The organism is Candidatus Falkowbacteria bacterium (genome assembly GCA_026396835.1).
Taxonomy (GTDB): domain Bacteria; phylum Patescibacteriota; class Patescibacteriia; order Patescibacteriales; family Patescibacteriaceae; genus Patescibacterium.
Genome location: JAPLWA010000005.1, coordinates 57,672 through 115,342 on the forward strand (window position 1 = coordinate 57,672; position 57,671 = coordinate 115,342).

The window sequence follows — 57,671 nt, forward strand, 5'->3', positions numbered from 1 at the left end:
CATAATAAGCGCTTACAAAAGACCCTAAGAGCTGCTTAAAAAACAGTATATTGCTTAGTAAAAGCCTTAATGTTAAATTACATTAAAGCTTTTACTATTGACTTATTAGAAATATTATGTTAATTATTAGCTATTGCTTAAACTTAAAATGGGAGTTAGAAGTGAAAACCGTAAAAAGTTCTTTGGAAAATTTATTTATCTATCTAGTTCTGTTCTCGCCGATGATTTATACTTGGCTCGTTCTTACACATGTAATTCACGGCTGGTACGGATGGGCCTACATTGTAGTATTTATCGTTCTATCGCTTGCATCATTCTTCTTAATCGAAAGAAAAGAAGAAGAAAGGGTTTTTAGAATAGCTTACAGCGGCTCATTAATAGCCAACGTATTTGTATATGCATTCCTAAAATGGTCATTTAATTTAATTGGTCCCGGCTCTGAATCAACCTCGATCATATTAGGCATTTGGTTTATTTTGCTGGCCCTTTGTGGTGTTATAATGAACATCGGTAAAAACAATGAGGAGTACGTAGCAATAGGTTCATTGGGTTCATTTCTATGAACGAAATTTTAAAAAACAACCCTCTTTGATTATTCAAGGAGGGTTGAATTACATTTAGGGACAATTTTATATATTTGATTTTCTTGGTTTATTGGATTATATTAACAATATGGAAAATATTAAAATAGAACAAACTGGCATGCCGCAAGATCCCCTGGCTGTTATCCATATTATCAAAGTAGCGCTTGGCCCAATGGGGGGGAATGACTACGAGTTTAGTGAGCTGGACCGAATAGGCAGGGAATTTAGCCAAGGTAAAATAACCCGAGAAGACGCTATTACAGCGGCTTATGCTATAAAAAGCGCCAAAGACGCTTATGATTATCATTAAAGATAATCAATTAAAATGACTGTAAAATAGGCTAAATCTAGAAAGCCTATTTTTTATTTTATTAGAAAATTAAAATTGTGATATAATAATATCCAATGCCTCGCTAGGGGTAATAAAATAAAATAATATGAAAAAAATATTGTTTGCTTTAATTGCGTTTTCTTTAGTTTTTGGCACAGTTGCCATGGCTAAAGAAGGCGAAAAGAAAGCCGATAAACCAGTAACTATGGTTGAGGTTAAGAAAGAACAAGAAAAAATCTCTTCGCCAGACGATGTTGTTAACTTTACAAACATCGTAAAGAAGGGCAAGGAGTTATTTGGCATGAGAAAAATAATCTTAGAAAAGATTACTCACCCATCAGAAATTGAGCATTTTGAAAAAGTTAAGAAACTAGGTAATGCTTTATGGGGAATGCGAAAAGACGATAATCAAGCCTTAGTGCGACCAGAAGCCGCATCATGCGTTAAGACCGCCTTTGACAAAAGAGACGCTACTCTAAAGAGCGGTATAACAACAGGTACAACAACTTTGTTGTCTACAATTGACACTCGCACTACTTGCCAAAAAGCAGCTCTAGATAAAACAACCGTTAAAGAGCAGAAAGAAGCTAATAAAGTTTGTGTTGAAACTTTTAAGAAAGCAATTGAAAGCGGAAAAGAAGCTACTAAAAAATACCGAGACAATGTCTGGCAGACATTTAACAGCGATCTTAAAGCCTGTAATCTATTGCAAGCCAGCAACGTACCAGCTAACACGACTTCAACAGATATTAAAATTGAAGATGGTGGACTTGGCATGGAATTCTAAAAAATGTTAATAAGTTAAAACAAAAGACCTCCGAAAGGAGGTTTTTTGTTTTTTGTTAGCGTTTTTATCGGCTTGACCTAATACCCCCAGGGGGTATATACTGTTTGGTATATGACAAACAACAATCAAAAACTTATAAGACGTCTCAAAATTATTGAGGGTCAAGTTAGGGGCTTACAGGAAATGATAAATAGTAATGCCTACTGCATTGATATCATTACTCAAACCTCAGCTGTTAAACAAGCTCTATCCGGCGTTGAAGACGCCTTGATGGAAAATCATCTTGGTGGCTGCTTAGTCCATCAGATTAAAAAGGGCAAAGAAGCTAAGGCTAAAGAAGAAATCTTAAAAGTCTATCGACTTAAAAGAAAATAAATATGAGCGAAGAAAAAAATATTATTAACAGCAGTAGTCATGCTAACCAAAAAATAAGCTTGTCGCTTTTTGGTATGCACTGTTCTTCTTGTGCCACCTTAATAGAGCGCTCCTTACAAAAAGCTCCTGGTGTTAAACAAGCGACGGTCAACTTTGCAGCTGAAAAGGCTAGTATTATCTTTGATGAAAATCAAACCAAAATACTAAACCTAATTGAAGCTGTAAACAAAGCTGGCTACAAAGCAGAGACAATTGACGCTAAAGATAGTGACTATGACAGAAAGAAGCGCGAGAAAGAAACTAGTTTATATTTTAAAAAATTTCTATTTAGCTTAGCTCTCAGCTTGCCCATGTTATATTTCATGTTGCTTGATTTCTTTGCTAGCCCGGGCAAAACAGCCATCCTACCTTTTATTGGTATTATTTCTCTAATTCTTACCATACCTATCCAGTTTATTATTGGAGCTGGATTTTATAAGGCCATGTGGTCATCACTTAAGATGAAAACCTTCAACATGGATAGTTTAATTGCAATTGGTACCTCAACTGCTTTTATATATAGCCTTGTTAATTTTGTAGATTACTTTTTAAAAACTGGGTCAATTGTTGGTCTTGGCGGTAAAATACCTGAACTATACTTTGAGACCGCTGCTTTTCTAATTACTTTTGTTATTCTCGGAAAGTGGTTAGAAATACGTACCAAGGGCAAAACGGGAGATGCTATCAAGAAACTAATGGGCTTACAAGCTAAAACTGCTCGTGTAATTCGTAATAACACAACATCTGATATTCCAATAGAAAATGTGGTTCATGGAGACATTGTCCTAGTAAGACCAGGCGAAAAAATACCTGTTGATGGAAAAATAATTAAAGGCTCTTCGGCCATAGATGAATCAATGATTACTGGAGAAAGTTTGCCGGTAGAAAAAAATGTGGGCGATAACGTTATTGGAAGCACGATTAACAAGGTTGGAAGTTTTGAATTTGAGGTTACAAAAATTGGTAGCGAAACAACTTTGGCACAAATCATACGTTTAATTGAAGATGCTCAAGGATCAAAAGCGCCGATTCAAGGCTTTGCCGACAGAGTGTCAGCTGTCTTTGTACCAACTGTTATTAGTTTAGCTATTATTACTTTTCTAGTTTGGTTTTTCTTTTTAGGCGCAACTCTATCATTTGCCTTAATGGCCTTCACAGCCGTGATCGTAATCGCCTGCCCTTGCGCACTAGGACTTGCTACACCAACCTCATTAATGGTTGGAACTGGTAAGGGTGCTGAATATGGAGTACTAGTAAAAGGCGGTGAACCTTTAGAAGCGGCTTGCAATATTACAGCAATAATTTTTGATAAAACCAGAACTCTAACTAAAGGTAAACCAGAAGTAACAGATATTATCGCTTTAGGAAAAATTGATGAAAATAAAATTTTAGCAATTTCAGCAAGTCTAGAAAAGTTATCTGAGCATCCATTAGCCGAGGCAATTTACTCTTACGCTGATAAAAAATTAATTAGTCTTGAGGAAATTAATAACTTTACAGCTCTTCCTGGACACGGCGTTAAAGGAATAATTGATAGCACAGAATATTATTTTGGAAATCGCCGTTTGATTAGCGAAACTCTTAATCATTCAATTGACAATATTAATGAGCAACTAATTAAATTAGAGGCACAGGGCAAGACTGCGATGCTGCTAGCTAACCAAGAAGAAGTGGTAGGTATCATTGCTGTGGCAGACACCATTAAAACAACTTCCAAGGAAGCCATTACTAAATTAAAAAAACTAGGCATTGCCGTTTATATGATAACCGGGGATAACGAACGTACTGCCAAAGCGATTGCTGCACAAGTTGGCATAGACAATGTTTTAGCCGAAGTTCTACCTAAAGATAAGGCCAATGAAGTAAAGAAACTTCAAGCAGCAAACTATAAAGTGGCTATGGTAGGAGATGGAATTAATGATGCCCCGGCCCTAGCACAAGCCGACTTGGGGATTGCTATGGGTTCAGGCACAGATGTTGCTATGGAAGCTGGCGGAATTGTAATTATGAAAGATGATCTAAATGACGTAGTAACCGCTTTTCAGCTATCACGAGAAACGATGAGTAAAATAAAACAAAACATGTTTTTTGCTTTGTTCTATAACATCATCGGTATACCGATTGCGGCCCGTATTTTTATTGGCTTCGGCTTGGTCTTAAAGCCAGAATTAGCCGGCCTAGCCATGGCCATGAGCTCTATTTCAGTAGTTGGCAATTCATTGTTATTACGTTACTTTAAACCAAATAAAAAAAACTATCTTTCAATAATGGCACCAATAATCATGGTTTTGGTTTTTACTTTTGGCTTTTTTCAATTTGCTAAGCTAAGTTCTGGCATGGAAGACAAAAACATGGCAAAACTTGTATCAATTGAAGCGGCTACTAATTTGAATTCTTTTCTAGCTAGCAATGAAAGTAAAATTAATTTTGCCAAAGAAAGTCCTAAATTATTTTTAGGCACTGACAGTTTACCGAACATATTGAAAATAAAAACCGGCACATTAACTTTAGGCAATGACGAAATGATAATTGGTTACAATGAGGGCATGATGATGATAAAAGAAAAACTAATTAACAAACCGGGGGATAATTTAACTGATTTCTTTGGTTTAGCTAATGTAAAAATAGTTGGAATACTTACACAAACTGGAACCCTGATTGATGATTATCATTTTATTAATAATAAAACTTTAGCCAAAATGACAAACGTCGCTAACATACAAATTATAGCCGACAAAGAAAACGTTGATATATTTTATAAAGGTGATAAAAATAGTCTGCCAGATAAACTAAAAAATAGTATTAATAGTTTTGAAAAAATAAAAATTAATAACAAAGAATATTGGCAAGTTTATATCGGCTACAGCGACGCACAAATGATGATAAACGAAAAAGAGTTTAGTAAACCCGGTGATATTATTGAAGATTTTTCTGGTAACAATGTTGTAATTGGAGGTGTCTTACCAAAGACAAATACAATTCTTGATCAAATGCATTTTGTTAATAAAAATTTTATTATTAAATAACATATGGAAAAAAATTATACTTTTTATGTTAAAGGTATGCACTGCCCATCATGTGTAATTTTAACCGAAACAGAAAGCAAGGAAGTGGCGGGCGTTATAGACGCTAAAGCTAGCCTTGATAAAAACACATTAGAAATAAGCGGCGATTTTAGCAATGAAACAATTGCAGAAACTAAAAAACGTCTTAATGAATCATTAACTAAACATGGCTATAGCTTAAGTGATTCACCTGAAGAACAAAACTCCGACAAGTGGGCTGGTTTTAACATTGCTATTCCAACGACAATTTTAATCATTGCTTTATTTATCGCTTTACAAAAACTGGGTTTAGCTAATTTAATTCAAGCCTCAAGTGTTAGCTATAGCACGGCTTTTGTGATTGGTATCGTTGCCTCTCTATCAACCTGTATGGCAGTAGTTGGTGGTTTAGCTCTTTCTCTATCAGCCAGCTTCGCTAAGCAGGGCAATTCAGCCAAGCCGCATATTATGTTTCATGCTGGTCGTTTGATTGGCTTCTTCTTACTTGGTGGTTTAATTGGGGTTTTAGGTGGATCATTTCAACTCGGCGCCTTTGGCACTTCAACACTAAATATAATCATTGCACTAGTCATGCTCGGCCTAGGTATTAATTTATTAAATATTTTTTCCTGGAGTCATCGCTTACAGATTACCATGCCAAAAGGTTTATCTAAAAATCTACTACAACTAAAAAGCCTTAACACAGTTATTACCCCCTTTATCATTGGTGCTGTCACTTTCTTCTTGCCTTGTGGCTTTACTCAATCAATGCAGCTTTACGCTTTATCAACCCACAGCTTTATAAACGGCGCCATGATAATGCTAGTCTTTGCTTTAGGCACCCTACCAATCTTAAGCTTAATCAGCTTTGGCTCTAGAATTGCCGAGAAATTAAAAGCCAATACAAGCACACTCTTCAAAACTATGGGCTTAATTATTATCTGCTTTGCCTTATTTAACATAATAAACAGCCTGGCGGCCCTAGGAATTATTCCGCCAATTTTTAACTTCTAAAAATATGAGCAAAAAGATACTTCTCGTTGTCGGGGGAATCATAATAATCGTTATATTTATTATCGCCTCCTATAATCAAGCGCCAAAAACCGTTAAATACAGCAACAACACCGAGACCATGGTCACAAGCTCAAACGTCAGCACTGAAAATGGCAAACAAGTCATTACAATTGACGTAAAGGGTGGTTATAGTCCTAAGGTGACCAACGCCAAGGCCAATGTGGCAACAATTATCAGAGCTAAAACGAACAGTACTTTTGATTGTTCGTCTGCCTTGCGGATTCCGGCCATTAATTACTCCAAAAACTTGCCACCGAGCGACACAACTGACATTGAAATCCCAAATCAAGCCGCAGGCAGCTCGCTTAAAGGGCTCTGCAGTATGGGAATGTATAGTTTTACTATCAATTTTAGCAGCTAAAACACAGCAGCGAAAACGCCCCTTTAATTAGGGGTGTTTTTTGTCCAAAATGTTTTTAGAAAGGTCAAAATATAGCTTGAATTTACTTAAGAAAAAAATCAACAATACTGTCATTGAAAAAACCTAAGAAAAATAAGGGAAAAAATCGGTCATTTTTCAAAACACCATATATTGGGCAGAGAAAAAGCTGCTGCCACTAGATATAGCGGTCATAGCTATGAATAAAAATTAAACAATGGTCAAGCAAGCTGACTTATCCACTTCTAGTTTCACAAAATCAATGCTATATTTATGAGGCTATAAATAATAATTTTACCCCTATGCTTCACCCCTTCACCCAGGTCCAAAAAAGAGACGGCACACTTGTCGAATTTGATCCCAATAGAATTGAAAGTGCAGTTTTAAAAGGTTTAGAAGAAGCCTCTGAAGGTGGTAAAGATGAAGCGCGTACAATTGCGCGCGCGGTTGCAAAAAATTTAAAGACTTTAGCAAGAAAAAATAAATTTCATAACAACATTCCTGCGGTTGAGCAAATTCAGGACATTGTTGAAATAGAATTAATGCGCGAAGGTTTTACTAAGACCGCCAAAGCTTACATTTTATATCGCAATGAACGAGCTAAGATACGACGCACTGCTCGACCAGTACCTGAGGCCGTTAAAGCGGTTATAAATGACAGTAGTAAGTATTTTAGAAGTTCATATTCTGAATTTATTTTCTATCAAATGTATAGTCGCTGGGTTCCGGAACTAGAACGCCGCGAAACTTGGACTGAGACTGTTAGACGCTACATTGATTTCATGCGCGAGAAGCTTGGTAAAAAAATTACTGACGAAGAATACAATGATTTAGAACAAGCTATTTTAAATCAAGATGTTTGTCCTTCAATGAGATTGCTATGGTCTGCAGGACTAGCTGCAAAAAATTCAAATGTTTGGGCTTACAACTGTTCTTACATCGCGCCGTCTTGTTTTCAAGACTTAGGTGAAATAATGTACATCTTAATGTGCGGCGCCGGTCTTGGTTTTTCAGTTGAGTCAGAAGCGGTTCAAGAATTTCCACAAATCAAAAGACAGAGCAAAGAAAAATTAGAAACTCATGTTGTTGAAGATTCAAAAGAAGGTTGGGCTGATGCTTTTGTTTTAGGTATGAAATCTTGGGCCGATGGAAAAGATATTGAATTTGATTATTCTCGCATTCGTCCAGCTGGTGCACGTTTGAAAACAGCTGGTGGTCGCGCTAGCGGTCCTCAGCCTTTAATTGATTTAATGCGCTTTGCTCGCGCTAAAGTTTTAGCTCGTCAGGGCCGTCGTTTAACCAACATTGACCTACATGACATTATCTGCCAAATCGGCTTAATTGTCGTAGCTGGTGGCGTTAGGCGCAGTGCTCTAATCTCCTTGTCTGATCTAGATGATACAGAGATGCGCGACGCTAAAAAAGGCCAATTCTACTTAACTGAAGGTCAGCGCGTTATGGCTAATAATTCAGTAGTTTATAACGAAAAACCATCAGCCGAAGAGTTTTTGGATGAATGGACAGCTTTAGTAAAATCAAAGTCTGGTGAACGCGGCATCTTCAACCGCGGCGGTTTAGAAAAGCAATTACCAGCTCGTCGTTGGGAAAAACTAAAGGACCAAAAGTTAATTGGTCTAAATCCATGTGGCGAAATTTATTTGCGTTCTAAACAATTTTGTAATTTAACCAGTATTGTTATTCGCCCTGATGACACTAAAGAAACTTTGAAGAAAAAAATGGCTCAAGCCACAATCTTAGGAACTTATCAATCAACCTTAACTGACTTTGGTTATCTTTCAAGTGGCTGGAAGAAAAACTGTGATGAAGAAAGATTACTCGGCGTTTCTCTAACTGGTTACTATGACAATGAAGTAATTAGAAATGATGATGTACTTGATATGTTGCGCGAAGAAGGTATTAGAGTTAATAAAGAATATGCCAAGCGCTTAGACATCAATCAATCAACTGCTATTACTTGCGTTAAGCCACACGGTAACTCAGGACAATTACTTGGCGTTGGTTCTGGTATGCATCCTTGGTTCTCACCATACTTTATTCGTCGTGTTCGTATTTCTCACACTGATCCATTATTGCAATTTGCTCGTGAACAAGGTGTGCCATGTTTACCTGAAGTTGGACAAGCCGTTGAATCAGCTACCACTTTTGTTTTGGAATTCCCAGTCAAGGCTCCAGAGAAAGCAATCTTTAAAGAAAATGTTTCTGCTATTGAATTATTAATTGAGTGGCAAAGACTAAAACAACACTTTGTTGAACACAATCCATCAGCTACTATTTATGTTGGACCAAACGAATGGTTAGAAGTTGCTAACTTTGTCTATCAAAATTGGGATTGGGTTGGTGGTCTATCGTTCTTACCTCGTAGCGATCATGTCTACCAATTAGCGCCCTATGAAGCAATTGATCAAACCGAATATGAACGTCGCAAAGCACAACTAAGCAAACTAGACTTCTCTAATCTTATTCAGTACGAAGCTGGAGACACCACTACTGGCAGCAAAGAATTTGCTTGCGTATCTGGAGCTTGTGAAATTTAATTGTAATATGTTATACACTGGCAAAGGAGATAATGGCACAACCAAAACTCTAAAAACGCCAGAGCGAGTTTTAAAGAGTCATCCTACAATCAAAGCCCTTGGCGCCGTTGACGAACTCAACGCTTGGTTAGGTTTTTGCCGTGCTAAACTTAACACGCAAACATTACCAACATCTATTTGGCCAACAGTGGCCGAAGCCTTATTAGTTGTTCAAGAAAATCTATTCATTATTCAAGGCGAACTAGCTGGCGCTGATTTGTTTATCGAAGAAAAGAAAGTTAAAGACTTAGAGCTAGTAATAAATGAGATAGAAAATATATTGCCGCCAATCAACAGCTTTTTAATTCCAGGACAAAGTGAAAGTAGTGCAATTTGTGATGTTGGCAGAACGATTGCCCGTCGAGCTGAGGGAATGATTATCGACGCCGCACCAGACACAAGCATCAATGAATTTTCTCTAGCTTACATGAACCGCTTATCAAGCTTATTATATGCTCTAGCTCGTTATATGAACGAACAGCAAGACATCGCGGAGCAGGCCCCTACTTATAAATAATATTTATGAAATCAAATTTAGTCCGTTCTATTATTCACGGCTCTTATCTTTTAATCGCTAAGCCAATTTTATTTCAAATTGACCCTGAAACAGTTCACAATCAAGCCTTAATCATAGGACATTGGTTTGGCGCTAAAAATTATCGCCGTAATTTTGTTAAAAACTTATTTAGTTTTGAATCGGTTAGCTTAAAACAAACTATCGCTGGTCTAAATTTTGTAAATCCTGTTGGCTTAGCGGCTGGCTTTGATAAGAACGGAGTTTTAACAGAAGTTATGGAAGGGCTTGGTTTTGGTTTTACTGAAATTGGTTCAATCACAGGCCGTGCTTGCGCTGGTAATGCTAAACCAAGATTGTGGCGTTTTAAAAAATCAAAATCAATTGCCGTTTATTATGGCCTAGCTAACGAAGGAGCAGACAAGGTTGTTGCCCGCGTTAGTAAGAACAAAATAAATATTCCTTTAGGCATAAACATTGCTAAAACCAATGATCATTTAACCGACGATGTAGATGAAGCTACTAAAGATTATTTAGTTGGTTGGCACGAAGCAAGCAAAGCCGCTTCTTATATAACCGTCAATATTTCTTGTCCTAATACTTCTGGCGGTCAGCCTTTTATTGATCCGCTTTTATTAGAAAGATTATTATCAGCCATTGGCAGAGAGAATTCTCAAATGCCGGTCTTTATTAAAATGTCACCAGACTTAGACGAAACTCAGGTTGATAATTTATTAGAAGTTATTGCTCGCCATAGAATTACTGGTTTAATTTGCTCTAATTTAACTCATGAAAAAACTCATTTAACTAAAGAAGAACAGTTGATGGAAACGAAGGGCGGTGTTAGTGGCAAAGGCTTAGAAGAAGAAGCCAACAAACTATTAGCCATGATTTATAAAAAAACCAAGGGTCGTTATACCTTGGTTGGTTGTGGCGGAATCTCTTCGTCCGCTGATGCTTATAAAAAGATCAAATTGGGTGCCTCATTATTGCAGCTTATTACAGGTATGATTTACGAAGGCCCACAATTAATTGGCGAAATAAACTACGGTTTAAACAAACTCTTAAAAGCTGATGGCTATAAAAATATTGCCGAGGCTGTTGGCGCAGATATTAAAAGAGGACTCTAGAAAAAATATTCTAAAGTCCTCGACAATCTCACTTATTTATCAGCTTGCCATTTTTTTATAGGCAAGATACTTGTTATAATTCATATCTTCGTAGACAGGCTCATCATCATCCAGATTGAACATATCTAAGATATAGCATTCACCGCTGTCGTTACAATAGTCAAAATCAATATACTTCGACCAATCAACGCGTTTATCACGCAGAGTTGAATTGGTTTTTGCCGGCTTGTTAGGATTAAGGTCCTTACCAGTGATTGACCTGACATACCTGCCATGACGCTTTTCGAGCTGTTTGGTGCTGAAATGATCCAGCCTTTGGTCTTGATTGTGTTTTATATTTATAGTGCGTGGATCAACTTCGTCGATTCCCGCCATTATAAAATAATGAAAATAATCAGTGAACTTACTTCTACCTCTGAGGCTTGTGATTTTTTTTTCCAAGTTAACAACTCCTTATAATTTTAGGTTAATAAAATTTATTTTACTACTTTTGGAAAATATTTTTTCAATAACTCAACGTCTTTAAATTCGATGTCCTTTGCAACGGCATCATCTAAAGCGTTTACTTCCATTTTCTGCATATCTAAATCTACAGCGAATCCTATAATAAAGAAAAGGCCAAAACCTACTAATATAGCGGACCATGCAAAAGGCACTATTGCTCCACTCATGTTCTTGCCAGCAGCAGCGCATAATATCAAGCCCAATCCAGCTATAACAGCTATAACCAAGCAGAGCGGTCTAAAAAATCTGACAGCCTGAACATGTGGTTCATAATTGCTGCAGATTAAACCTCGGAGAGCGAGGTATTCAGATTTTATTTTTTCTTCCACCTTTTATTCCTTTCTGAATTTATAATGTTTATATTAATTAATTTTTAGGTTTTCTGACTTTTTAAGAAGGGACAACAGAATAATAACCACAATAAATACAATTACTGCGATATTTATATTGAAGGTCCAAAGCAATAAATCAGATTGAACATTAAAACCTTTTAATGTATTGCCGGTGATTTCTAAACTTCCATTTATAAATCCCATAATACTTGTTGCGACTAGTGAGATAATAGCTGCAACAAAAATATTTTTAGCTATTCTTTTCATTTTAATGGTTTTTAAGTTAGTTATCCCTAATCTGCGCCAGATTACGGAAAACCAACCTAATAGAGCCATATTTTTCAAAGATCGCAATTTTGTATTATATCACCTTTATTCAATTCTGTCAATATTAAGCACGAAAGCCCTGTTTTAATTGGCATTTTTACTATATAATAGTACTACTATGATACAGGCTAAAGACGTAATAACTGAGGCTAAGAAAAAAGCTAACAAAGAAAAAACCGCTATTTTAGGGCGATTTTTTAAGACTGGGCCAGGACAATACGGCGCCGGTGACGTTTTTTGGGGCTTAACAGTCCCCCAATCAAGAACTATTGCTAAAAAATATAGCGATCTTAGTTTAATTGAAATTAAAAAATTATTAGAATCTCCGGTACATGAAATTCGTTTAATTGCATTACTGATTTTAGTTGAACAATTTACTAAGGGCGATGTATTAAAGCAAAGAGCCATTACTAATTTTTATCTAAAAAATACTAAATATATCAATAACTGGGATTTAGTAGATTTAAGCGCTAGCAAAATTCTTGGTAGCTGGTTAATCGACAAAGACACGGCCATACTATATAAACTTATTAAGTCAGATAATCTATGGGAGCGCCGCATTGCAATTGTGGCAACCTACGCTTTTATAAAAGCTGATAGTTTTAAACACACCCTTTCTTTAGCCGAAAAATTATTAAACGATAAACATGATTTAATGCATAAAGCCGCTGGTTGGATGCTTAGAGAAATGGGCAAACGATCAATCAATGACTTAAAGGTATTTTTAAAAAATTATACTCGACGGATGCCGCGTACAATGTTAAGATATGCTATTGAGAAGTTTCCTGAAATTGAACGACAAAAATATTTAAAAAAATAAAATAATATATTATGCATACAAAAATAATAGCCACACTTGGACCATCATCTAATAAATACGAAATGATGCGCTCGCTAGCTAAAGCGGGCGTTAATATATTCCGCCTTAATTTTTCACATGCTGATGAAAAACAATTCTTCACCGTTAAAAAGCAGCTAAGTAACATTAAATCGGAAACCGGCTTAACAGTTAAATTAATCCAAGACTTACAAGGCCCTCGTATTCGTATCGGCTTACTTAGTCATGAAGTTGAAATGAAGGATGGCGAAACTTATGTTTTTGTTTATGGAAAAAAATCTAGCATTGATAATTTAGAAATACCAATTGACCGTAAGAGTTTATTTAATGAAGTAAAAGTTGGTCATCCCTTATTTTTAAGTAATGGCGCCATTGAATTAAAAGTTCTTAAAATCGCTAACAAAAAAATCTACGCTCAAGTTGAACGCGGCGGCCTTCTCACTTCTCGTAAAGGCATTAACTTACCAAAAACTAACTTAAAGCAAGGCGGACTAACTCCCAAGGATATTAAAGACGCTATCTTTGGCGCTAAGCACGGCGTTGATTTTATAGCCCTATCATTTGTGCAATCTAAGGCTGATGTTATTAAGTTAAAAAAACTTTTGCTTAGCTTAAAACTAAAAACAATGCCGCAAATCATTGCTAAAATTGAACGCGCTACAGCCCTACCTTTAGTTGATGAAATCATTAAAGAAGCCGATGGTATAATGGTGGCACGCGGTGATCTTGGTATTGAATGCCCTCTAGAAGATTTACCTATAATTCAAAAGAATCTTATTCGTCATGCCCATTGGCATGATAAGCCAGCCATAGTGGCCACGGAAATGTTAACTTCAATGATGGAGCACCAAAGGCCGACTCGCGCCGAAGTTGGTGATATTGCCAATGCTATTTTTGATGGCGCTGATGCAGTCATGTTATCTGATGAAACTGCAGCCGGAAAATATCCATTAGAAGCGGTTTCTATGATGAGAAAGGTTATTAAACGCACTGACGACTATTTTAATAATCGAAACTATTTTGAAAATCAAGAAATAATATATAAAAAATAGCTTCAGTCTAAACAGCAGACCGAAGCTATGGGAGGTATTTACAGACTATCTAAAGATCAATGTCCAAAGAGAAAGACATGGCAATTGATCTTTCTTTTGGAAGATTATTTACTATTGCATGAGGCATGGCAAATAATTTTTCAGAGAAAAGCTCTGCCTTCTTTCCTAGAAAGGCGGTGACTTTATTTTCAGGACTAACGAATTCAATATTAAAATTTTTCCCAAACCTGAAACCAGAAAAACTATCATGCAACTGCAAAGTTATGAACCCAGGATCTTCGTGTGGTTCAATCAAGTCGTTAAACTTAAGGTCCGGATACTTTACCAAACGTAAAACGTGATTTTTTTCCGCTGCCACGATAGATCGTTTAATGTCAGAAAAGTTTTTCTCTAAAGAAAAGCATAGTCCCTCGGCAATGAGCAATGAACACTGAAAGCAACTTTCTCGCAAGCTTTTAAGATCCATCAACCATTGCTCATATTTTTTATAAGCAAGTCCATTGTTTTTAGACAATCTTCTTAAACCCGTTTTCTCGATGAAAGTTTCCATGCCTTCATCCCGTCGTCCACAAGCCTTATAACCGATGTTTTTATCAAAGTCGTCCAAGTCTACACCCCAGAGCTCTTTGTAGAAATGCGGTTCATTAAGAAAATTGTCAAAACCTATTAGCACTCGCGACAGAGTGTGCCCCTCATATAAATCGGGGTAAGAAACGCCGGCATAAATTAACCCTTCAGCGGTAATAATGGAGTTCGGTTTACTCAATAATAGACCTCAACTTTCTTTTTATTTTTTATTTAATTCACAAATTATTATAGAACGATACTGAATCAAATCATATTAAGCTACTTTTGTCAATAATCGACATATAATATAGGTTATATCAAGTGAATACTGTATAATTATAAGGCAATAAACACTATGCTTCTATATTCAATCATTGCCACATTAGTCGTTTCATTAATCTCTTTTGTCGGCCTGTTTAGTCTCTCAAGCTCAGAAGAAGGCTTTAAAAAAATAGCTTTCTTTTTGGTCAGCCTAGCGGCCGGCACAATGGTTGGCGATGTTTTTATTCATTTATTACCAGAACTAGCTAACAACAAAACTACAAATCCTTGGCCATGGATAATGGTTGGAATTGGTTTATTTTTTATCTTAGAGAAATTTATTCATTGGCGTCATTGTCATTTTCCAACCACAGAGCATCATCCTCATCCCGTTGGTTTAATGAATTTGATTGGTGGTGGCTTTCATAACTTTTTTGACGGGCTTTTGATTGCTGCTTCTTTTGTAGTTAGTTTTCCACTTGGTTTAACCACAACTCTCGCAGTTATCTTTCATGAAATTCCACGCGAGATTGGTGACTTTGGAATATTAATTCATGCTGGCTATACTAGAAAAAAAGCTTTGCTATTTAATTTTTTTAGCGCTTTGGCTGCGGTGCTTGGAACGGTTGTCTTATTTTCTTTTGGTCAAACCGCAATGAACCTAAGTGCCTTCTTGGTTCCAATAACGGCCGGCGGTTTTATCTATATTGCGGTGTCTGATTTATTACCAGAACTTCATAAAGAAACTCGCTGGCTCTGGTCCCTTGGTCAATTAATATTTTTAACCTTAGGCGTTGGCATAATGTATCTTCTTAAAATATATTTTTCATAAAAACATATGGCACGAATTATTTACGGAGTTTCAGGACAAGGTTTTGGTCATGCTGCTCGCAGTTATGAGACATTAACACACTTAGAAAAGCAGGGGCATAAAGTTATTGTTTTAAGCTACAACCAAGGTGCTAAATTTTTGAAAAAATATTTTAAGGTAATAAATATTCCTGGCTTTGGTTTAAATTATAAAAACAATAAAGTTGTCTATTGGCGCACGGTTTATGATAATGCTAAAACTCTAATTACTGAATCAAAAAATTGGCCAAAGATTCTGAAAAAAGTTAAAGCCTTTAAGCCAGACTTAGTAATCACTGATTTTGAGCCTTTATCGGCCAACTTAGCGCATTTAGAAAGATTACCCTTGATTTCGCTTGATAATCAACACCAGCTAACTAATACTAAAATATCTGTTCCTAAAAAATATCTGCGTGATTTCATTACTGACTCACTAGTTGTTAAAAGTATGGTTTGGGGAGCAAATTATTATTTAATAACCAGTTTCTTTAAAACTAAAATTACAAAACCGAAAACATTTATTTTCCCAGCTATTGTCAGAGGTCCCATCGCTAGATTAAAGCCGAGCACTAAAGATTTTATTTTTGTTTATCAAAATTCCAGTTTTGATTCATTGGTAAATGAACTAAGAAAAATTAAAAAAGAAAAGTTTGTCATCTACCGTAATGTAACCGGCAATATAACAATCGATAATGTTACTATCAAGGACTTCACGCATGACAATCTAGATGATATGAAAAACTGTAAAGCCATTATTGGGACTGCTGGCTTGAGCTTAATTTCAGAAGCTTTATGGCTAAAGAAACCTTACTTTGCTATTCCGGTTGCTCATCAAGTCGAACAAACACTTAATGCTATCAATATAAAGAAGATGGGTTATGGTGATTGGGCAGAGGATTTAACAGCTAAAAACTGCGCTGACTTTATAAAAAATATACCGAAATATAGAAAAAACCTTAATAAAACTAAGGCGGCCGATAGCTCAGAGTTGTACAAAAAGCTTGATAGTATCATTTCCTCCCTGGTGTAAAACCAGTGCATATCATGGGGAAAATCAGCCTTAGGGCTGATTTTTTTAACTAATTTTAGCCAAATAAATTTAGCGGCTTGAATACACCCTTGACAAGATCTTTTATGTATGATAGACTCTGTTATTGCCCTATCAAAGCTTTTTAGGGCCATTTAACAATAAGGTCGCTTGTAGCGGGCTAGGCACGACAAGCATGGGGATTTCTTCGTCAGCAACAATCCGGTTCCGACTAGATTCTTTCTGATGAAAATTTCTTGCCTACCCGCTTCAATCGAACTTTTGTTTGAGAGACTAAAACACCCCGTCATATGACGGGGTGTTTTTTGTTGCTCTGCCCTACCCCCAACCCCTCCCCATCCGCCGATTCGGCGGACAGGGAGGGGTGACTTGTATTTACGTAAACACTGGTACGGATAAATTTAATGGACTAAGAACTATTAAGGTCTTAGAAGAGTCAAGGGGTTTGGGGGTTGAATTGAGCGCCGTGATTGGTGATATATAAGGTGAACAAAGTAATAGCGAATTGAAGCCCCCAAAACTTTTGTTGCTTTTGGTTACAAAAGCAAGCCCTAGCGGCAGCGTTAAAAATAAAACTACTTTGTAGAATTATAAAGTGCTAAAACTTCGAACGCTGATATAGCACGATTATAAAGGCGAGCATCATCAATTAATCCTTTCAACATATTTGCATTGCCTTGTCCGTCTCTTCCTATAAATAAAGGTAAATTATTATTTGCATTCATTAAATTAAAAGCTGTAGGCGGTGTTCTAAGTTGTCCATCAACATAAAAAAGAAATTGATTATTAGTTTGATTATAAACTTGAGTATAAAAATGCCATTCACTAATAGGACTAAGCGCGCCATAATTGACACTTTGATTTATTCCGGCGCATGGAGCCCCCCAGCAACCCATTCCACCTACGTAAGCATTTCCAATATCCAGCTCTCCCCAAAATCCATAATAAGCATTACTTGATGGCTCATAACCTTTCTCGAAGATAAAGTTTCTAGAATTTTGAGGAGAACTCAATTTAACCCAGGCAGACCAGCTAAAATTATTCTGTCCAAAATCAATCGTTACGTTGTCTGGCACTAAAACTGAATCATCGGTCCCATTAAACTGTCCGGCGTAAGCGCCGGTTTTACCAGCCACATAATGAGCACCTGTTCCGTACCAAGTTCCATTATTATTATTTCCAGAAGAATCAATTGCTGCATTCCCTATTCCTTCATCAAACTTCCACCAACCAACGAGTCCTGGCGCAGTGCCTACGCCTGTACTAGAGCTTGAATTAATACCAGCCGGGGTTGAGCTAACATTATTACCAAGACAAAAGTTAAGACTATAGTTTGTGTTATCTGGAGTAGACGCGTAAGTATAATTGTTGTCTCCGCAACCTGAGTCATTTCTAGGTGTAGGGTTATTAGGAATACTAGCCATATATGTTTTAGTACCATCCGGAGACGTTAAAGCATTGCCTGGCGTTATAATTGTTGGATAAGAATTATAATCAGAATAATATAATTCTAGGGCCGTAGATATTTGTTTTATATCAGCTACTCTCTTACTATCTCTAGCTTTAGCTCTGGCATTGCCTAAGGCAATGATTGCCATGGTAGATAAAACACCAATTATCGCGATGACAACCAGAAGTTCGATTAATGTAAATCCTTTTTTATTATTACAAATATACATAATTAATCTTTGAGACAGCGAACAGATCTTCCATATGCTTTATCATGTGCATTACGATAAATTCCTGAATAGCCATCATACACCCCACGATAATAAGCAGAGGCGGGTCCTTGTGTGGCACCCCAAAAAGTAAGGTAAGTATTTAAATAAACAAATGATCCATCGGGATAACGAAAGCCAACAAGCACACCATTAAACCCAGTATCTCCGCCAACCTTTAATCTAAGATCTTCATTATGAGATCCTCTAAACTCATAAGCATTTGCCTCTGCCGCACTTAAACCAAGGTACATATCTAAAACTTTGAGCTCGTTGTCTGTTGGAATATGCCAAGCATCAGGACAAATACCCTTATGTGGACTTGTAACCTGAGCTGAGCAATCTACGGTTGCACAAGATATAGGAAGGTTCATAGCCTCTGACCACTGATAAAAAGTTCCGCCAGTATTACAACTAGACAAATTATTGTTATAACAATATTTTTCTATTTTTGTGTCATCGCTTGGATTTGTAACACAATAAATTCCGGGGGCGCCGGCGCACAATTGTGTTGTTCCGGTGTTAATGTTTTGTTTAGTCCAACACTGAGTTCCTATTTGCACTGTGTCATATTGATTGCCTTCAACGTCAGATATTTTTTGGCCGCAACTAAAAAGACCATTAGGAGAATAAGATGCTACCCCGGTATTAATATTATTGGAACCAGATCCTAAACAAGTAGAAATAGAAAAGAGTGAATTATTACCATTAACTGAATAAGAATAATCACCAGCACCGCAACTTCCATCATTTCTCGGTGTTGGATTAGTTGGTATCTTGCCCATGTATGTTTTAGTACCATCAGCAGATGCTAAAGCATTACCTGGTGTTATGATTGTCGGATAATAACCATAGTCTGCGTAATATAATTCTAGAGCAGTAGAAATTTGCTTTATATCCGCCACTCTTTTACTATCTCTAGCTTTAGCTCTGGCATTACCTAGGGCTATTATAGCCATGGTAGAGAGCACGCCAATGATAGCTATTACTACGAGTAGCTCAATTAAAGTGAAACCAAATTTTAGTTTTTTATTTTGTGGCGTCATAAATTGTCTGAATTTCAGAGTTAGAAAGCATGCGATTATATACGCGTAGATCATCTATAAGCCCGTTCATTGGCCAAACTGATGGGACATATGTACCAATATATATTCCCGCTCCAGACGGCGTTTGATCAGTATCTGTAATCAAGCCTTGTGACTGCATGTCATAAAAAAATTCAGCTTCATTGGTTCTATAACGCACTACCATAAAATGCCAACTATCTCCAGAAGTAGTTAATAGACCCTGAAATGAGGGCGAATAACTAGAGTTAAGCCATACAACATATGCGCTCTCTGAAATATTTACAAGTAGAGTTCCAAGTCGAAGAGGACTGCCACTAAAGGGAATAGCTGCTGCTCTTTTTACCCAAAAAGTTATTGTACCACTCGCAGGCAGTTGAGAACCAGCAGAATATGCATAATCGTTCACACCGTTAAATCGTGCGGCTGATCCGCCAACCTTACCAGTCGCATATCTTACGGTTGATGTTCCATACCAAGTTGCATTATTGTTATTGCCACTTGAATCGTAAGTAGTTGCCCCCGCCCCCTCATCAAAAGACCAATATCCCACTAAACCATCCATCGTTCCTAAATCCCTTACGCCATTAGAGCTCATTAATTTACCTCCTGAGAGAAGATTACCAACTGAATTACCCGTGCAATAAATTATAGTGTAGTTACTCCCGCTACTTAAATAATTATAATTTACATCAGGGCAGTTGCCGTCATTCCGCGGAGCTGGATTATTAGGCACATTCCCCATATATATAATTAACCCATCTGGTGATTTAATGCTTTGTCCGGGCGTAATAATAGTCGGATAAGTTCCGTTATCTGAAAAATATAATTCTAAAGCCGTGCTTATTTGTTTTATATCGGCCACTCTTTTGCTATCTCTAGCTTTAGCTCTAGCATTACCTAAAGCAATTATTGCCATAGTCGATAAAACACCGATTATTGCGATGACAACCAAAAGCTCTATTAAAGTAAAACCTTTAGACCTTAACTGGGCCATATAAAAATAAATAGTTTATTTCCTGATCTAATTTGCTACAGGTGAAACAACAGGGCTGACTGTTGGTGTAACAACTGGAGGAATAATAGTGTCAGGTAATTTTTTTGCGCCGACCAAGCACACAGCTTGCCAGGGTACGTAATGAGAAGAAAATCTAACGGCTTTTTCTTCGCCGCTCGGATAAGTAACCTTATAGTCAAAATATGCATCAGCTCCGTTGTGAGCTTTTTCAGTACACTTCTTTTCTCCTTCTTTTAGAGTAGTTGTTTCAATGGTTTTTGTTGGAGCAGGCGCGACAATGTTATAAATAACCGGCTTGCCAATATTTATTTGGCGACCGTCTTTTGTTCCCCAAAAATCAAAGATTGCTTGATTGCCGACGATGCGTGTTTGAATAAGAATATATTTACCAGTGTCATTAACAAAGCGATAATCAGGTGCTGGGTCATAAATCGTGGCGTCGGTCCCGGCTGGTTCATAATAAACCACTCGGTAGGAATGATTACGGCGCTGTGTTACCGGCAATCCACTATTAAAAGTTGTTCTAAATAAAGTCGTACCAATCTGACATAAACCTCCACCAAATTCAGGGATAGTTTTGTTTTCTTTAATTACTAATTCTTGTAAATAACCCGTGCTGCCATCAATTCTACCCAAAGCTCTTAACAGAGAAAATTCTTCACCTGGTTTAATTAATAAGCCATTCAAAGCGGCTGCTCCGACTTTAATATTGTGGCGACGATTAGCCGGGGAGCCAGCGAAGTTAGAAATACCCGTTCCAATTATTTCTTTTAAACCTAATTCTTCAGCATTAACATCATTAGCACCGGCTGGTGTTTTGTTAACGCTTATTTCAATTGTAGCTGGTTTTTCTTTTGGCCAAGCCGCGATCGACGCCGCAGTTTTATCAAGATCAATCGCCACACCTTCTGCACCAGCCTGCCAAACTGAAGCACGTCCACTAGTCATTGATAAGCGAGCTTGAACCGGATCATGATTTACCTTTGGAACAATTTCGTCGGTTAAAAACTGTTTGATTTTTTCCTGATCTAAAATTACCTCAACGTTATTATCTACCTTAGAAAAAGCTAGCCACTGACTAGCTTTTTTTGTATCTAGATCCCAAGAGTTAGTCTCATAAACTAACTTAGTTTTAGGAAAGACTAAAAAGGCTTCAACGGCTGATAAATTAGCTTGTACATCAGCTTCCAAAACAGTTGGCTCAACGACCCTAGACTCTATAATAATCGGATCAACCTTAACTAAATGCAATTGATTAATAATGTCAGAAGCGGCCTTATCATAATTTAATAAAATACCAGTTTTTTCTTTAACAATAGTTGTCTGACCTTTGGAAATATTAACGCTAGCATTAGTTGGTTTATTTTCTTGGTCAGAAAAATCTTTTTTAAGTTGAGCAACAATTGCTTCGCGATCAACCGTCATAGAAATATCAATTGAATTACCAAAAAAATATGAATTAACTTTTTGCCAAGCATTAAGCAATTCATTATTTGAGTGACCAATAAGAAAGGCGTTATTGAGCGTACTATTTGAATCCAAAAAAACTAAAGGCTGAAAAGAATCGGGGCTTAAAATATTTTTTTGTGCGGCAATGTTGACGGTTTTTTGATTGAACTTAACTGGAATTCCGTCGTCGAGTTTACCAAGAATTTCTTGTAGTACTGGCTGAGCCTCAGCAATTGTTTTCCCGCCCAAAGAAACTCCGGCAACTTTCACGCCTGGAGCAATCCGAGCTTGATACTGTTCATTAAAATACCAACCCGTTATAACGATAATAAAAATAAGAGATACAAAAACAGCCGCTGAAATAAGCAGCCAGGCTGGAAAACTTTTTATTGTCTTATTATTAGTCATTGTTAGAAAGTAACTCATTAAGAGTTTCTCGTGCCAATTTATCTGGCTCTAGGGCGCAAGAAACATAAACTACCTGATCAATTTTTGCATCAGGTAACATCGCCTTAGGAATTATGATTCTAGTTTTTGTCTCAGTTTCTAGATTTAATTCCTGATCATCAATTTCGCGAACAAAGGCTTTTATTTCCATATTAGGCTTTAGAACCGGATTCTTTAACTCTAATTTTAGTATGCTTAGAACGTTTTACTTTAGGTAGAACAACCGTCAAAACACCATTATGCAAAGATGCCATAACCTTATCACCACGCACTTCAACCGGTAGAACAATAGAACGAGAAAAACGACCCCAATAACATTCACGGTACAGGTAAGCATCAGAGGCAACCTCTTCGTCAAGTTCACGCTTGCCACGTATAGTTAACATATCATCAACTAAAGATACCTCAACGTCTTTGCTGGTAGCGCCAGCAATAGTTGATTTAACAATTAAATCATCGTCAGTTTGATAGATATCAACTGAAAGCTGGCCTTCTTCTTCGCCAAAATTCAGCCAATTGTGTTCGCCGTCGTTAGCTCCGTCATGTAAAATCAATGGTGTGGCCGGAGGCATTTTTTGTCCCAAAAGATGGAATAATTTTTTCATACAGTAAAAAGGGTTGCACCGAGGGTGCAGGAAAACTTTAAATACTCAATAATTATACCATAAAATATTCAATTAACATAATTGAAGAAAGGTCTTTCTCGTGGTACACTAATAGAGCAATTTATAGTTAAATGTTTTTAATCAAGGCTCTTTTCTTATGAGTGACGACATGCAATCAATTGACGATTTAATCCATTCAAGCGGTACTGAAAAACCTCTAGATGAAGACACGCTTGAGGGTAAATTTGCCAAAAAACAAAACGAAATAAAACTTAAAGATTTGGAAAGATTAACCAATGCCCGCGCCCTAAGTGCTGGCGTGCTTTATATTGACCTAGCCGGCTTCCCGATTAGCCAAGAAGCACTATCTTTAATTGATGAAAAAGAAGCAAATGAAAAATCAGTTGTTTGTTTTTACTTTGATGGTAAAAAAATTAGATTAGCCGCCCTTGATCCATTATCACAAAACGTTCAGGCTAAGCTAAAAGAATTACAAGACAAGTTTTTCATACAAAACGGTGAAATCTATCTAGTTTCTTCACACAGCATGGATCATGCTCTTTGGTTATACAAGAGTTTACCTAAAATCAAAGCTGTTATTGAGGCTGTTGAAGTTAAAGCTGAAGACCTTATCAAGTTTAAAGAAGAATTAAAGGATTACAAATCACTTGGCGAAAAAATAAATAAAGTCAGCATGAGCGATGTTATTGTTTTAATAATTGCTGCTGCCTTAAAAGTTGGCTCAAGCGATGTGCACATTGAAGCTGAAGAACAAGGCGTGGTTATTCGCTTGCGTGTTGACGGAGTTTTACAAGAAGCCGCTGTAATGGATAGAGAAAAATGGCATCGCGTTATCTCACGCTTAAAAGCTTTATCAAGAGTAAAAATTAACATTGATGACAAACCACAGGATGGTCGTTTTGACATAAACACAGCTGATGAAAAAATTGCCGTTCGTTCTTCTTTCTTGCCAACCGCTTTTGGAGAAAGCGTTGTTATGCGTTTACTACGCTCAAGTTCGATTAGTTTAAGCTTTGAAGCCCTTGGTTTAATGCCTCGTGTTTATGAAGTTTTGCAAAACGAAGTAGACAAGCCAAATGGTTTAGTTTTAGTGACTGGTCCTACGGGTTCTGGTAAAACCACTACGCTTTACGCCATGATTAACCGCTTAAATAAGCCTGGTACTAAGATTATTACCCTTGAAGATCCTGTTGAATATGAGCTGGCTGGCATTAACCAAAGCCAAATTGACGAAAGCAAAGGCTATAACTTTGCTTCTGGCTTGAGGTCAGTCTTGCGCCAAGACCCTGACATTGTCATGGTTGGTGAAACACGTGACCTAGAAACCGCTGAAATCGCCGTTAGAGCTGCTTTAACCGGCCACTTGGTCTTATCAACACTACACACGAACGACGCCGCAGGAGTGATTCCTCGTCTCTTGGACCTAGGCGTTCAACCTTATCTTTTGTCACCAGCTTTAAACGTTATTGTTGGTCAGCGCTTAGTTAGAAAGCTTTGCCTAAAGTGTAAGGCTGAACAAACTATTGCCAAAGAAGATGAAGAAAAGATAAAAAAAATTCTGGCTGTTATAAGTCCACGCGCTAACGTTGACGTACCAAAAGAATTACCAAAAGTTTATAAAGCTGTTGGCTGTGAAGCTTGTAACAACCTAGGTTACAAAGGACGTATTGGTATTTATGAAGTCATGACAATTGATCAAGCCATCAAAGAGTTAACTGCACAAAATGCGGCTAGCTTTAAAATTCTAGAACAAGCGATTGAAAACGGCATGGTCACAATGTTACAAGATGGTATCTTAAAAGTTTTGGACGGTGTTACCTCTTTAGAAGAAGTATATGAGGCGGCTGGTAAAATGGAATACATCGACAAGCTTTATGATATCGTTGTTTCAAAAACTATTGGTCGTGGTCTTAAGTTGACCGAAGAAAACATGGTTGAAGGAACTGACTTAATTAAAAACATCGGTGAGGATAATGGAAAATTATTAGAAGCTCATCACACCAATGAAATTATAAATATTGTCATGGCCGGCGGAATTAAAGCTGAGGCAGGTGACGTTCACATTGATCCTAGCGAAGACGGTGTTAAAATCCGCTATCGTATTGACGGCATTTTGCATGACATAGCATCCTTAGGACGCGAGCACTATATTCCATTGCTATCTGAAATTAAAAATACAGCTGGCTTTGCTTCAAACATCAAGAAGCCAACTTACGACGGTCGCTTTACAATTTATGGACCTGACTTAAAAATTGATTGTCGTATTTCTATTATTGCCGGTGGTTATGGAGAAACAGCTGTTATTCGTTTGCTATCATCTCAAGCCAAGAGCCTGGAGATGGAAAAACTCGGCATCGGTAACGTCTCCCTAAAAATTATTAATAACTCCATTACTAAAACCAAGGGCGTAATCTTAACAACCGGTCCAACTGGTTCTGGTAAAACTACAACCCTCTATAGCCTGTTAAATAAATTAAACAATTCCAGCGTTAAGATTATTACGATTGAAGATCCGATTGAATATAATCTTGAAGGCGTGATGCAAACTCAAGTTAATACTGAAGAAGGCTATACTTTTGCTGCTGCCTTGCGCAGCTTAATGCGTCAGAATCCAAACATTATCATGGTTGGTGAAATTCGTGATGAAGAAACTGCCAAAGTTGCTATTGAAGCCGCTTTAACCGGTCACTTGGTTTTGTCCACAATTCACGCCAACAGCGCCGCGGGTGCTATTTCTCGCTTTGTTGGTTTAGGCGTAGACAAGGCACTATTATCTAGCTCTATTGAATGTTCAATTGGTCAGCGCTTAGTTAGAAAACTCTGCCCAGCTTGTAAAACAAAAGATGCTATTAGTCCTGAGATGGAAAAGAAAATAAAAGACATTCTTGATCGTATTCAACCATTAAGTGGCGTTGAAGTTCCAAAAGATTATAATCTCTATAAAGCCGTTGGTTGTGATGCTTGTGGTAAGATTGGCTACAAGGGCCGAATTGGTATTTACGAAGCTATTGCTATGACTTCTGATATGCAGAAGTTAATCCAAACTCCAACCGTAACTGAAACAGAAATTGAAGACCTAGCTCTAAAACAAGGTTCAATCTTAATGACTCAAGACGGCATTCTAAAAGCTTTGGCCGGAGAAACGACATTAGACGAAGTTTTCCGCGTTGCCGCTTAATTGTCTGAACCACAGATTACGCTGATAAGCAGATTAACACAGATATTATTTATCTGTGAGCATCAATAAATCTGTGTCATCTGCGGTTCTGACAATGTACTAATATGAAAATTGCCATTATCTCCGATGTGCACGATAACACTCCTTATTTAAGGAGTTTTTTCGCTGCCGAAAAATTTGCTGTTTTATTAATCTGTGGTGATGTAGGCAATATAGATACAATCAATTTAATTGCAGAATTATTTTCAGGTAAAATTTATTTTGTCTTTGGTAATGCTGATACTTTTGATAAAAAAGATATTCCAAAAAATATTATTAACCTAGGAGAATCAGGAATCATAGAATTAGATCACAAAAAAATTGGTCTCTGTCATGAACCACGTAAAATTGTAGAGACACGCCATGGCGTGTCTCTACTCAAACAAAAACCACAGATTATTTTTTATGGCCACACGCACAAACCCTGGCTCGAAGAAAAGGAAAATGTTTTATTAATTAATCCAGGCAGCCTAGGACAAACACCATCGACTTACGCGGTATGGGATACAGGGCGGGCGACGCCGGAACTAATTAGAACAGAGATTTAAAATAAAAAAGCAAAATCCACCATGGATTCTGCTTTAAAAAACATTCAACTCATCAATATACCGTAGTCTTTTTCTATTTGTCTTTGAAATTTATTATTAGTTAGTATTGATATTGCCCCAGACCACAATCCAAGACCATCTTTATTAAGATCAAGTTTTTCAATTTCTTTAGTTAACCGATCTTTTTCTGATCTAAGAAAAGCCAACATAGTTTGCACTATCCCTTGATCTTTTAAGCAGTTATATACTGAAAAATAAAAATTATCCTCAGGATAAGCTCTATTCTTAGCACTATCAACTATTTTAGTAAAAAGATCCGGATTATTCTTCTCTGTAAATCTCAGTAATAACCAAATTGGATAAGTAAGCCTATCGGTTCTAATGTCGATAAAATAATCTTTTTGAGGTCTTTTCTCAGTAGTAAATACCAGATTATTAGGAATCATAAAATCAGATAAATCTCCGTTAATTTGTACGCCTCGACCAAATTCCATGCCTACCTTAAAAATACTACTCGCAAGTACTTTATCGATCTTTACATTAAAATAATCTATTACTAATTCAAAACAATAAGCATATAAAGCTCCAACGTCAGGAATGCAATGATTATCACTATAGCTTTTCCAAAAAACTTGTTCATCGCGCATATTTTCCCAATTTGTAATACGAAGATCCTTTTCTACGGTTAAGCAACCAAAAATCCCCCAACGATATAATTCTAAATATCTTTTTAACATATTACTTGGAAGAAAATTAGTTACTTCGGTTAATAAATACTGACTAGTAATTAAATTGATGTTTTCTTCATATTTAGTTTCTGAATCATTGTTTTTATCATCGGTCACCCAGTTAAATCCATATTCTGACCAAATAAGTAGCTCTGGAACAGCTGCCAATCTCAATAACTCATTAAAATATTTTTCTACATCTATCCCAAATAACATAGCGGCGATAAATACTTGAGTTACTCGTTGATGAGCCGTACCTAGTTTCTTTCTAAGAAATTTTTTATACAAAAATCGCAAAGTATCAACATCCGATCGACTATCTATTTCTTTTATTATGAAATCATCAAATTTTCTACCAAGGTATTTATTAAAACCATGGTATTTGTCTAAATTTTTTCTGCTCATTTTATTTTTCCTTTTATTTAATTTTTAAAGAATATCTCAATATACAATGCCCTTGACAAATATTCAAAAAAGATTATAATAATAGTATGCTAGTAAACAAAAAGTTTACAATAATACCATTTGCCTCTTCCCTACAAGAAGAGCTATTAGACATTCTTAGCACCGGACCAATAAATGGCACGGATCTTTTATTACAAATTTCCAAAAAAATACCTATTAGTAAACAGGGGTTATATAAAGCTTTGCGCCAGCTCTTACAAGAAGAGATAGTAATAAAAGAAAAGACATTATTCTCTTTAAACAAAGTCTGGCTATCACGTTTTAAAAACTTTATAGAAAGTAGTGAACAAAATTATGGTCTTATTTTACCTATACTAAATAAGGCTAATAATCAAAGAAAGGTTATTACTTTTAAAAATACAGAGGCCCTTGATATTTATTGGGGACATTTATTTTTGTCTTTAGCTGAAACATTTAAAAATAAGCCATTTTTCTTTTTTAATCATCATAGTTTATTTATTCATGAACGACCGCAGTCTGAATTATATTTATTTGAAATATCTATTAAAAATAAATTAAAAATAGCTCTGACTTTAGGAAATGACACGCCAGCAGCTCAAAAATTAAAAAGAAACTTTAGTAGAGACAATTTTCAAATTGCTATAGATGATAAGTTATCAGTTATTAGAACTGATAACTTCTGTATTATAGATGATTATTTTATAACAACCCGCTATAGTGAAAAAACAACCAAAGAAATAGATTTATTATTTAAAAAAACTTCTTCATTTGGCGAAGAAGAAAAAAAAGAATTACATCGTATATTAGCTAATTGTAAAAATCCTAAAATAATAATTACTAAAAATAAAAAAAAGGCGAAAACATGGAAACGCCGCTTGGCTAAAAATTTTGTCTTTAAAAAATCTGAGTTATAAAAAAATTTACATCAATCCCACCAAATATTTCCCCGTATAACTTCTCTTATTTTTCGCTACTTCTTTCGGCGTCCCCAAGGCGACTACTTCACCGCCCTTATTACCGCCTTCAGGGCCGAGGTCAATAATCCAATCAACTGACTTAATTACATCTAAGTTATGCTCAATAATCATAACCGTGTTACCACGATCAACTAAGCGTTGCAAAATAGTTAGCAAGCGACGAATATCTTCAAAGTGTAGACCGGTGGTTGGTTCATCTAAAATATATAAAGTCTGACCAGTTGGACGACGTGATAGTTCAGTGGCTAATTTAATACGCTGCGCTTCACCGCCTGATAAAGTCGTGGCTGATTGGCCGAGTTTAATATAGCCTAAGCCAACTTCGAATAGAGTGGCTAGCTTTTGATGGATTAAAGGAATATGTTTGAAAAAGGCCATGGCTTCTTCAACTGTCATATTCAAAACATCAGAAATATTTTTGCCCTTATAATGAATTTCTAAAACTTCTCTCTGATAACGCTGACCATGGCAAACATCACATTCAACATAAACATCAGGCAAAAATTGCATTTCAATTTTAATTATTCCATCGCCCGAGCAAGATTCGCAGCGACCACCAACCACGTTAAAAGAAAAACGACCTGGTTGATAACCTCTAATTTTTGCTTCAGGCAGTGCCGAAAATAAATCTCTGATTGGTGTAAACAAACCAGTATAAGTTGCGGCATTAGAACGCGGCGTTCTACCAATTGGTGACTGATCAATATCAATTACTTTATCTAATTGCTCTAAGCCTTCAATGTGATCGTGTTTACCAGGCATGTCTTTAGCATGGTAAAACTTTTTATTCAAAGCCTTAGCTAAAATATCAGTCACTAAAGTTGATTTTCCAGAACCAGACACACCGGTAATCGCTACTAATTTCCCAAGTGGAATTTCAACATTAATATTTTTTAAATTGTGTTCAATCGCACCTATGATTTTTATAGCATGTCCGTTACCAGCGCGATACTTACTTGGTACTGGAATTGATTTTTTACCTGACAAATATTGACCAGTCAAAGACTTGGTTGATTTCTTTATTTCGGCTGGAGTTCCAGCAGCCACAATTGTTCCGCCGTGTTCACCAGCGCCAGGCCCAATGTCAATAATATAATCACTAGCTTCCATAGTGGCAGCATCGTGTTCAACGACGATTACAGTATTACCTAAATCTCGCAAATCTTTTAAAGTTTCAATTAACTTATCATTATCTCTTTGGTGTAAACCAATTGATGGTTCATCTAAAATATATAAAACGCCCATTAGAGCTGAGCCAATTTGAGTGGCCAATCTAATACGTTGTGCCTCACCACCTGACAATGATCCAGCACTGCGTGACAAAGTTAAATAATCTAGGCCCACATTAAGTAAGAAATTAAGGCGCATTTTAATTTCTTTAACAATCTGAATCGAGATTTTTTTCTCGCGCGCTGTTAAGTCTTTATTAGCATCAAGCGCCACGAAAAAGTCTCTAGCTTCTTCAATTGATTTAACCGTTACTTCGTGAATTGAATGCCCCGCGACCTTAACCGCTAAACTTTCAGCCTTAAGCCTTTGTCCATCACAGGCCGGACAAATAAGAATTCTCATATAACTTTCAATTTCTTTGCGAATATAGTCTGACTCAGTTTGCTCATAGCGGCGCATCAAATTAGGCACAATGCCTTCAAAGCTGGTCGTATCTTTTGGAGTCGTACCATGGAGAATCATGCCGCGCTGCTTGGCGTTTAATTCACTAATTGGAGTATTAAGATCAAAGCCATAATCCTGAGCCGCTAAACCTAATTGGCGCGACAACCACATCTGGCCATTAATATTATTATGCACCCAAGGTTTAATGCCGCCTTGAGCTATAGTTAATCTTTCATTGAAAACTAATTCTGGATCAACTTCTAATTTTGTACCAAGACCTGAACAATCGGCACAGGCGCCGTGAGGAGAGTTAAAAGAAAAGTGATGTGGCTCTGGTTCCATGATTGTTAAACCACAATTTGGACATGCTAAAAGACGAGAAAATATTTTTAAAGCTTCTTTTTTAACTTGCCAAATATACATTATGCCCTCGCCTAAATCAAGTGATTTTTCAACTGCTTCAGTTAAACGAGAAACATCGGACTTATCTTTATTAACCGTCACGCGATCAACTACAATTTCTAAACTATGACGTTTTTGTTTATCAACATTCAAATCTTCAAACTCTTCTAAGGAATAAATCGTACCATCAAAACGCACGCGACCAAAACCAGCGCGCTTAATACTTGGCACAACTGATTTGTGTTCACCTTTTTTATCTTTAATAATTGGTGCCAAAATAATTACTTCTTCATCAAGACAAAGATCAATCATCTGATGAATAATTTCATCAATTGAATATGGCTTAACTTTTAAATGACAATTTGGACAATGTGGAATACCAATACGAGCAAACAACAAACGCAGATAATCATAAATCTCAGTTACGGTTCCAACGGTAGAGCGGGGATTATGTGAAGTTGATTTTTGGTCAATTGAAATTGCTGGCGACAAACCTTCAATCAAATCAACATCAGGTTTATCAATCAAGCCAACAAACTGACGAGCATAAGCTGATAAAGATTCAACATAGCGACGTTGACCTTCAGCATAAATAGTATCAAAAGCGAGGGATGATTTACCTGAACCAGACAAACCAGTAATAACTACTAATTTGTCTCGTGGAATATCAATACTGATATTTTTTAGGTTGTGAACCCTGGCGCCTTGAACCCGAATAAGATTTTTTGAGATCTCTCGTGAACTTTTCTTGCTATTCTTAGGAGGGGTATTTGTCATAGGAAAATAAATCTTCCTTATTATACACGAAAACACCGCTTGGCGCAAGGGTCTTAAGCCCTTAAAAGACCTTGTTTTTTTTAAATAATATGCTATGATTGTCACATTGAGAACAAGCACTCGTAGCTCAATGGATAGAGCACTTGGCTTCGGACCAAGGGGTTGTGGGTTCGAATCCTGCCGGGTGCACAAGGACAATTTCAAATTTTAAGTTTTAAATGATAAATTGTTGTGACCGCCTATGGCGGTTTTGAATATATCTACGATTTAGCTTAAAATTTAGAATTTGAAATTTGAAATTATTATATGGCTGGGTAGCTCAGTTGGTTAGAGCGCGGCACTCATAACGCCGAGGTCGAGAGTTCAAGCCTCTCCCCAGCTACCAAGAACAATTTTAAATTTTAAGTTTCAAATTTAAAAACAATTTTTTAATGATTTAATTTTGAAATTTAGAATTTGAAATTTGAAATTGTTATATGCACCCATAGCTCAGCGGTAGAGCAGTCGCCTCTTAAGCGAATGGTCGCAAGTTCGATCCTTGCTGGGTGCACAAATATATTTAAAAAAATAAAAAAACGAGGAGGGTAATCATGAAGCTAAATGGAGTTGGCTTATATTCAACAGAACATCACGTATTTACTCCCTTCATAGAAGAGAGTAGTACAATAGTCCAGGTTATAGAGCTCGTTAAAAAGGGGGAAATAAAAAATATTCCTTTAGTTCAAAAATTTATTATCTACTCGAAGTCTTGTCTTCTGTCTAGCTTGGTTGTAAATGTGGCTAGCTGGAGCCTTGTGAGCGCCAGACCTGATTTCATAACTAATGAAATATCTTTAGATTTATTAATCTACAAGGATCTAAATATAGATGAGGGTATTAAATTATTAGCTGAATCTTGGGACGTAACTGCAAGGTCATTAGTAGAAACCATACTAATATTTTGCCCAATAAAAGACAAAGTACAATAAAACAAACAAGTATAAAAAAGAACCCCTAGTCTTTCGACCAGGGGTTCTAATTTTTTTAAATTAAAATTTACCTTTTAAGGCATCTTTCAAAGTCTTTCCGGTTTTAAACTTAGCGACTTTGACTTCAGGAATTTGAATTCTTTCATTAGGCTTCTGAGGGTTAACACCACCTCGAGTGTGTCTGGTTCTGGCTTCAAAAGCACCAAAGCCTACTAGGCTAACCTTACTACCATTTTTTAATTGATTAACAATAATATCAACCATCTTATCAACAACTTCTTCTACTTGTCTTTTGGCAATATGAGTTTCATCAGAAATTTTTTCAATCAAAGCTGCTTTGTTCATATGTATAATATCTCAAAAGAGACTTAAAATTTATGATGCAAACAAACGAACAACTGATAGTCCAAAGAAAAGGACAGCTAAAACAATTGTTGTAATAAAGAGAACCTTTTCAACACCTCTTTTAGTTTGAAAGACATTGCTTGAACCACCAAAAATTCCTGATAAGCTTGTTCCTCTATTTTGTAAAAGAATAACTACGATAAGTAAAACTGAAACTACTATCTGAGCTATTTGAGTAAGGCGTGGATCAATAGTCATAGCCTATTTATTAACTTTTTTAATAATGTTTTCTAAGACAACTGGATGATTAACTGCTAAATCAGCCAGAATCTTGCGATCAACAACTACATCAGCTTTTTTTAACATGCCAATAAACTTAGAGTATGACAAATCATGAGCTTTCATAAATGCGCTAATCTTAATCTGCCACAAGGCACGACGGGTTCGCTTTTTATTGCGACGATCAACATAAGCATTAACACCAGCTTTCAAGACTGCAGTTTTGGCTTGTTTAATAAGTTTTTTGCGACCCCATTTATAGCCCTTGGTTTTCTTCAAAAGCTTGCGGCGCTTCTTTACATGGGTGGTTCCTCGTTTTACTCTAGGCATACATTAAATTATTATAAACTTGTCCCGTAAATACGGGGTTGTAGACTAATTATAAGGAATAAAAGACATGATGTTCTTAGAGTCACTCTTGTGAACACTTACATCACGGCGCTTATTTCGTACAGTTTTACCTGACTCGCGAGAATTAAAATGATCCTGACCAGACTTACGACGAATAAGCTTATTTGTCTTAGTTTTGGTAAATCTTTTTACTGTCGCTTTGTGTGTTTTTATCTTTGGCATATCGTCAAAATTTCAATTACATTAGATAAATTTTAGCTTTTTTTGTTAATTACTACCATAGTAAACTTTCCACCCTGGCTTGTCAAGCCTTCTTCAACCACGATACTGAATTCTGGGTCGGCTCTTAAGATACCGAGAAACTTATCAACCATCTGACGAGCTAATTCTGGGTGCTGTCTTTCTCGGCCGCGAAGCTGTAATTCAAGGCGAAGCTTGTCTCCTTTAGACAAAAACTTCTTAGCCTGCTCTGAACGAACATTTAAATCATGGTCACCAATTCTAATTGATAAACGCAAGCCCTTGATTTCACTCTTTCTTAATTGCACCTTTTGTTTCTGAGCTTTTTTCTCGCGTTCATATTTGAATTGTCCATAATCAGCAATTTTTACAATTGGTGGGTTGGCGGTAGGGTTTACTTCTACTAAATCAAGTTCATTTTCTTCGGCCAAGGCAATTGCATCAGCGACTGGCATCTCACCACGAAAAGTTCCCTCATCATCAATCAACATAACAATCGGTGCATGAATAGCCCGATTAATACGGAAAGTTTTTTGCGGTTCTTGATTTTTCGGTTTGCGATGTGTTCGACGCATTTGTCTAAACTAATTATTTAACTTGGAGCGGGTAACGGGAATCGAACCCGTATCTCTGCCTTGGCAAGGCAATATAATAACCATTATACGATACCCGCCTACGCCCTAACGGGCTTCGGCGGGCAAGCCCGCCATCATAGGCTAAAAACATTTTCTTCTTCATCAAAACTTCGGCTTGCCAGCCGTAGCCTTGGCGAAGGCTGGTGCCGAAGGAGGGAATCGAACCCTCACTGCATATTACTGCAAACGGATTTTAAGTCCGTCGCGTCTACCAATTCCGCCACTTCGGCTTATTAATCTTTAAACAACAATGCCCCTCGATAAACTCGGGGCATTCGCCTCGCTTTGCATGATCTCAGGTGTAACACCATGAGCGAGCCTGAGCTCGTCGAAGGCGAGTCGAATGGTGGAGATGAGGGGAGTTGAACCCCTGTCTAATAAAACGTCATTAGCATCTGTACAGACATAGCCTGATCTAAGTTTTCGCTTTTGTCATTAAGATCAGACAAAACTGACAAAAACTAGTCTGAATTTGTTTAAATTAATATTGTCAGGCAACAAGTACTAATCGGTTCTGCAGTATGACACCCGTGATCCAACGCGCAGAATACATTGGGCGGATGGTTGCGGCTTTAAGCGGCAACGGTCGCGAAAGCTGGGATCTTAAAAGAGAAAGCAGCCTTGGCGTTTACAGTTTTGACAACTGTTATTTTGATTGGATTTGCGTGATAATCAGCACGACCTGGATACTAATGCCGAGATTTACTATCAAATCCTAGCATCCCCTATATAGGGTATAAAGTTAAAAAAATTAACTTATATTTTAAGAACTAGCCCCTTATGTCGCCACTCTGGCGAATACTTTTAAGACCTCGTTTTAGCTCTCGATCTTTAATGGCTCGACGCTTGTCAAAGCTCTTTTTTCCGCGAGCTATAGCGAATTCTAGCTTAATAAGACTTCTCTCAGTATACAGTCTGATTGGAACCAATGTCAACCCCTTTTCTTGCTGTTTTCCTACTAAACGAGAGATTTCTTGCCGTCTAAGAAGCAATTTTCGGGGTACTTCTGGGTTGTAAGATTCTTTGCCAGCCGCACAACGATAATGCCCAATATATGAGTTTATTAAATAAGCTTCTGGTCGAGGACCGCCGCTATCTCTAAAGACCACGAAAGCCCCTTTTAGATTAGCTAAACCCGCCTTAGCCGCCTTAACTTCTGGCCCAGTCAAAACAATACCGGCTATGAACTTTTCTAAAAATTCATAGTCATAAGACGCTCGTTTGTTTAGCGCTAAGACGCTCATATATTATTTATGGTCCGAAGTTTTAACGTAGGACTATTTATCAATCACGTTCCAAGCAAGTAGATTAGTAATAGCTTTTCTATTTAATAAAGATGATTCAATATGTCGGTGATAATAAAGTGATCCAATAGTTTCTAAAGCTTTAGGATCATGGGCATACTGCTTCTTTAAAGCAGTGACTTCTTTTTCTACTTCTTCGTCGCTCACAACAATATTTTCGATTTTAATTATGTTTCGCAAAATCAAGCTAGCCTTAACGCGCTCTTTAGCTTGTGGTAAAAATTCCTGCTTAAACATTTCCGGAGTTTTATTCAAGCCAGTCATATAGTCAGCAAATTTTCCGCCCTGAGCATTAACATTATATTCTAATTCGCGTAGCATTATTTCACTTTCATTTTCTATTAAGACTTCGGGTAGCTCTGAAATTTCTGAATCATTAATAATTTTTTCCAGCATCTCTCTTTCAAATTTATTATCTAATTCATGTTCCTTTTCATGCTCCAAAGATTTTTTAATATTTTCTTTTAATTCAGTTTCACTTTTCAAACCAAAAGCATTTAAAAAATCATCGTTTAATTCTGGTAATTCACGAGCAAAAACATCTTTAATTTTTACTGTAAAATCAACTTCTTTGCCAGATAAATTTTTCAAATGATGATCAGCTGGATAATGAACTGAAAAAGATTTTTCATCGCCACTCTTAAGACCAATTAAGTTCTTATCAAAGCCTGGCACAAAATAATCTTTACCAATAACAACGACAACGTCTTTGCCTTGGCCACCATCAACCGGGACTTTGTCTAATAACATATTAACGTCAATCACAACTTTGTCATTTTCTTCGGCAGCGCGTTCAACCAAAACTTCCTTAACGCGGCTTTCACGTAAATGATCAATTACTTTAGTAACTTCTTTTTCATCAACCACAACTTTTTCTTTACTTAACTTTAGTTCTTTGTATTTGCCCAACTTAACCGATGGCAAAAGAGTTACTAGAGCCTTATATTCAAAGTCACTATTTGGCACTAACTTAGTAATTGTTATTTCTGGTTGACCAATCCAATCTTCACCAATATTTTCTTTAATAGCGGCGTCGATCGTCTTAGCCACAGCCATACGAGAAGCTTCCTCAGCAATCGCCATTTCACCAAGTCTGTCTTTAATTACATCATAAGGCGCTTTGCCAGGACGAAAACCCTCAATCTTATTATGTTCAGATAAATGAGTTGCGGCTTGTTTGGCAAAACGAGTCATCTCTTCAGTTGAAACACTAACTAAGAGTTCGACACGAGAAGCGGAAATGTTATTTTTAGTAACCTGCATGAAAATTATTTAGATAAGTAAGGCAACAATTAACAAAGCGATAATGTTAATAATTTTGATCATTGGGTTAATAGCCGGACCAGCAGTGTCCTTATATGGATCACCAACCGTATCGCCTGTTACAGCGGCTTTATGAGCGTCTGAGCCCTTACCACCAAAGTGTCCGTTCTCAATATACTTCTTAGCATTGTCCCAGGCGCCACCACCTGAAGTCATGGAAATAGCTACGAAAACACCGGTAATAATTGAGCCCATTAATAAACCGCCCAAAGCTTCAACACCCAAACCAAAACCAACAATAATTGGAGCTAGAACTGGAATCAAAGCTGGAACAATCATACGGCTAATAGCCGCTTTAGTAACAATATCAACTGTGCGTCCGTAATCTGGTTTTTCAGTACCCTTCATGATGCCTGGTTTTTCCTTAAACTGTTTGCGCACATCTTCAACGACGCTACCAGCGGCGCGACTAACTGCCTGCATTGATAGAGCAGCGAAATAATAAGGTAACATCGCACCAATAAACAAACCAGCAAGAACTAGTGGGTTATTGATTTGGAAAGAAAAATTTGAACCAGCGCTGTGAGTAAAGTCAGCAAACAAAACTAAGGCAGCTAAAGCCGCACTACCAATGGCATAACCCTTAGTAACAGCTTTAGTAGTATTTCCAACTGCATCTAGTGGATCGGTTACAGCTCTAACTTCGCTTGGTAGTTCAGCCATCTCAGCAATACCACCGGCGTTGTCGGTAATTGGTCCGTAAGCATCAATGGTAACAATAATTCCTGCCATTGATAACATAGCCATGGCAGCAATTGCGATACCAAATAAACCAGCTAATTGAAAAGCTCCTAAAATAGCAGCTACGATGACAATGATTGGCCAAACAGTTGCTTTCATGGAAATAGCTAAACCAGTAATAATGTTTGTACCATGACCAGTAGTAGATGCTTCAGCAATTTCTTGAACTGGTTTATATTTTGTTGAAGTATAATATTCAGTAATCATGACCAACGCCGCAGTAACTAATAACCCAATCAAAGCTGAAAGATAAATATTAGTAATACTATAAAGACCATTGCCAGACATAAGCCACTTTGTTACTGGATAAAAAATTATCGCAGCTAAAGCGCCAGCCGCAATCAAACCTTTATACAAGGCGGCCATAATATTTTTGCTCTTACCTAATTTAATAAAGAAGGTTCCAGCAATTGAAGTTAGAATTGAAATTCCACCTAAGACCAAAGGATAAAGTAAGGCGTTTTCAAAACCAGGGAAAAGAAGTTTACCTAAAATAATTGTGGCGATTAAAGTAACAACATAAGTTTCAAATAAGTCAGCGGCCATACCAGCGCAATCACCAACGTTGTCACCAACGTTGTCAGCAATAACAGCTGGATTGCGTGGATCATCTTCTGGAATACCAGCTTCTACTTTTCCAACTAAGTCAGCTCCAACGTCAGCGGCTTTAGTAAAGATTCCTCCACCCAAACGAGCGAAAACTGAAATCAATGAACCACCGAAACCTAGACCAATCAAAGCATGAACATCATGAGTTAAAAAATAAAAACCAGCTGTACCAAGTAAAGCCAAACCAACCACCAACATACCAGTGATACTTCCACCACGAGCGGCGACGTTCAAAGCTTTAGCAATCCCATGACGGGCTGCTTCAGCAGTTCGAACATTGGCGCGTACAGAAATGTTCATACCAATATAACCAGTCACGGCTGATAAAACAGCACCAACCATAAAAGCCAAAGCTGTCATCCAACCTAATGATGGAATCAAACCAATAATAACTGTAAGCACAATTGCTACTACAGCAACTGTCTTGTATTGGCGATTAAGATAAGCTTTAGCACCTTCCTGGATCGCTGCCGCAATCTCTTTCATTTTTTCATTACCTTCTGGTAAACGTAAAATGTAACTGATGAAAACTAAGCCGTAGATAATGGCTAAGGCAGCGCTGCCTAGAATAAGGAAAATAATATTGTTCATATAGATAAAAATTTCTAATTTTTAATTGATAATTTTTAATTAAACAGCCTCTTCAACTGCTTCTTCTTCTGCAATCTCTGGTGCGACAACTTCTTCAACTTCTGTTTTTACTTCTTCTTCAACTGGGGTTGTTTCATCAACTTCAGTTTTTTCTTCTGTTTTTTCAGCAGTAGTTCCGTCACCAGCAATATCAATATTCCAACCAGATAGGTGAGCGGCTAAACGAACGTTTTGTCCGTCCTTACCAATCGCCAAAGATAACTGATCATCCTTAACAGTAATATAGGCTTGATGCTGATCGACTACTAAACGAACTTGCTCTACTTTAGCTGGAGCTAGGGCATTAGCAATAAATGTTTCGGGATCTTCATTGTATTCAATTATATCAATTTTTTCTCCACCAAGTTCGCGAATAATTGTTTGAATACGAGAACCGCGTTGACCAACACAAGATCCAATTGGATCAATGTTGTCATTGCCAGCAGAAACGGCTACCTTAGAACGACTACCAGCTTCACGGGCGACAGATTTTATCTCTACTAAGCCATTAGAAATTTCTGGGATTTCCAAATAGAAAACTTTTTTCAAAATTTCTTCACTAGTACGTGACAAAACAATTTCTGGACCCTTTGGTGTGATGTTAACTTCTTTAACATAAAACTTTAATCTTTCACCCGGAGTGTAACGTTCGGTTCTAACTTGTTCTTCTGGTGGAATAATACCAGTAGCTCGACCAAGGTCAACTAAAATCAAACGACCTTCGCGGCGTTGAACAAAGCCAGTAATAACTTCATGTTCTTTGTCTTTAAATTCGCTAAACACCATATCGCGTTCAGCTTCGCGCAAGCGTTGAATAATAACTTGCTTAGCAGTTTGCGCAGCCATACGACCATATTCTTCATGAGTTTCTAATTCGGTTTTTATTTCATCACCGAGTTTATGTTTTTTACTTAAAGCCTTAGCTTCTGAAATTTGCATTTCAGTTTTAGGATTAAAACGCTTCTTACCATCCTCTTCATTAAACTCAGGTTCAGCTTGAGCCACAACAGCTTCTTTGTTGTTTGTTTTACCAGCTTCGACCTCAGGTTCAACTACCTCGGCGTATGAAGCTAATTCTTCTTCAGGAATATCCTCAACTACAGTCTTAATGTCAAAGACCCTGGTCTTATTGGTCTCTGGATCATACTCGACCTTAATATTTTGATTTTTTTCGCCGTAATCTTTTCGATAAGCGGCCGCCAAAGCAGATTCAATTGTGGTGATAACAGCTTCATAAGACAAGCCCTTTTCCTCACAAATCTGCTTTATAGCATTAGTTATTTCGCTCATATTTCTTTTTTTCCATTAAAATAAGCTAGTATCTAATAATACTAGCTTTAGTATCTTTATTGTAGCATGAATAGCTTTATAAATCAATATAGCCCCAATTTTAGCCTATTTTTGACCATCTATTGACAAAAATCAATAAAAGTGATATATTACTATATTGATAAAATATCAATAATTCTGAGAAAAAACAAAAAAATATTAAAATAATAGAAGGAGCACATTGAAATGAAGAATTTAATTCTGTTGGTTATGATGGTAATTGTTTTCAATTACATATCAGGTTGTGGTGCAGGCGATAGAGGAATGCTTGGCCAGGCAAAACTAAATGCCAAAGGCGAGGTTGTTAGCGGCGACGACTTTTACGTCGACGAATGGTATCACTTTAGGGTGATTAAAGCCACGGTGAATAATTTTGAGCTTAACAACAAGGGTGAAAGCTCAAATACCACCATCAACGAAGGTGAAAAAACTAAACTGCAAGATTCCAGGGGTTGGTTACTAGGTTATGTAGTAAACAAAACAACCTGGGACCAGTCGGTTACGATATGGAATGAAGACAACATATGCGTTGCTTCATACTATTTGCAGGGAAAAGAAATTGCGGCTCAATATCTAATGCCGACAGAAGAAGGCGAATACTATAGAGCATATTGGAATGGCAAAAGCCCACTTAAAGGCGATAGCCCAGATTGGACTTTTGAAGTTAATGTCTTTAAAGATGTTAACATGACCATGAAAACCAATAGCGGCACCAAGCAAAACAGGTGCCTCTGGTATTTGTACTAAACACAAACTTAAAAGACGTTTTACGAAATATGTAAAACGTCTTTTTTCTTTTTATCAAAATATTTCTATGAACCGCCGTGCTGACTAGTACCATCAGGTAAACTTTGAAATACAAAATAAGTAATTGCATAAGAGGCTGCAATAATTATCAAACCAATAACTGCGGCACGCAAAGTATCTTTAGCTTTATTGATTTTTTCTTCATCACCATTCGCTGTCATCCAGTTGAAACCAGCCAAAATCATTAAGATTACAAAAATAACTCCTAGAATAGAAAGAAAGGCTTTAATAACAGCTGAAACAACGCCGCCTATTGTCATGCCCGCTGAATAACCGGCTCTTTCTTGCAGGGCTGAAGTATTATTATTTATATCTCCAATAACATTAGCCTGCAGTAAACCTGGTCCAGCCGATGGTGATGTGGCAGCTTGTGCAATATTTAATATGAATAACAAAGAAAAAACTAGTGTTACAAGATATTTAATTTTTAAAAATTTAAATTTCATATTTTTTAAGAGACTAAATAGGTAGCGATAAAGTTCCAAATCGCAAAAGCGCCAGCCACAATTATTATGCCAATAATAGCTTGCCTTATTATAGTTTTAGCTTTAGTAACTTTCTCATCATCACCGTTCGCCGTCATCCAGTTATAACCAGCCAGCAACATTAAAATAATAAAAATAGTTCCCATTAAACCTAAGACGCCATTAATAGCCGTTCCAACCACATCAATTAAAGTCATTTCTGTTGCTGCTCCATAACCAGCGCCAACACCAACACCCTTTAAACGATTTAGCATCGGTGACGATGAAGCGGTAACAGTTCCGGTGGTTTGAGCAAAACTAATAAAAGGAAAGAGTAGTAGTGATGATATAACAATTAATTTTTTCCAAAACATATATTTAGGATGTTGGTGTTATGGTCGTGGTTGTACCCCATAACTTACTAATAACAAAGACGCTGATAGCATAAGCGGCGACAACAATAATTAGACCAATTATTGCGGCGCGGATTATATCTTTAGCTTTATCAATTTTTTTCTCATCGCCCGCCGCTGTCATCCAGGTATAACCACCGTAAATCATTAAAATCATAAATAGAACACCGAGCAAAGACAAAAATATAGAGACAATATTACTAATACGCTGATCAAGTGTTACTTCGTTTGGGCTATAACCTGCACTAGTGGCCACGTTTTTTACTTTATCAAAACCAAAGCCTTTGTTATTGCTGCCAGTAGTTGTACCGCCAGGAGTAGATTTTGGGGCGCAACAGTAATAGTTTGTTTGATCACAACGTAACCATGGTCCAGGCAAAATTTCATCTCCAGATGAGGGGCATTTAATAGGTGGGGTGGGAATATTTTCACACGACCCGGGACATGGTTGATCTGCGGCCGCCATAACGCTGGCCCCTGAAAAGAGGAGGATAAAAAAACTAATTACAAAAAGATAAAATATTTTCTTCATATAAATATTAAGTACTAGGCGCGGTAACTGGACCTTGAATTGATTGCCCAACAAAATTAGTAATGGCGTAAGCTGAGGCTACAATAATTAGACCAATCACAGCAGCTAAAATAATTTGCTTAGCTAGTTCAATCTTTTTTTCATCGCCAGCGGCACTCATCCACAAAGCGCCGGCATACAAAGCTAAACAAAAAAAGATAATACCGACTAAAGAAATAATTTGACCAATAATTTGACCAGCAATAGCATCGGGACTGTCTAAATTATTTTTTACCCCCGCCTTAGTAGCAGTTGTATCAAGTCCACCTAAGTCAACAGCGCTAACAAAATTAGGCACTACTAATACCGCTAAAAACAAAAATAAAAAAGCTAAACGTTTCATAGTATTAGCCGATTGAAGTACCAATAAATGTGGTAATCGCGTAGGCTGACATAACAATTATCAAACCAATGATAGCAGCAATTAATATTTTTTTTGCTTTAGCAACTGATTCTTCATTACCAGCCGATGTCATCCACATCAACCCTGCATAAACCACAAGTACAAAAAAGATAGTCCCAGTAAAGCCCAATACCTTACCCAAAACACCACCAATAAGGGTTGGAATATCTACGCCGCTCGGTAGCTTGCCCTTAGCAGCACTCAGGCCGGTCTCTTCGGGAGTAATAGCAAAAACATTGGCGGCATTAAACAAGGCCCCAAGGAAAATACTAATTCGTAAAAATATTTTAAGCATAAATCGTTTCTTTAAAGCCAAAACTATTTTAGCTCCAAAGAAACGGGCCCGAAAATTCGGGCCCAGGTAAATACAACTAGTTATTAGTTGCTTGCATCAAACCATTGATTACGAACTGTGCGATACCAAAGGCAGCCATAATAATGACTAAACCAATAACACCGGAGATAATCAATTTGCGCGCTTCTGCAACCTTATCTTCGTTACCAGCGGCGGTCATCCACTTAAATCCTCCCAAGAGAATAATAATGACGGCTACGATACCTAAGAAACCTAGAATGATACGGATAACTCTGGCGACGATGTCGCGAGGATCACGTTGACCAAGACCGGTTTCGGCCTGGAAATCATTCGCGTTATAATTTTCGCCCCAAAGATTGAGGTTAGCTGCCTTAGCCGGTGACACTGAGAAGGCTAAAGCCGGAACCGCCAACAAATTAAGAGCTAAAATAAATGCCAACAAATTTTTCTTCATATGTCACCCCCTCTCTATTAAGAATAATATCTTTATCTTATAAAGATGTTACTACTATGATAACATATTTATAGAAACTAAGACAAGGTTTTTAAGCAAATCAATTTATGTTTTTGTCCAAGATAGGCCCTAGGCTGGCTTGGTTAATATTTTACCTGGCCCTAGCCTTAATTTTAAGTGTTAATAGTTTTGGTTACCTTGATCCTGATTTTGGTTGGCACCTTAGAGTTGGCGAGAACATTGCTCAAAGTCTATCAGTGCCGCACGACCAGATCTATATGTGGTCTTTGCCAAATAAAAACTGGGTGGACCATGAATGGCTAAGCAATCTAATAACTTATGGCCTCTGGCAGATTGGCGGCTACACAGCCGTTAGCCTATTCTTTATCCTACTTCCACTGCTCGGTTTTATACTTTTAAATAAATATCTTTTTACTAACTATCTAAAAAGCAAAGCACATAGATCTATTTTTGCGGCGCTTGAGTTACTTGCCCTTATTGCCTGCTTGCCACACTTCGGTGTGAGACTTCAGGAGATTGGTTTTGTTTTTACAATTTTACTTTTCATTATTATTGATAGTTGCCGCAGAAAACAAAATATCAAACTGGCTTATTGGCTACCGCCACTTATTTTTTTATGGGCTTGTTTACATGGTAGCTTTCTTTTTGGACTAGCAACAATTTTAGGCTGGCTTATTTATGAAATAATTTTAAAGCTTATACCAGGCATAAAAAATTATTTCAATGAACAGGCGCTAAGCAATAAAGATCTAATCAAACTCGCTGGTATTGTCTTGATTTCACTTGCCGCAACCCTTTGTACTCCTTATAGACTCGAACTCTATTCATTCTTAAGCGAGTACGGCACTAATCGCTATTATCTTTCTCATATCGAGGAGTGGCGCACGCCTTACAGTATTCCCTTCGCATATTTTCAAATAATTTACGCTCAAATTATCGTAATCCTAGTTATCGCGACCAGGACTTATACAAAAAAATATTTATCTTTATGGAAATTAGTTTTATCACTTGGTCTTTTGCTAATGGCCTCGAGATCAGTTAGGCACTTTCCTTTATGGGCGGCTGCCTCTTTAATATTTTTAGCACCCAACATAATTAAACTGACATTAGAAAATACAAAAATATTTTACGGAAAATTTATAAGCTACTTAGCAATATTTTGCACTTTATTAATCGCCCTTGTTTTGGGTCTACAAACTGACTTCACGAGTAAGCCTTTTACAAATTATTGCGATAGATATCCTTGCGGCGCCGTTCAATTTTTGAAAAATAGTCCACACTACGGCGACTTAAAAATTTTTAATGATTATAGTTGGGGTGGATATTTAATTGGGGTTTGGCCAGAAAAAAAGATTTTTATTGATGGACGCTTACCTCAATACAGTTTTAATAAGCACACCATGCTTGAAGAATATAGTAGCTTTTTCCAAAACAACCAAACAAAAGAAAAGTTTAATGAGTATGTAATTAATCTGGTTCTATTTAAAAGCACCGAGGCACCCTCCAGTGTTGATTGGTTTGAGCAACTAATAACCGGCGAGAAAGACAATCGGGAAAGAAAAAATCCGCTGATCGAATATTTAAAAAATTCAGCTGACTGGAAAGCGGTTTATAGTGATAAAGTTGCCACAGTTTATGTTAGAAAATAAATCACTTTACAAAACAATAAAAAAATCTTGGCCATGGTTATTTTTAGCCTTAGCTTTATTTTTAACGCACTCGTCTCACTTAGTTGATAGTGACGAAGGCATAATTCTAAATGCAGCCTGGAACATTATCAACGGCAAAAAGCTTTATCTTGATTCCTTTGAATTCTATGCCCCTGGCTCGGCATATTTACTTGCCTGGTGGTGGAAATTAAGTGGTCCCAGCTACTTAAGCGCCGCTTTTTTAAGCTATTTAATAAGTCTTTCATCAATGGTTGGTCTTTATTTTATTAGTAAAAAACTAGAAATTAAGCGCTGGATATTTTTAGCGCCAGCTCTATTTTTAATTAGCTCTTCTTTTTGGCCATTAATTAATCACAATAATTTTAATATCGCAGCCATTATCTGGGCATCTTACTGTTTAATCCTTGGCATAGAAAATAAAAAATATTTTTTATTTTTAGCTGGTCTTTTTTCTAGCCTGGCAATTTTATTTACTCAACACAAAGGTATAATCGTCGCCGGGTTTTTTATAGTTTATTTAGGTTATTTAAAACTTAAAAATAAATTAAAAATAATTGACCTTATTTATTTTGCAGTTCCCTTGGTTCTTCCACTGCTAGCTTTGTTTATATTTTGGTCGCCGCTTATTTTGTACAACAATTTAATACTATTCCCTTTAATAAACTATCCTGCAACCAACTTCCTACCTTTGAATTTTTGGTTGCTTTGTTTAGCTATCTGTGGATCAATAATATTTACTGTTTGGCCAACAACTAATAAACAACAAAAAAATATTTTCCTATTTTTATCCTGTTTAAGTTTGATATTATTAATAACTAGCCTAAGTCGCGCTGACATAGAACATGTCTTACAATCATTAGTTGTCTTCTTGCCAATCATTGCCTTAATCTTTGAATCGGCTATTAAAAAACCTAAAGAAAAATTATTGATTTTCACAATATTGACGATTGCCATAATAAGTCGTTTTATTTGGCCACCATTTGACAACCTAGGCGCACGGAATATTATTAAGGTAATAAAAGACAACTGTCCGCAAGATTTAAAAATTTACGCTGGTCCATTTATGCCAGGAATATATTTTGAGAGCAGATCTTTAAACCTTACGCCTTTCAGCTTTCTTATTACAAAACAACAGACAGAAGAGCAGTTTAATACTGCTTATAACATTTTTAAAAACAACCCGCCAAACTGCCTTGTTCTGAGCTATAGTGCTGTTGAGAAATTTTCCTATGATAAAAATAATTCATTAGATAATTTCTTTAAAGATAACTATAAAAAAGTAGACTATCTTGGGAAAATAGATATTCTAATAAAAAAATAATATGCGCTGCGATATTTGCATACCAGCCTACAATGAATCACTAATTCTAGAAACCAGTACTAAACAGGTATTAGATTTTTGCAAAAGAAACTTAAACAATGTTGATTGGTCAATTATCTTGATTATCAATGGATCCAATGACAACTCTCCACAGCTAGCCAAAGAGATAACTAATTTAGATAAAAAAATCAAAGCCGTTATATTCTCTGAGCCGGGTCGCGGTAAGGCATTAAAAAAATACTGGCTACAAAGCGAGGCTGATATTTTTTGTTATATGGATAGCGACCTAGCGGTTGAGCTTGACGCTTTGCCTAAATTATTATACCCCCTAATTAAAGCTGAGGCTGACCTAGTAATTGGTAATCGCTATGACAAACAATCAAGCATTGAAAGATCTGCTCTTAGGGAGCTTTCCTCGAGAACTTACAATTTATTAGCCAGACTAATACTAGGGCACAAACAAAAGGACCTGCAGTGCGGTTTTAAAGCCGTGAGCAAGGCAGCTTTTGTTAAACTAGCTGAAAAAGCCAATGATAGTGGTTGGTTTTTTGATACAGAGTTAATTGTTTGGGCAAATAAACTAAAATTAAGAGTGGCTGAGGTACCTGTTAATTGGCACGAAACAAGACTAGGTAAACGACAAAGCAAGGTAAAGCTCATGTCAGACTCAGTTGATTTCATAAAACGCCTACTAGAACTAAGACAAAGACTAAATAACACAGTAAAATAGCTCTGTGTTATAATAGAAGAATAAATACTAGATTAAAAAAATGACTAATCCTCGTTTTGTTCGTCGTCCTCCGCAATACTGGAGAGAAGATAAACGCAAAGTAAAACCAAGAACCAATTGGCGCCAAGGTAAAGAAAATAATTTTTCTTGGCAAGAATTTTTCTCTATGCCTCAAGTAAAGAAGTTTATTCGTTACGGAATAATTGGCTTACTTGTTGTTGTCGCCGGGGTTTTTATCTGGGCATCTTACGGACTACCAGATCCAAATAAACTAATTTCTCGTGAAATACCAGAAAGCACAAAAATATATGACCGCACTGGCGAAACAATTCTCTATGAAATCAGTGGAAACGAAAAAAGAACTTTGGTTACGCTAGACAAAATTCCACAACACCTGCGCGACGCCACAATCGCCATTGAAGACAAAAACTTTTATACCCATAAGGGTTTTAGCTTGTGGTCAATTTTTAGAAGTGCAATCACCAACCTATTAACTAACAAAACAACCGGCGGTTCAACTCTAACACAACAATTTATTAAAAATGCTGTTTTAACTTCTGAAAAATCTTACATCAGAAAACTTAAAGAAGTAATTTTAGCCTACCGTTTAGAAAAAAACTTCTCTAAAGATGAAATTTTACAGATGTATTTTAATGAAATACCCTATGGCTCAAATGCCTACGGTGTTGAAGCAGCTAGCTTAAAATATTTTGGTAAGCATGTTCAAGACATAACATTACCTGAGTCTGCTGTTTTGGCTGCGATTGTACAAAGCCCCTCTCGTTATTCGCCTTACGGTCCAAACAAAGATACTTTAATTGCTCGCCAACAATATGTAATTGATTTAATGGTTGATCAGAAAATGATAACAAAAGATGAGGGAGCAAAAGCCAAAGAAACAAAGGTTGTTTTCAAAAATCCGACAGATAGTATGATGGCACCCCATTTTGTTATGCATATTAAAGAAATGTTGGCTGAAAAATATGGAGAGAAAATGGTTGAACAGGGTGGTTTAAAAATCTACACCACACTTGATACTTACAAACAACAAATTGCTGAAGAAGTTGTAAAAGATAAGGCTGAACAAAATGATAAAAAGTTTTTAGCGCGTAATGCGGCCCTGGTTTCAATTGATCCAAAAACTGGACAAGTTCTGGCTATGGTTGGTTCGCGTGATTATTTTGATGATTCAATCGATGGTCAAGTTAACGTTGCCCTTAAAGCAAGACAACCTGGCTCATCATTTAAGCCAATCGCTTATGCTACGGCTTTTACACTAGGCTACACACCAAACACAATTCTCTATGACGTAGTTACCAACTTCTCAACCAACGGAACAGCTTATGAGCCACGCAACTACAACAATAAAGAATATGGTCCTGTTAGCATGAAAAAGGCTCTTAGTGGCTCGCTAAACACACCAGCCGTGAAAACTCTTTATTTAGCTGGACTTGATAGAACATTAGAAAACGCAAAAAAGCTAGGCTATACAACCTTAGGTGATAAGGATCGCTTAGGCTTATCATTGGTTTTAGGTGGTGGAGAAGTTACTTTACTTGAACACACCAATGCTTACAGCGCTTTTGCCCGCGATGGGCTAATGCATGATCCAAGTTTTATTTTAAAAATTGAAGACCGTAGCGGAAAAGTTATTGAAGAGTATAAGGGTGATGAGCGCCGGGTTTGGGATCAAAATATTGCTCGTGAAATAAGCTTCTGCTTATCAGACAACAATGAACGTGCTTATATTTTTGGTTCTAGAAACTTCTTAACCCTTGGCAATAGGCCAGTAGCTGCTAAAACTGGTACAACCAACAACAACCGCGACGCTTGGACGATTGGCTACACACCATCCTTGGTAACTGGTGTTTGGGTTGGTAATAATAATAACACTGAAATGAAAGCCGGAGCTGATGGTAGTGTGGTGGCTGCTCCTATTTGGAACGAGTATATGCGACGAGTTTTAGGCAATGATAATATAGAAAATTTCACTGCACCAAATATTCCAATATCAGGCAAAGATGTGATTGACGGAAAAACTGGAAATGGAACAAAAATTAAAATTGATAAAGCCTCTGGTCTTTTAGCAACCGAATATACTCCAGCTAGCTTTATTGAGGAGCGTAGTTTTCAAGATCCACATGACATTCTATATTACGTTGATAAAAATAATCCACTAGGACCGGCTCCAAAAAATCCTGCCGCTGATCCACAATTCAACCTCTGGGAAAGCCGCGTTCAAGCTTGGGCAAAGAAAAATAAAATTGAAACTAGCGCCGCCCCAACCGAAAAAGATAATTTACATATTCCTGAAAATATTCCAGTCTTTTCTTTATCGGGCTTAAGCGAAGGACAGTCAGTCACTACAGGTCGTCTCAGTGTCAAAATACAGGCCTCTGCGCCACGCGGCGTCGCCCGAGCTGAATACTACATCAATGGTAGTTTATTAGAGAGCAACGCCACTTATCCATTTAGTCTAGATTCATCAATTGATTTTTTATCTAACGGCTATTACGAACTAACAACCCGTGTTTGTGATGATATTGATAACTGCTCTGAGCAAAAAATTAACTTTAATTTTAAGGCTGGTAAAAAAGCGACCAACGAATCAGCTGGCGTTTCTTTAGGTAGTCCAAGTGAAGGACAAAGTATTGCTGCCGCAAGTTTTCCATTATTACTACGCGCCAATATTTCTAACCCAAAGCTAGTTGGCCGCATACAGTTTAAAATAACTAATCCAGATAAAACAACTAGCATAATCGGACCATTGAAAGTATCTTCTCAAACTACAATTGAAACAACTTGGTCAACAGCGCCAGCTAATGGTAGCTACACTATTTATGCCGAAGCTTTTACGTGGCAAAATCAAACTATTAGCAGCTCTCCGACAACAATGAGTATCACAGGTACTGCCGCCACTCAATAAAATAATAAAACAAAAAAGACCCCGGTCTTCGGGGTCTTTTTTTATATAAAATTTATTTTTTTATTGGCATTATAATATAGCGATAATTTTTATCTGATTCATCTTGTAAAATACACGGTGTTTGGTCGTCAATTATAGAAAACACCGAACTAGTTCCAATTAAAGCTGCTAAACCATCTAGTACATAGCGATAATTAAGAGTAATACTTGTATCGGCTCCAGTAACAATTCCCTCAACCACGGCTTGATGTTCTCCGGTTTGTCCAGAAGCTGATGAAATTTCTAAACCTGATTTAGAAAAAGAAAAATTAATATCATTAACTCCGGCACGTGAAAAAATAGCCGCTGCTTTAACCGCCCTAATAACATCATCCTTACTAAAAGAGGCTGAACAAACTTGCTTTTGTGGAATTATTTGTTGGTAATCAGGATAATGACCGTCAATCAAGCGAGACACTATCTCTGTTCCTCCAACCACAAACAAACACTGGTTATCAGACGCATAAAGCAAAACCTCATTAACCACCTCTTCATCACCTTGATCAGAGGATATTATTCTCGCTAATTCTTGAACTGTTTTTACGGGGATAATTAATTGTCTGTTTTGACTAAAATTATTTTCAATCTCTATTTTCTTTTCAGCTAAGCGATAACTATCAGTTCCGACAATTGTCATAGCTTTGTCATCTAAAGAAAACAAAACACCAGACAACTCAATTCTCGCCTCATCACTAGACACTGAAAAAGCAACTTGTGATAATGCTTTTTTAAAATCATTTAAATTTATTTTTACAAACTCAGTGCGTTCAATTTTAGGAATTAAGGGAAACTCTTCGGCTGAAGAACCCTTAATTTTAGTTTTATAAGAACCACACTCTAATAACAACTCTGATTCAACTAAAGAGATTGCAATTTTTTCATTATTAAGTAAAGCAACATAATCAGAAATTGTTTTTGCGTCTACCGTAAACGATCCATCCTCATCTATCTTCCCCCTTAATGTTGTTGTAATACCCAGTTCTAAATTAGTTGTAATTAAATTAATTACCCCCGCTTGAGCTGTTATTAAAATATTATTTAATATAGGCAGAGAAGCGTTTTTCTGCGCTATATGGTTTACTGAGTATAAACAATTTTTTAAATTTTTTTGAAGACTTATAAGTTTCATATATTATATATACTAGTAATAGTAATAAGGCTGTGAAAACTGTGGATTGTTGATTTTTGTTAGTGTTTTATTATTTTAGCTGTTAATCGACTTGTTAATAACTTTGCTAAAACTTTTTTATTTTGTGAATAACTTTTCTTTTTTTATTTTTTTCATAACTTATTAATAAGTGTTACACAGCTTTATCCACTTAAAAACAGCTACTTACTAACTTTTTTTCCACAAGATTTTTATTGTAATAATTGTTTAATTGAAAGCAGTTGTTGTTTTAGTTTTGGGTTGTGTTTTAAATCTTCAGCTATTTTATTACAGGCATGAATTGCTGTGGTGTGATCGCGGCCACCTAATTCATGACCAATTGATGGAAAAGATGCGCCCAACTCCTCCCTTAGTAAATACATAGTTATTTGGCGTGGAAATACTAGTTCTTTTTTACGGCTTTGCCCTGTAATATCTTTTACCTCAATATCAAAAAACTTTGAAACGGCATCGATAATATTTTTATTGGTAATATTTGTTTCTCTAAATTCAGCTAAGGTCGAGGCTAATATGTTTTTGGTTCCTTCTAGGGTGGCTGGTAGGTTATTGAACTCAAAATAGGTTATTAGTCTTGTTAAAGCACCCTCTAATTCACGAATATTACTATTTATATTAACTGCTAGGTAGTTAACAATGTCGTCGCCTAAAGGATAATTCTTTTCATGACACTTGTTTCTTAGAATGGCTATTTTTGTCTCAAAATCAGGTGCAGTGATATCTGCTATCATCCCCCACTCAAAACGCGATAGGAGGCGTTTTTCAAGCGCAGGGATGGCCTTTGGTGGTCGATCAGAAGTAAGCACGATTTGTCGATTGGTTTGGTGTAGTTCATTAAAGGTATGAAAAAATTCTTCCTGTGTACCGTCTTTACCAGCCATGAATTGGACATCGTCAACTAACAACAAATCAACGTTACGGTACTTTTCTTTTAATTGCTTGGCTCGGCCTGATCTTACTTCATTTATGTAATCATTAGAAAACTTTTCTGATGTAACATAAAGTATTTTTTCGGTTTTTTTAGAAAGTTCATTGCCAATAGCTTGGAGTAAGTGAGTTTTACCTAAACCAACACCACCATAAATAAATAAGGGGTTATAAGCACGACCAGGGTTTGTGGCTACTGCTTGGCAAGCAGCATAGGCTAGCTCGTTTCCTTTACCAACAATAAAACTTGAAAAAGTATAATAGGCATTAAGGCCGAAACGATTAATTCCATTTGATTTTGGTAGGCTTGGTTTTTTTTCTGGACCAAGAGCCGAATTAACTTGGGCAGAGATGTTATTTATTGGTCTGCGCGATTCTATTTTATAAGAAATTTCTTTGATTGGGCTTTTAGTAATGTTTTTGAAAGCTGTTAATATTTCTTGATAGTATTTTTTTTGTAACCAGGCTTGTGTAAAGGTGTTTGGCACACAAATAATAACCCTTTCATCCTCATATGAATCAATAAAGGTATTTTTAAACCAGGTTGTAAAACTAGCCTTGGATAGAGTTAGCTCAATTTCACCTAAAACCGCTTGCCAGAGTTGTTCATTGTCCATAATTTGTTTGATATAAAGTCATTGCCCATTATAACAGGCTTGAGTGCTAACTAAAAGCCTTAGCTTTGTTTATAAAGTGTTAATAAGTAGTGGACAGCCCTAATAATTGACGAGAGCGCATAATAATGTTAGGTTAGACATATATTATTTTACACATATATGCCGAAACGAACATATCAACCAAATGCCCGCCGCGCCAAAAAGAAACATGGTTTTCGTAAAAGAATGCAAACCAAGAACGGTCGCGAGGTAATAAAGCGCCGCAAGGCCAAAGGTAGAAAAAAACTAACCGTTTAAATATGCTCCCAAAATCGCGAAGACTTTGCTTAAAGCGCGATTTTGAGCGCGTTTTTGCTAGTGGGCGATCAGTCCAGGGTAAGTTGTTTCGCCTTAAATTTTTAAAAAATTCTCTTGGCCTAAACCGATTCGCTGTAGTGGTTAGTTCTAAGGTTAGTAAAAAAGCAGTGATTAGAAACAGAATAAGGCGCCGTGCCTGGTCAACCATAGCATCGCTAGACACAAGCTTAGGTGGGAATTTAGATATTGTTTTCGTTTCCCTGCCCGAAGCAGCTAGGTCCGACTTTTTAGCAGTAAAAAATGAAATTACATTCTTTATTACTAGGAGACTTTCATGAATAATTTAAGATATTTATTAGCTCTTCCCAAGGTAGTAACCTTAAAACTGCTACTTCTTTATCAAAAAACATTTTCTTTGGATCATGGAACGCTAAAGCGACTTTTCCCTTATGGCTATTGTCGTTTTTATCCAAGCTGCTCAGAGTATGCTTATCAAGCAATTGATCGTCATGGTCTTAGAAAAGGCGGCATCATGGCCCTGTGGCGTTTGTTAAGATGTAATCCTTGGAATAAGGGAGGTAATGATCCTGTTTTGTAAATAAAATTTTATGGGTAACTTTTTTGTAACTATTTTTTATCAGCCAATTTTAAATTTGCTGGTCTTAATATATAACGTAATCCCTGGGCATGATATTGGGCTGGCTATTATTGTTTTAACTCTAATTGTTAAACTAATTCTTTATCCTCTGTCTAAAAAATCACTTGAGGGACAAAAAGCACTTCAAAGTCTGCAGCCAAAACTAGAAGAAATAAAGAAACAGTATGCAAATGATAAAGAAGGCTTGAGTAAGGCAATGATGGAGTTGTATAAGAAAGAAAAGGTAAATCCACTATCATCTTGTTTGCCACTTCTTATTCAATTACCCTTTTTCTGGGCAATTTTTAGAGTCTTCAGAGATGAGCTATCTGGTAAGGCTACAACTATGCTTTATTCATTTGTTTTCCATCCTGGCGTAATGAACCCAGTTTCATTTGGTTTTATAAACTTTTCAAAACCTAATATAGTAATGGCAATATTGGCTGGTGCATCTCAGTTTGTGCAAGCCAAAATGATGCCAATGAAACCGGCTGCTATAAATAATTCAGCCTCCAAGGATGAAAATATGATGGCAGCAATGAATAAACAAATGCTTTACTTCATGCCAGCCTTTACGGTGTTTATATGTTTGAGTCTACCAAGCGGTCTAGCCTTTTATTGGTTAATTTCAACCTTGCTAACAATACTTCAGCAATGGTATATGTTTAGAAATGACAAGAAACCGGTCGATAAGGTTCTTGAAGGAGAACTTGTTAAGTAAAATTAAATAAAATTGGATAAAAAAAGAGGCCCATCAGGGCCCCTTTTAATATAAAATTAATTCGTGGGCTGGTAGATGAGCCTCATCCCTATGGAATTTACTTTTTATAAGTATATTCAAATTAGGGAATCGGCTTTGTGTTGACTTCCAAAGCATACTTTTTTACGCGGGGTACGGTTTTGCCTTACATGAAGCAAGACTTGCCCTTTTTTTATTTTTATTTTGTTAGGTGTATCAACACCACCTATTTTTTATCCCAGTAAAAAAGAGAACTTTTGAGATATGAAATAAATCATTTCGCAAAACTTCTAAATGTCTTAAAGAACTTTCTATACTATTAGTATATCATATATTTGACAGGCGGTCAATGATGTTTAATAAATAATATTTTGCTTAATATAAGCATATTTTTTATTCTAAAAATTTTGAAAGAAAAGTTTTCAACAGTTTAAGTCTATGTCTAGTTAGACTTAAATCAATTATTTATCAACAGAAGACACAGCTTATCCACAGTTTTAAAGTTGCTTAGTGTTCTAAGTTTAGTTATATGAGGCTTAAGTGTGCTTGTATAGTAAAAGACACTGCCTAATGGGCAATGTCTTTATAGTAGAGGTCACGGTGGGATTCGAACCCACGAAATGGCAGTTTTGCAAACTGCTGCCTTAAACCACTTGGCGACGCGACCAGGTATTAATTTAACTACCCTACTATATCAATTTTATAAATACAAAACAAGACACTAACCCGAGGTCAATGTCTTGTTTTTAATTTGGTAATATTTTAGTTTTCCAAAATTACGATCTGTGCGTGGCGAACGCCAAATTTTAAGGCATCAGATCTTTTTAGCATCCAGACATCAACTCTATTTGAAAAACGTTTATTCATTCTATCTCTAACAACAAAGACTCTGTCACCAAATAAATCTGGGATCATAATTTTTGTTCCAAAGGGTAAGAAGTTAGCCGCAACTGAGTCCTCTTTTCCGTTCGAGCATAGATTAAAGCCGTTAGCGGTTGTGCACGGATCACTGTCGGTTTGCCCAACTTCTGAGTTATAAGCTGTTAAAGATACCATTTTAAGGCCTTTATTGTCTGGTAAAGCCTCGTCGTCATCAAGTGAAGCAATCTTAAAATCCTTACCATTATCCTGATTAATCTTATCGTCTTTGGCGAGTTTAAAACTTTTAACTGCCTTAGGAAGAATTTCTTGTTTGTTGCTTTTAATTTTTTCAAAGTGAGAAATGTTATTTGTTCCAGGCTTTTTAATAAGTAATTGTTTTGATTTACTTGTCTCAATAGTAGCAATAGTATAATCCTCGGCTGCTTGAGCAGGAAAAACAATTAGGTTATGAACCAAAGTTAAAAGTATTATTATTAAGAAATATTTTTTGTCTTTTTTCGATAAAGAAGGCATAGTGTTTCTTTTAAATAAAAAATCCCACTCTAGCTAGCTTGGGATTTCGTTGCAATACTTTATCACATTTAGTTAATTAAGTCAATAGTATATTAGACTTAAAGTGATTTAAATATCTTTAATGAATAGTTATATAACGTTCTTGAAATGGCTTATATTAGCCATATTATTGAAATTAATGGTTACAGCTATTAAGTCCAAGTGAATGTTACTTTCATTTTTGGCTAATATTAAACAATATTCGTAAATAGCTTGTTTTAATATGCATATTTTTCTCTGAGATAAGTAATCCTCTGGTTTAGTTATATTTATTATATTTGGCCTTAGTTTGCTTGTCTTAACTTCAATGAATCTAATTTCAGTGTCTTTTTGAACTATAAGATCAATCTCCATGTGAGATATTCTTGCATTTTTTGCTACAACAACGTAGCCACCTGAGATTAGATAATCTTTAGCTATTTTTTCACCAAGGCGACCTAGTGACAAACTATTTTGTTCTACATAAAACATATATGTTCCAGATAAAACAAAACCCCCAAAAGAGGGGGTTTTAAGGTCTTAATTTAATGAATGCTATGGTAGATATTTCTTCAATTCAGCCTCTTTGGATAGGCTTTCTCTGCGCTTTGTTTTTCTGAAAAAGTCTTTGACGATTAAGAAAAGCCAGAAAGCAACAACAATAAACCAGATTATATACCAAAGCCTGGCCCTAAGCACTGGAATTAGTTCGTAATTAACAAATACTATATATACAGTAATAATTATGTTTGTAATAAAAAAAGGCAGTAACTTATCAATGCTTGATTTATAGATAGCAAGTTTATGGCTATAGGCTCTAAGAATTACAACTATATATAGGACTAGGGATACTATGGCAATAATAGCCAAAACTTTTTGCCCAACAATGGTAACTGGTTCTGGTCTTGAGTTAAACCAAAAGGATAGTGAAATAAGATTGTTCATATTTTAGTAATTTTTTCTAAATACCAGTCCATAATGGTAGGATCCTGGCTTGAAGTGATCAATTAGTTCAAGATTGGCAATTTCTGCCGCCTCTTTAATTGATGAATGGTCCAATTTTCTGTCATTGTGTGGACCAATAGGGGAGTCAGCTTTTTCCCAATCGATAATTATTAGTAAGCCGCCTTTTTTAATAAGCCTTGAGCTTTCATAAAGCATGCCGATAATATCTGCTGATTGGTGAATTGTACTGATAAGAAAAGCCCTATCAATTTGAGTGTCAGGAATTTGAACACCATACTTAGCATCTAGGTTTCCCAATACTGGAATTATGCCAGGAAGATCGTGGTACTGAATTTCTCTACTTAGGGTTTCAATTACTTCCGGCAAAACATCAACTCCGTA

General features: G+C 36.6%; 60 protein-coding genes, 6 tRNA genes and 1 other RNA gene (2 of these 67 cut by a window edge). 30 read left to right on the plus strand and 37 right to left on the minus strand.

Annotated features, from left to right (window positions below; all coding sequences use genetic code 11):
- From mgtA to NTY12_04670, 11 genes are all read left to right on the plus strand, one after another.
- Positions 1-39, plus strand: partial view of a magnesium-translocating P-type ATPase gene (gene mgtA, locus NTY12_04620; protein MCX6793280.1) — the 3' end only. Its footprint begins 2,490 nt before the window's first position; the window shows 39 of its 2,529 coding nt (coding positions 2,491-2,529); the start codon falls outside the window, past its left edge; its stop codon occupies positions 37-39.
- A gap of 77 nt (positions 40-116) precedes the next feature.
- Positions 117-563, plus strand: a complete 447-nt coding sequence (locus NTY12_04625; GenBank protein ID MCX6793281.1) for a hypothetical protein — start codon at positions 117-119, stop codon at positions 561-563.
- Positions 564-672: 109 nt separating this feature from the next.
- The gene (locus NTY12_04630; GenBank protein MCX6793282.1) at positions 673-894 is read left to right on the plus strand and encodes a hypothetical protein; all 222 of its coding nucleotides are present in this window, start codon (positions 673-675) and stop codon (positions 892-894) included.
- 127 nt (positions 895-1,021) lie between these two features.
- The gene (locus NTY12_04635; GenBank protein MCX6793283.1) at positions 1,022-1,702 is read left to right on the plus strand and encodes a hypothetical protein; all 681 of its coding nucleotides are present in this window, start codon (positions 1,022-1,024) and stop codon (positions 1,700-1,702) included.
- A gap of 111 nt (positions 1,703-1,813) precedes the next feature.
- A complete protein-coding gene (locus NTY12_04640) occupies positions 1,814-2,077 on the plus strand; it encodes a metal-sensitive transcriptional regulator (GenBank protein MCX6793284.1) in 264 nt (87 codons plus the stop codon).
- Between the two features lie 2 nt (positions 2,078-2,079).
- Positions 2,080-5,142 carry a heavy metal translocating P-type ATPase gene (locus NTY12_04645; protein MCX6793285.1) on the plus strand — a complete coding sequence of 1,021 codons (3,063 nt, stop codon included), beginning with the start codon at positions 2,080-2,082 and terminating at the stop codon, positions 5,140-5,142.
- 3 nt (positions 5,143-5,145) lie between these two features.
- On the plus strand, positions 5,146-6,174 hold the full coding sequence (locus tag NTY12_04650; protein MCX6793286.1) for a sulfite exporter TauE/SafE family protein: 1,029 nt from the start codon (positions 5,146-5,148) through the stop codon (positions 6,172-6,174).
- Between the two features lie 4 nt (positions 6,175-6,178).
- Positions 6,179-6,595, plus strand: coding sequence for a cupredoxin domain-containing protein (locus NTY12_04655; GenBank protein MCX6793287.1), 417 nt, complete (start codon positions 6,179-6,181; stop codon positions 6,593-6,595).
- Positions 6,596-6,915: 320 nt separating this feature from the next.
- The gene (locus NTY12_04660; protein ID MCX6793288.1) at positions 6,916-9,168 is read left to right on the plus strand and encodes an ATP cone domain-containing protein; all 2,253 of its coding nucleotides are present in this window, start codon (positions 6,916-6,918) and stop codon (positions 9,166-9,168) included.
- A 7-nt stretch (positions 9,169-9,175) separates the two neighbouring features.
- Entirely contained in the window at positions 9,176-9,724 is a 549-nt protein-coding gene (locus NTY12_04665) for a cob(I)yrinic acid a,c-diamide adenosyltransferase (protein MCX6793289.1), read from the plus strand.
- A 5-nt stretch (positions 9,725-9,729) separates the two neighbouring features.
- A complete protein-coding gene (locus tag NTY12_04670; GenBank protein ID MCX6793290.1) occupies positions 9,730-10,851 on the plus strand; it encodes a quinone-dependent dihydroorotate dehydrogenase in 1,122 nt (373 codons plus the stop codon).
- Between the two features lie 39 nt (positions 10,852-10,890).
- On the opposite strand, the gene NTY12_04675 is transcribed toward NTY12_04670, so the two are convergent.
- From NTY12_04675 to NTY12_04685, 3 genes are all read right to left on the minus strand, one after another.
- Positions 10,891-11,226 carry a hypothetical protein gene (locus NTY12_04675; protein ID MCX6793291.1) on the minus strand — a complete coding sequence of 112 codons (336 nt, stop codon included), beginning with the start codon at positions 11,224-11,226 and terminating at the stop codon, positions 10,891-10,893.
- Between the two features lie 101 nt (positions 11,227-11,327).
- Entirely contained in the window at positions 11,328-11,684 is a 357-nt protein-coding gene (locus NTY12_04680) for a hypothetical protein (protein MCX6793292.1), read from the minus strand.
- Positions 11,685-11,717: 33 nt separating this feature from the next.
- Complete coding sequence (locus tag NTY12_04685; protein ID MCX6793293.1) at positions 11,718-12,023, minus strand: hypothetical protein; 306 nt, start codon at positions 12,021-12,023, stop codon at positions 11,718-11,720.
- A 109-nt stretch (positions 12,024-12,132) separates the two neighbouring features.
- On the opposite strand from NTY12_04685, the gene NTY12_04690 reads away from it, so the two are divergent.
- Together NTY12_04690 and pyk are read left to right on the plus strand one after the other, a co-directional pair.
- The gene (locus NTY12_04690; GenBank protein MCX6793294.1) at positions 12,133-12,834 is read left to right on the plus strand and encodes a DNA alkylation repair protein; all 702 of its coding nucleotides are present in this window, start codon (positions 12,133-12,135) and stop codon (positions 12,832-12,834) included.
- Between the two features lie 11 nt (positions 12,835-12,845).
- Positions 12,846-13,904, plus strand: coding sequence for a pyruvate kinase (pyk, locus tag NTY12_04695; protein ID MCX6793295.1), 1,059 nt, complete (start codon positions 12,846-12,848; stop codon positions 13,902-13,904).
- 49 nt (positions 13,905-13,953) lie between these two features.
- Here the strand turns inward: pyk and NTY12_04700 are convergent, their stop codons facing one another.
- Positions 13,954-14,670 carry a hypothetical protein gene (locus NTY12_04700; protein MCX6793296.1) on the minus strand — a complete coding sequence of 239 codons (717 nt, stop codon included), beginning with the start codon at positions 14,668-14,670 and terminating at the stop codon, positions 13,954-13,956.
- Between the two features lie 156 nt (positions 14,671-14,826).
- Between NTY12_04700 and NTY12_04705 the strand changes: the two genes are divergently transcribed.
- Together NTY12_04705 and NTY12_04710 are read left to right on the plus strand one after the other, a co-directional pair.
- The gene (locus NTY12_04705) at positions 14,827-15,564 is read left to right on the plus strand and encodes a ZIP family metal transporter (GenBank protein ID MCX6793297.1); all 738 of its coding nucleotides are present in this window, start codon (positions 14,827-14,829) and stop codon (positions 15,562-15,564) included.
- Between the two features lie 6 nt (positions 15,565-15,570).
- Positions 15,571-16,611 (plus strand): glycosyltransferase, encoded by a 1,041-nt coding sequence (locus tag NTY12_04710; protein MCX6793298.1) that lies wholly within the window; start codon positions 15,571-15,573, stop codon positions 16,609-16,611.
- Between the two features lie 593 nt (positions 16,612-17,204).
- Here the strand turns inward: NTY12_04710 and NTY12_04715 are convergent.
- From NTY12_04715 to NTY12_04740, 6 genes are read right to left on the minus strand one after another with little or no spacing between them, the layout of a single operon-like run.
- Positions 17,205-18,308 carry a prepilin-type N-terminal cleavage/methylation domain-containing protein gene (locus NTY12_04715; GenBank protein MCX6793299.1) on the minus strand — a complete coding sequence of 368 codons (1,104 nt, stop codon included), beginning with the start codon at positions 18,306-18,308 and terminating at the stop codon, positions 17,205-17,207.
- A gap of 2 nt (positions 18,309-18,310) precedes the next feature.
- Positions 18,311-19,393, minus strand: a complete 1,083-nt coding sequence (locus tag NTY12_04720; protein MCX6793300.1) for a prepilin-type N-terminal cleavage/methylation domain-containing protein — start codon at positions 19,391-19,393, stop codon at positions 18,311-18,313.
- Entirely contained in the window at positions 19,377-20,408 is a 1,032-nt protein-coding gene (locus NTY12_04725) for a prepilin-type N-terminal cleavage/methylation domain-containing protein (protein MCX6793301.1), read from the minus strand. The genes NTY12_04720 and NTY12_04725 overlap by 17 nt, the downstream gene beginning before the upstream one ends.
- 27 nt (positions 20,409-20,435) lie before the next feature.
- Entirely contained in the window at positions 20,436-22,286 is a 1,851-nt protein-coding gene (locus NTY12_04730) for a VanW family protein (GenBank protein ID MCX6793302.1), read from the minus strand.
- Positions 22,279-22,476, minus strand: a complete 198-nt coding sequence (locus NTY12_04735; protein MCX6793303.1) for a hypothetical protein — start codon at positions 22,474-22,476, stop codon at positions 22,279-22,281. Before NTY12_04735 ends, NTY12_04730 begins: the two co-directional genes overlap by 8 nt.
- A gap of 1 nt (position 22,477) precedes the next feature.
- Entirely contained in the window at positions 22,478-22,930 is a 453-nt protein-coding gene (locus tag NTY12_04740; GenBank protein ID MCX6793304.1) for an Hsp20/alpha crystallin family protein, read from the minus strand.
- A 157-nt stretch (positions 22,931-23,087) separates the two neighbouring features.
- Between NTY12_04740 and NTY12_04745 the strand changes: the two genes are divergently transcribed.
- Both NTY12_04745 and NTY12_04750 read left to right on the plus strand, forming a co-directional pair.
- Complete coding sequence (locus tag NTY12_04745) at positions 23,088-26,129, plus strand: GspE/PulE family protein (protein MCX6793305.1); 3,042 nt, start codon at positions 23,088-23,090, stop codon at positions 26,127-26,129.
- 104 nt (positions 26,130-26,233) lie between these two features.
- Positions 26,234-26,716, plus strand: a complete 483-nt coding sequence (locus NTY12_04750) for a YfcE family phosphodiesterase (GenBank protein ID MCX6793306.1) — start codon at positions 26,234-26,236, stop codon at positions 26,714-26,716.
- Positions 26,717-26,760: 44 nt separating this feature from the next.
- Here NTY12_04750 and NTY12_04755 read toward each other — a convergent pair whose 3' ends face one another.
- Positions 26,761-27,732: a hypothetical protein gene (locus NTY12_04755; protein MCX6793307.1), complete on the minus strand. Its 972-nt coding sequence runs from the start codon at positions 27,730-27,732 to the stop codon at positions 26,761-26,763.
- A 203-nt stretch (positions 27,733-27,935) separates the two neighbouring features.
- On the opposite strand from NTY12_04755, the gene NTY12_04760 reads away from it, so the two are divergent.
- Positions 27,936-28,784, plus strand: a complete 849-nt coding sequence (locus tag NTY12_04760; GenBank protein MCX6793308.1) for a hypothetical protein — start codon at positions 27,936-27,938, stop codon at positions 28,782-28,784.
- Positions 28,785-28,790: 6 nt separating this feature from the next.
- Here the strand turns inward: NTY12_04760 and uvrA are convergent, their stop codons facing one another.
- The gene (gene uvrA, locus NTY12_04765; protein MCX6793309.1) at positions 28,791-31,640 is read right to left on the minus strand and encodes an excinuclease ABC subunit UvrA; all 2,850 of its coding nucleotides are present in this window, start codon (positions 31,638-31,640) and stop codon (positions 28,791-28,793) included.
- A 116-nt stretch (positions 31,641-31,756) separates the two neighbouring features.
- On the opposite strand from uvrA, the gene NTY12_04770 reads away from it, so the two are divergent.
- The 4 genes from NTY12_04770 to NTY12_04785 all read left to right on the plus strand — a co-directional run bounded on the left by NTY12_04770 (position 31,757) and on the right by NTY12_04785 (position 32,608).
- Positions 31,757-31,829 (plus strand) — tRNA-Arg (locus tag NTY12_04770).
- Between the two features lie 119 nt (positions 31,830-31,948).
- Positions 31,949-32,025: transfer RNA gene (locus NTY12_04775), tRNA-Met, on the plus strand.
- 93 nt (positions 32,026-32,118) lie between these two features.
- Positions 32,119-32,190, plus strand: a tRNA-Lys gene (locus NTY12_04780).
- Between the two features lie 40 nt (positions 32,191-32,230).
- Entirely contained in the window at positions 32,231-32,608 is a 378-nt protein-coding gene (locus tag NTY12_04785) for a hypothetical protein (protein ID MCX6793310.1), read from the plus strand.
- Between the two features lie 60 nt (positions 32,609-32,668).
- Here the strand turns inward: NTY12_04785 and NTY12_04790 are convergent, their stop codons facing one another.
- From NTY12_04790 to nusA, 12 genes are all read right to left on the minus strand, one after another.
- The gene (locus NTY12_04790) at positions 32,669-32,953 is read right to left on the minus strand and encodes an HU family DNA-binding protein (GenBank protein MCX6793311.1); all 285 of its coding nucleotides are present in this window, start codon (positions 32,951-32,953) and stop codon (positions 32,669-32,671) included.
- A gap of 30 nt (positions 32,954-32,983) precedes the next feature.
- Positions 32,984-33,211 carry a preprotein translocase subunit SecG gene (secG, locus tag NTY12_04795; protein ID MCX6793312.1) on the minus strand — a complete coding sequence of 76 codons (228 nt, stop codon included), beginning with the start codon at positions 33,209-33,211 and terminating at the stop codon, positions 32,984-32,986.
- 3 nt (positions 33,212-33,214) lie between these two features.
- Complete coding sequence (gene rplT / locus NTY12_04800) at positions 33,215-33,562, minus strand: 50S ribosomal protein L20 (protein MCX6793313.1); 348 nt, start codon at positions 33,560-33,562, stop codon at positions 33,215-33,217.
- Positions 33,563-33,607: 45 nt separating this feature from the next.
- Positions 33,608-33,805 (minus strand): 50S ribosomal protein L35, encoded by a 198-nt coding sequence (rpmI, locus tag NTY12_04805; GenBank protein MCX6793314.1) that lies wholly within the window; start codon positions 33,803-33,805, stop codon positions 33,608-33,610.
- A 32-nt stretch (positions 33,806-33,837) separates the two neighbouring features.
- Positions 33,838-34,398: a translation initiation factor IF-3 gene (gene infC, locus NTY12_04810; protein ID MCX6793315.1), complete on the minus strand. Its 561-nt coding sequence runs from the start codon at positions 34,396-34,398 to the stop codon at positions 33,838-33,840.
- A 23-nt stretch (positions 34,399-34,421) separates the two neighbouring features.
- Positions 34,422-34,496: transfer RNA gene (locus tag NTY12_04815), tRNA-Gly, on the minus strand.
- Positions 34,497-34,599: 103 nt separating this feature from the next.
- Positions 34,600-34,688 (minus strand) — tRNA-Leu (locus tag NTY12_04820).
- A gap of 114 nt (positions 34,689-34,802) precedes the next feature.
- Positions 34,803-35,184, minus strand: a transfer-messenger RNA (tmRNA) gene (gene ssrA, locus NTY12_04825).
- Positions 35,185-35,228: 44 nt separating this feature from the next.
- Positions 35,229-35,702, minus strand: coding sequence for an SsrA-binding protein SmpB (smpB, locus tag NTY12_04830; GenBank protein MCX6793316.1), 474 nt, complete (start codon positions 35,700-35,702; stop codon positions 35,229-35,231).
- A gap of 33 nt (positions 35,703-35,735) precedes the next feature.
- Positions 35,736-37,025 carry a trigger factor gene (gene tig, locus NTY12_04835; GenBank protein MCX6793317.1) on the minus strand — a complete coding sequence of 430 codons (1,290 nt, stop codon included), beginning with the start codon at positions 37,023-37,025 and terminating at the stop codon, positions 35,736-35,738.
- Positions 37,026-37,034: 9 nt separating this feature from the next.
- Positions 37,035-39,026 (minus strand): sodium-translocating pyrophosphatase, encoded by a 1,992-nt coding sequence (locus NTY12_04840; protein ID MCX6793318.1) that lies wholly within the window; start codon positions 39,024-39,026, stop codon positions 37,035-37,037.
- A gap of 39 nt (positions 39,027-39,065) precedes the next feature.
- The gene (nusA, locus tag NTY12_04845; protein MCX6793319.1) at positions 39,066-40,355 is read right to left on the minus strand and encodes a transcription termination factor NusA; all 1,290 of its coding nucleotides are present in this window, start codon (positions 40,353-40,355) and stop codon (positions 39,066-39,068) included.
- Between the two features lie 225 nt (positions 40,356-40,580).
- On the opposite strand from nusA, the gene NTY12_04850 reads away from it, so the two are divergent.
- A complete protein-coding gene (locus NTY12_04850) occupies positions 40,581-41,141 on the plus strand; it encodes a hypothetical protein (protein ID MCX6793320.1) in 561 nt (186 codons plus the stop codon).
- A gap of 65 nt (positions 41,142-41,206) precedes the next feature.
- Here the strand turns inward: NTY12_04850 and NTY12_04855 are convergent, their stop codons facing one another.
- The 6 genes from NTY12_04855 to NTY12_04880 form a co-directional block, all read right to left on the minus strand.
- On the minus strand, positions 41,207-41,647 hold the full coding sequence (locus NTY12_04855; protein ID MCX6793321.1) for a pilin: 441 nt from the start codon (positions 41,645-41,647) through the stop codon (positions 41,207-41,209).
- A 5-nt stretch (positions 41,648-41,652) separates the two neighbouring features.
- Positions 41,653-42,039, minus strand: coding sequence for a hypothetical protein (locus NTY12_04860; protein MCX6793322.1), 387 nt, complete (start codon positions 42,037-42,039; stop codon positions 41,653-41,655).
- A 4-nt stretch (positions 42,040-42,043) separates the two neighbouring features.
- Positions 42,044-42,610: a pilin gene (locus NTY12_04865; protein ID MCX6793323.1), complete on the minus strand. Its 567-nt coding sequence runs from the start codon at positions 42,608-42,610 to the stop codon at positions 42,044-42,046.
- 7 nt (positions 42,611-42,617) lie between these two features.
- On the minus strand, positions 42,618-42,992 hold the full coding sequence (locus NTY12_04870) for a hypothetical protein (GenBank protein ID MCX6793324.1): 375 nt from the start codon (positions 42,990-42,992) through the stop codon (positions 42,618-42,620).
- A 4-nt stretch (positions 42,993-42,996) separates the two neighbouring features.
- Positions 42,997-43,347 (minus strand): hypothetical protein, encoded by a 351-nt coding sequence (locus NTY12_04875; protein MCX6793325.1) that lies wholly within the window; start codon positions 43,345-43,347, stop codon positions 42,997-42,999.
- A 76-nt stretch (positions 43,348-43,423) separates the two neighbouring features.
- The gene (locus tag NTY12_04880) at positions 43,424-43,822 is read right to left on the minus strand and encodes a pilin (protein ID MCX6793326.1); all 399 of its coding nucleotides are present in this window, start codon (positions 43,820-43,822) and stop codon (positions 43,424-43,426) included.
- A 107-nt stretch (positions 43,823-43,929) separates the two neighbouring features.
- On the opposite strand from NTY12_04880, the gene NTY12_04885 reads away from it, so the two are divergent.
- From NTY12_04885 to NTY12_04900, 4 genes are read left to right on the plus strand one after another with little or no spacing between them, the layout of a single operon-like run.
- A complete protein-coding gene (locus NTY12_04885; GenBank protein MCX6793327.1) occupies positions 43,930-45,492 on the plus strand; it encodes a hypothetical protein in 1,563 nt (520 codons plus the stop codon).
- Complete coding sequence (locus tag NTY12_04890; protein MCX6793328.1) at positions 45,479-46,834, plus strand: hypothetical protein; 1,356 nt, start codon at positions 45,479-45,481, stop codon at positions 46,832-46,834. Before NTY12_04885 ends, NTY12_04890 begins: the two co-directional genes overlap by 14 nt.
- Before the next feature lies 1 nt (position 46,835).
- A complete protein-coding gene (locus tag NTY12_04895) occupies positions 46,836-47,564 on the plus strand; it encodes a glycosyltransferase (GenBank protein ID MCX6793329.1) in 729 nt (242 codons plus the stop codon).
- 40 nt (positions 47,565-47,604) lie between these two features.
- Positions 47,605-50,490 carry a PBP1A family penicillin-binding protein gene (locus NTY12_04900; protein ID MCX6793330.1) on the plus strand — a complete coding sequence of 962 codons (2,886 nt, stop codon included), beginning with the start codon at positions 47,605-47,607 and terminating at the stop codon, positions 50,488-50,490.
- Between the two features lie 52 nt (positions 50,491-50,542).
- Here NTY12_04900 and dnaN read toward each other — a convergent pair whose 3' ends face one another.
- Positions 50,543-51,658, minus strand: coding sequence for a DNA polymerase III subunit beta (gene dnaN / locus NTY12_04905; GenBank protein MCX6793331.1), 1,116 nt, complete (start codon positions 51,656-51,658; stop codon positions 50,543-50,545).
- Between the two features lie 230 nt (positions 51,659-51,888).
- Complete coding sequence (gene dnaA, locus NTY12_04910; GenBank protein ID MCX6793332.1) at positions 51,889-53,238, minus strand: chromosomal replication initiator protein DnaA; 1,350 nt, start codon at positions 53,236-53,238, stop codon at positions 51,889-51,891.
- Between the two features lie 159 nt (positions 53,239-53,397).
- Between dnaA and rpmH the strand changes: the two genes are divergently transcribed.
- From rpmH to NTY12_04925, 3 genes are all read left to right on the plus strand, one after another.
- On the plus strand, positions 53,398-53,535 hold the full coding sequence (gene rpmH / locus NTY12_04915; GenBank protein MCX6793333.1) for a 50S ribosomal protein L34: 138 nt from the start codon (positions 53,398-53,400) through the stop codon (positions 53,533-53,535).
- 334 nt (positions 53,536-53,869) lie between these two features.
- Positions 53,870-54,133, plus strand: coding sequence for a membrane protein insertion efficiency factor YidD (yidD, locus tag NTY12_04920; GenBank protein ID MCX6793334.1), 264 nt, complete (start codon positions 53,870-53,872; stop codon positions 54,131-54,133).
- Between the two features lie 10 nt (positions 54,134-54,143).
- Positions 54,144-54,893: a YidC/Oxa1 family membrane protein insertase gene (locus NTY12_04925; protein ID MCX6793335.1), complete on the plus strand. Its 750-nt coding sequence runs from the start codon at positions 54,144-54,146 to the stop codon at positions 54,891-54,893.
- A 610-nt stretch (positions 54,894-55,503) separates the two neighbouring features.
- Here the strand turns inward: NTY12_04925 and NTY12_04930 are convergent.
- The 5 genes from NTY12_04930 to NTY12_04950 form a co-directional block, all read right to left on the minus strand.
- A tRNA-Cys gene (locus NTY12_04930) sits at positions 55,504-55,578 on the minus strand.
- 95 nt (positions 55,579-55,673) lie between these two features.
- Positions 55,674-56,306, minus strand: coding sequence for a hypothetical protein (locus NTY12_04935; protein ID MCX6793336.1), 633 nt, complete (start codon positions 56,304-56,306; stop codon positions 55,674-55,676).
- 129 nt (positions 56,307-56,435) lie between these two features.
- A complete protein-coding gene (locus NTY12_04940) occupies positions 56,436-56,816 on the minus strand; it encodes a YraN family protein (protein MCX6793337.1) in 381 nt (126 codons plus the stop codon).
- A 63-nt stretch (positions 56,817-56,879) separates the two neighbouring features.
- Complete coding sequence (locus NTY12_04945) at positions 56,880-57,269, minus strand: hypothetical protein (protein ID MCX6793338.1); 390 nt, start codon at positions 57,267-57,269, stop codon at positions 56,880-56,882.
- Positions 57,270-57,272: 3 nt separating this feature from the next.
- Positions 57,273-57,671 carry the 3' portion of a methyltransferase domain-containing protein gene (locus tag NTY12_04950; protein MCX6793339.1) on the minus strand. It continues 159 nt past the right edge of the window, so the window shows 399 of its 558 coding nt (coding positions 160-558); the start codon falls outside the window, past its right edge; the stop codon is at positions 57,273-57,275.

Excerpts from the sequence above, each read along its gene's own strand:
- NTY12_04625 (MCX6793281.1), top strand. The coding sequence starts at position 117 with ATGTTAATTATTAGCTATTGCTTAAACTTAAAATGGGAGTTAGAAGTG.
- NTY12_04630 (MCX6793282.1), top strand. The coding sequence starts at position 673 with ATGGAAAATATTAAAATAGAACAAACTGGCATGCCGCAAGATCCCCTG.
- NTY12_04635 (MCX6793283.1), top strand. The coding sequence starts at position 1,022 with ATGAAAAAAATATTGTTTGCTTTAATTGCGTTTTCTTTAGTTTTTGGC.
- NTY12_04640 (MCX6793284.1), top strand. The coding sequence starts at position 1,814 with ATGACAAACAACAATCAAAAACTTATAAGACGTCTCAAAATTATTGAG.
- NTY12_04645 (MCX6793285.1), top strand. The coding sequence starts at position 2,080 with ATGAGCGAAGAAAAAAATATTATTAACAGCAGTAGTCATGCTAACCAA.
- NTY12_04650 (MCX6793286.1), top strand. The coding sequence starts at position 5,146 with ATGGAAAAAAATTATACTTTTTATGTTAAAGGTATGCACTGCCCATCA.
- NTY12_04655 (MCX6793287.1), top strand. The coding sequence starts at position 6,179 with ATGAGCAAAAAGATACTTCTCGTTGTCGGGGGAATCATAATAATCGTT.
- NTY12_04660 (MCX6793288.1), top strand. The coding sequence starts at position 6,916 with ATGCTTCACCCCTTCACCCAGGTCCAAAAAAGAGACGGCACACTTGTC.
- NTY12_04665 (MCX6793289.1), top strand. The coding sequence starts at position 9,176 with ATGTTATACACTGGCAAAGGAGATAATGGCACAACCAAAACTCTAAAA.
- NTY12_04670 (MCX6793290.1), top strand. The coding sequence starts at position 9,730 with ATGAAATCAAATTTAGTCCGTTCTATTATTCACGGCTCTTATCTTTTA.
- NTY12_04675 (MCX6793291.1), bottom strand. The coding sequence starts at position 11,226 with ATGGCGGGAATCGACGAAGTTGATCCACGCACTATAAATATAAAACAC.
- NTY12_04685 (MCX6793293.1), bottom strand. The coding sequence starts at position 12,023 with ATGGCTCTATTAGGTTGGTTTTCCGTAATCTGGCGCAGATTAGGGATA.
- NTY12_04690 (MCX6793294.1), top strand. The coding sequence starts at position 12,133 with ATGATACAGGCTAAAGACGTAATAACTGAGGCTAAGAAAAAAGCTAAC.
- pyk (MCX6793295.1), top strand. The coding sequence starts at position 12,846 with ATGCATACAAAAATAATAGCCACACTTGGACCATCATCTAATAAATAC.
- NTY12_04705 (MCX6793297.1), top strand. The coding sequence starts at position 14,827 with ATGCTTCTATATTCAATCATTGCCACATTAGTCGTTTCATTAATCTCT.
- NTY12_04710 (MCX6793298.1), top strand. The coding sequence starts at position 15,571 with ATGGCACGAATTATTTACGGAGTTTCAGGACAAGGTTTTGGTCATGCT.
- NTY12_04715 (MCX6793299.1), bottom strand. The coding sequence starts at position 18,308 with ATGTATATTTGTAATAATAAAAAAGGATTTACATTAATCGAACTTCTG.
- NTY12_04720 (MCX6793300.1), bottom strand. The coding sequence starts at position 19,393 with ATGACGCCACAAAATAAAAAACTAAAATTTGGTTTCACTTTAATTGAG.
- NTY12_04725 (MCX6793301.1), bottom strand. The coding sequence starts at position 20,408 with ATGGCCCAGTTAAGGTCTAAAGGTTTTACTTTAATAGAGCTTTTGGTT.
- NTY12_04730 (MCX6793302.1), bottom strand. The coding sequence starts at position 22,286 with ATGACTAATAATAAGACAATAAAAAGTTTTCCAGCCTGGCTGCTTATT.
- NTY12_04735 (MCX6793303.1), bottom strand. The coding sequence starts at position 22,476 with ATGGAAATAAAAGCCTTTGTTCGCGAAATTGATGATCAGGAATTAAAT.
- NTY12_04740 (MCX6793304.1), bottom strand. The coding sequence starts at position 22,930 with ATGAAAAAATTATTCCATCTTTTGGGACAAAAAATGCCTCCGGCCACA.
- NTY12_04745 (MCX6793305.1), top strand. The coding sequence starts at position 23,088 with ATGAGTGACGACATGCAATCAATTGACGATTTAATCCATTCAAGCGGT.
- NTY12_04750 (MCX6793306.1), top strand. The coding sequence starts at position 26,234 with ATGAAAATTGCCATTATCTCCGATGTGCACGATAACACTCCTTATTTA.
- NTY12_04760 (MCX6793308.1), top strand. The coding sequence starts at position 27,936 with ATGCTAGTAAACAAAAAGTTTACAATAATACCATTTGCCTCTTCCCTA.
- uvrA (MCX6793309.1), bottom strand. The coding sequence starts at position 31,640 with ATGACAAATACCCCTCCTAAGAATAGCAAGAAAAGTTCACGAGAGATC.
- NTY12_04785 (MCX6793310.1), top strand. The coding sequence starts at position 32,231 with ATGAAGCTAAATGGAGTTGGCTTATATTCAACAGAACATCACGTATTT.
- NTY12_04790 (MCX6793311.1), bottom strand. The coding sequence starts at position 32,953 with ATGAACAAAGCAGCTTTGATTGAAAAAATTTCTGATGAAACTCATATT.
- secG (MCX6793312.1), bottom strand. The coding sequence starts at position 33,211 with ATGACTATTGATCCACGCCTTACTCAAATAGCTCAGATAGTAGTTTCA.
- rplT (MCX6793313.1), bottom strand. The coding sequence starts at position 33,562 with ATGCCTAGAGTAAAACGAGGAACCACCCATGTAAAGAAGCGCCGCAAG.
- rpmI (MCX6793314.1), bottom strand. The coding sequence starts at position 33,805 with ATGCCAAAGATAAAAACACACAAAGCGACAGTAAAAAGATTTACCAAA.
- infC (MCX6793315.1), bottom strand. The coding sequence starts at position 34,398 with ATGCGTCGAACACATCGCAAACCGAAAAATCAAGAACCGCAAAAAACT.
- smpB (MCX6793316.1), bottom strand. The coding sequence starts at position 35,702 with ATGAGCGTCTTAGCGCTAAACAAACGAGCGTCTTATGACTATGAATTT.
- tig (MCX6793317.1), bottom strand. The coding sequence starts at position 37,025 with ATGCAGGTTACTAAAAATAACATTTCCGCTTCTCGTGTCGAACTCTTA.
- NTY12_04840 (MCX6793318.1), bottom strand. The coding sequence starts at position 39,026 with ATGAACAATATTATTTTCCTTATTCTAGGCAGCGCTGCCTTAGCCATT.
- nusA (MCX6793319.1), bottom strand. The coding sequence starts at position 40,355 with ATGAGCGAAATAACTAATGCTATAAAGCAGATTTGTGAGGAAAAGGGC.
- NTY12_04850 (MCX6793320.1), top strand. The coding sequence starts at position 40,581 with ATGAAGAATTTAATTCTGTTGGTTATGATGGTAATTGTTTTCAATTAC.
- NTY12_04855 (MCX6793321.1), bottom strand. The coding sequence starts at position 41,647 with ATGAAATTTAAATTTTTAAAAATTAAATATCTTGTAACACTAGTTTTT.
- NTY12_04860 (MCX6793322.1), bottom strand. The coding sequence starts at position 42,039 with ATGTTTTGGAAAAAATTAATTGTTATATCATCACTACTACTCTTTCCT.
- NTY12_04865 (MCX6793323.1), bottom strand. The coding sequence starts at position 42,610 with ATGAAGAAAATATTTTATCTTTTTGTAATTAGTTTTTTTATCCTCCTC.
- NTY12_04870 (MCX6793324.1), bottom strand. The coding sequence starts at position 42,992 with ATGAAACGTTTAGCTTTTTTATTTTTGTTTTTAGCGGTATTAGTAGTG.
- NTY12_04875 (MCX6793325.1), bottom strand. The coding sequence starts at position 43,347 with ATGCTTAAAATATTTTTACGAATTAGTATTTTCCTTGGGGCCTTGTTT.
- NTY12_04880 (MCX6793326.1), bottom strand. The coding sequence starts at position 43,822 with ATGAAGAAAAATTTGTTGGCATTTATTTTAGCTCTTAATTTGTTGGCG.
- NTY12_04885 (MCX6793327.1), top strand. The coding sequence starts at position 43,930 with ATGTTTTTGTCCAAGATAGGCCCTAGGCTGGCTTGGTTAATATTTTAC.
- NTY12_04890 (MCX6793328.1), top strand. The coding sequence starts at position 45,479 with ATGTTAGAAAATAAATCACTTTACAAAACAATAAAAAAATCTTGGCCA.
- NTY12_04895 (MCX6793329.1), top strand. The coding sequence starts at position 46,836 with ATGCGCTGCGATATTTGCATACCAGCCTACAATGAATCACTAATTCTA.
- NTY12_04900 (MCX6793330.1), top strand. The coding sequence starts at position 47,605 with ATGACTAATCCTCGTTTTGTTCGTCGTCCTCCGCAATACTGGAGAGAA.
- dnaN (MCX6793331.1), bottom strand. The coding sequence starts at position 51,658 with ATGAAACTTATAAGTCTTCAAAAAAATTTAAAAAATTGTTTATACTCA.
- dnaA (MCX6793332.1), bottom strand. The coding sequence starts at position 53,238 with ATGGACAATGAACAACTCTGGCAAGCGGTTTTAGGTGAAATTGAGCTA.
- rpmH (MCX6793333.1), top strand. The coding sequence starts at position 53,398 with ATGCCGAAACGAACATATCAACCAAATGCCCGCCGCGCCAAAAAGAAA.
- yidD (MCX6793334.1), top strand. The coding sequence starts at position 53,870 with ATGAATAATTTAAGATATTTATTAGCTCTTCCCAAGGTAGTAACCTTA.
- NTY12_04925 (MCX6793335.1), top strand. The coding sequence starts at position 54,144 with ATGGGTAACTTTTTTGTAACTATTTTTTATCAGCCAATTTTAAATTTG.
- NTY12_04935 (MCX6793336.1), bottom strand. The coding sequence starts at position 56,306 with ATGCCTTCTTTATCGAAAAAAGACAAAAAATATTTCTTAATAATAATA.
- NTY12_04940 (MCX6793337.1), bottom strand. The coding sequence starts at position 56,816 with ATGTTTTATGTAGAACAAAATAGTTTGTCACTAGGTCGCCTTGGTGAA.
- NTY12_04945 (MCX6793338.1), bottom strand. The coding sequence starts at position 57,269 with ATGAACAATCTTATTTCACTATCCTTTTGGTTTAACTCAAGACCAGAA.